Origin of the sequence: Citrobacter sp. On2M (genome assembly GCF_018035235.1) — a bacterium.
GTDB classification, from domain to species: domain Bacteria; phylum Pseudomonadota; class Gammaproteobacteria; order Enterobacterales; family Enterobacteriaceae; genus Citrobacter; species Citrobacter meridianamericanus.
This window is the reverse complement of the sequence record NZ_WPCV01000002.1, coordinates 461,374-519,044: the sequence shown is the minus strand read 5'-3', so window position 1 is coordinate 519,044 and position 57,671 is coordinate 461,374. Positions and strand designations below refer to the sequence as shown.

The 57,671-nt window shown below is 52.8% G+C and carries 49 protein-coding genes (1 of these 49 running past the window's edge); 17 read left to right on the top strand and 32 right to left on the bottom strand.

The window, feature by feature from the left end; genetic code table 11:
• The first annotated feature begins 371 nt into the window (after positions 1 to 371).
• Both On2M_RS04650 and On2M_RS04645 read left to right on the top strand, forming a co-directional pair.
• The gene (locus tag On2M_RS04650) at positions 372 to 1,958 is read left to right on the top strand and encodes a DUF3300 domain-containing protein (RefSeq protein ID WP_210904435.1); all 1,587 of its coding nucleotides are present in this window, start codon (positions 372 to 374) and stop codon (positions 1,956 to 1,958) included.
• A 10-nt stretch (positions 1,959 to 1,968) separates the two neighbouring features.
• Positions 1,969 to 2,763 carry a DUF2950 family protein gene (locus On2M_RS04645; protein ID WP_187253728.1) on the top strand — a complete coding sequence of 265 codons (795 nt, stop codon included), beginning with the start codon at positions 1,969 to 1,971 and terminating at the stop codon, positions 2,761 to 2,763.
• 68 nt (positions 2,764 to 2,831) lie between these two features.
• Here On2M_RS04645 and traT read toward each other — a convergent pair whose 3' ends face one another.
• The 5 genes from traT to pdhR form a co-directional block, all read right to left on the bottom strand.
• On the bottom strand, positions 2,832 to 3,563 hold the full coding sequence (gene traT / locus On2M_RS04640; protein ID WP_032940388.1) for a conjugal transfer complement resistance protein TraT: 732 nt from the start codon (positions 3,561 to 3,563) through the stop codon (positions 2,832 to 2,834).
• 193 nt (positions 3,564 to 3,756) lie between these two features.
• The gene (lpdA, locus tag On2M_RS04635) at positions 3,757 to 5,181 is read right to left on the bottom strand and encodes a dihydrolipoyl dehydrogenase (protein WP_003018686.1); all 1,425 of its coding nucleotides are present in this window, start codon (positions 5,179 to 5,181) and stop codon (positions 3,757 to 3,759) included.
• Positions 5,182 to 5,356: 175 nt separating this feature from the next.
• Complete coding sequence (gene aceF / locus On2M_RS04630; protein WP_187253727.1) at positions 5,357 to 7,249, bottom strand: pyruvate dehydrogenase complex dihydrolipoyllysine-residue acetyltransferase; 1,893 nt, start codon at positions 7,247 to 7,249, stop codon at positions 5,357 to 5,359.
• Between the two features lie 14 nt (positions 7,250 to 7,263).
• Positions 7,264 to 9,927 (bottom strand): pyruvate dehydrogenase (acetyl-transferring), homodimeric type, encoded by a 2,664-nt coding sequence (gene aceE, locus On2M_RS04625; protein ID WP_040229997.1) that lies wholly within the window; start codon positions 9,925 to 9,927, stop codon positions 7,264 to 7,266.
• A 163-nt stretch (positions 9,928 to 10,090) separates the two neighbouring features.
• Complete coding sequence (pdhR, locus tag On2M_RS04620) at positions 10,091 to 10,855, bottom strand: pyruvate dehydrogenase complex transcriptional repressor PdhR (RefSeq protein WP_151216752.1); 765 nt, start codon at positions 10,853 to 10,855, stop codon at positions 10,091 to 10,093.
• 564 nt (positions 10,856 to 11,419) lie between these two features.
• Between pdhR and aroP the strand changes: the two genes are divergently transcribed.
• From aroP to On2M_RS04605, 3 genes are all read left to right on the top strand, one after another.
• Positions 11,420 to 12,793, top strand: coding sequence for an aromatic amino acid transporter AroP (aroP, locus tag On2M_RS04615; RefSeq protein WP_187253726.1), 1,374 nt, complete (start codon positions 11,420 to 11,422; stop codon positions 12,791 to 12,793).
• A gap of 157 nt (positions 12,794 to 12,950) precedes the next feature.
• The gene (locus On2M_RS04610; protein WP_151216751.1) at positions 12,951 to 14,357 is read left to right on the top strand and encodes an MFS transporter; all 1,407 of its coding nucleotides are present in this window, start codon (positions 12,951 to 12,953) and stop codon (positions 14,355 to 14,357) included.
• Positions 14,357 to 15,307 (top strand): family 43 glycosylhydrolase, encoded by a 951-nt coding sequence (locus On2M_RS04605; RefSeq protein WP_187253725.1) that lies wholly within the window; start codon positions 14,357 to 14,359, stop codon positions 15,305 to 15,307. Before On2M_RS04610 ends, On2M_RS04605 begins: the two co-directional genes overlap by 1 nt.
• Before the next feature lie 76 nt (positions 15,308 to 15,383).
• Here On2M_RS04605 and ampE read toward each other — a convergent pair whose 3' ends face one another.
• Entirely contained in the window at positions 15,384 to 16,238 is an 855-nt protein-coding gene (ampE, locus tag On2M_RS04600) for a beta-lactamase regulator AmpE (protein WP_151224556.1), read from the bottom strand.
• Positions 16,235 to 16,798 (bottom strand): 1,6-anhydro-N-acetylmuramyl-L-alanine amidase AmpD, encoded by a 564-nt coding sequence (gene ampD / locus On2M_RS04595; protein ID WP_151216748.1) that lies wholly within the window; start codon positions 16,796 to 16,798, stop codon positions 16,235 to 16,237. The genes ampE and ampD overlap by 4 nt, the downstream gene beginning before the upstream one ends.
• 87 nt (positions 16,799 to 16,885) lie before the next feature.
• Here ampD and nadC point away from each other — a divergent pair, with 87 nt between their 5' ends.
• From nadC to hofC, 4 genes are all read left to right on the top strand, one after another.
• Positions 16,886 to 17,779: a carboxylating nicotinate-nucleotide diphosphorylase gene (nadC, locus tag On2M_RS04590; RefSeq protein WP_187253724.1), complete on the top strand. Its 894-nt coding sequence runs from the start codon at positions 16,886 to 16,888 to the stop codon at positions 17,777 to 17,779.
• Positions 17,780 to 18,008: 229 nt separating this feature from the next.
• Positions 18,009 to 18,446: a prepilin peptidase-dependent pilin gene (gene ppdD / locus On2M_RS04585; RefSeq protein ID WP_151216747.1), complete on the top strand. Its 438-nt coding sequence runs from the start codon at positions 18,009 to 18,011 to the stop codon at positions 18,444 to 18,446.
• A 9-nt stretch (positions 18,447 to 18,455) separates the two neighbouring features.
• Positions 18,456 to 19,841: a type II secretion system protein GspE gene (gene gspE, locus On2M_RS04580; RefSeq protein WP_210904434.1), complete on the top strand. Its 1,386-nt coding sequence runs from the start codon at positions 18,456 to 18,458 to the stop codon at positions 19,839 to 19,841.
• Complete coding sequence (hofC, locus tag On2M_RS04575) at positions 19,831 to 21,033, top strand: protein transport protein HofC (protein WP_210904433.1); 1,203 nt, start codon at positions 19,831 to 19,833, stop codon at positions 21,031 to 21,033. Before gspE ends, hofC begins: the two co-directional genes overlap by 11 nt.
• A 31-nt stretch (positions 21,034 to 21,064) precedes the next feature.
• Here the strand turns inward: hofC and On2M_RS04570 are convergent, their stop codons facing one another.
• On the bottom strand, positions 21,065 to 22,108 hold the full coding sequence (locus On2M_RS04570) for a GMP reductase (protein WP_003018732.1): 1,044 nt from the start codon (positions 22,106 to 22,108) through the stop codon (positions 21,065 to 21,067).
• A gap of 225 nt (positions 22,109 to 22,333) precedes the next feature.
• Here On2M_RS04570 and coaE point away from each other — a divergent pair, with 225 nt between their 5' ends.
• The 3 genes from coaE to yacG are packed head-to-tail and all read left to right on the top strand — an operon-like array spanning position 22,334 to position 23,901.
• A complete protein-coding gene (gene coaE / locus On2M_RS04565; protein WP_210904432.1) occupies positions 22,334 to 22,954 on the top strand; it encodes a dephospho-CoA kinase in 621 nt (206 codons plus the stop codon).
• The gene (gene zapD, locus On2M_RS04560; RefSeq protein ID WP_151216745.1) at positions 22,954 to 23,697 is read left to right on the top strand and encodes a cell division protein ZapD; all 744 of its coding nucleotides are present in this window, start codon (positions 22,954 to 22,956) and stop codon (positions 23,695 to 23,697) included. The genes coaE and zapD overlap by 1 nt, the downstream gene beginning before the upstream one ends.
• A gap of 9 nt (positions 23,698 to 23,706) precedes the next feature.
• The gene (gene yacG, locus On2M_RS04555; protein ID WP_003018740.1) at positions 23,707 to 23,901 is read left to right on the top strand and encodes a DNA gyrase inhibitor YacG; all 195 of its coding nucleotides are present in this window, start codon (positions 23,707 to 23,709) and stop codon (positions 23,899 to 23,901) included.
• Positions 23,902 to 23,993: 92 nt separating this feature from the next.
• Here the strand turns inward: yacG and mutT are convergent, their stop codons facing one another.
• The 23 genes from mutT to leuO form a co-directional block, all read right to left on the bottom strand.
• Entirely contained in the window at positions 23,994 to 24,383 is a 390-nt protein-coding gene (gene mutT / locus On2M_RS04550) for an 8-oxo-dGTP diphosphatase MutT (protein ID WP_151216744.1), read from the bottom strand.
• 56 nt (positions 24,384 to 24,439) lie between these two features.
• Positions 24,440 to 27,145, bottom strand: a complete 2,706-nt coding sequence (gene secA / locus On2M_RS04545) for a preprotein translocase subunit SecA (protein WP_151216743.1) — start codon at positions 27,143 to 27,145, stop codon at positions 24,440 to 24,442.
• A 60-nt stretch (positions 27,146 to 27,205) separates the two neighbouring features.
• Positions 27,206 to 27,712 (bottom strand): secA translation cis-regulator SecM, encoded by a 507-nt coding sequence (secM, locus tag On2M_RS04540; protein WP_151216742.1) that lies wholly within the window; start codon positions 27,710 to 27,712, stop codon positions 27,206 to 27,208.
• A 282-nt stretch (positions 27,713 to 27,994) separates the two neighbouring features.
• Positions 27,995 to 28,912, bottom strand: coding sequence for a UDP-3-O-acyl-N-acetylglucosamine deacetylase (gene lpxC / locus On2M_RS04535; protein WP_003018750.1), 918 nt, complete (start codon positions 28,910 to 28,912; stop codon positions 27,995 to 27,997).
• A 100-nt stretch (positions 28,913 to 29,012) separates the two neighbouring features.
• A complete protein-coding gene (ftsZ, locus tag On2M_RS04530; protein WP_003018753.1) occupies positions 29,013 to 30,164 on the bottom strand; it encodes a cell division protein FtsZ in 1,152 nt (383 codons plus the stop codon).
• A 62-nt stretch (positions 30,165 to 30,226) separates the two neighbouring features.
• The gene (gene ftsA / locus On2M_RS04525; protein WP_003018755.1) at positions 30,227 to 31,489 is read right to left on the bottom strand and encodes a cell division protein FtsA; all 1,263 of its coding nucleotides are present in this window, start codon (positions 31,487 to 31,489) and stop codon (positions 30,227 to 30,229) included.
• Entirely contained in the window at positions 31,486 to 32,319 is an 834-nt protein-coding gene (gene ftsQ / locus On2M_RS04520; RefSeq protein WP_003018758.1) for a cell division protein FtsQ, read from the bottom strand. Before ftsQ ends, ftsA begins: the two co-directional genes overlap by 4 nt.
• A gap of 1 nt (position 32,320) precedes the next feature.
• The gene (locus tag On2M_RS04515; protein ID WP_210904431.1) at positions 32,321 to 33,241 is read right to left on the bottom strand and encodes a D-alanine--D-alanine ligase; all 921 of its coding nucleotides are present in this window, start codon (positions 33,239 to 33,241) and stop codon (positions 32,321 to 32,323) included.
• Positions 33,234 to 34,709, bottom strand: a complete 1,476-nt coding sequence (gene murC / locus On2M_RS04510; protein ID WP_151216741.1) for a UDP-N-acetylmuramate--L-alanine ligase — start codon at positions 34,707 to 34,709, stop codon at positions 33,234 to 33,236. Before murC ends, On2M_RS04515 begins: the two co-directional genes overlap by 8 nt.
• A 51-nt stretch (positions 34,710 to 34,760) precedes the next feature.
• Positions 34,761 to 35,828, bottom strand: coding sequence for an undecaprenyldiphospho-muramoylpentapeptide beta-N-acetylglucosaminyltransferase (murG, locus tag On2M_RS04505; RefSeq protein WP_151216740.1), 1,068 nt, complete (start codon positions 35,826 to 35,828; stop codon positions 34,761 to 34,763).
• Entirely contained in the window at positions 35,825 to 37,069 is a 1,245-nt protein-coding gene (gene ftsW / locus On2M_RS04500) for a cell division protein FtsW (protein WP_149691212.1), read from the bottom strand. The genes murG and ftsW overlap by 4 nt, the downstream gene beginning before the upstream one ends.
• Complete coding sequence (gene murD / locus On2M_RS04495; protein ID WP_151216738.1) at positions 37,069 to 38,385, bottom strand: UDP-N-acetylmuramoyl-L-alanine--D-glutamate ligase; 1,317 nt, start codon at positions 38,383 to 38,385, stop codon at positions 37,069 to 37,071. The genes ftsW and murD overlap by 1 nt, the downstream gene beginning before the upstream one ends.
• Positions 38,386 to 38,387: 2 nt before the next feature.
• Positions 38,388 to 39,470 (bottom strand): phospho-N-acetylmuramoyl-pentapeptide-transferase, encoded by a 1,083-nt coding sequence (mraY, locus tag On2M_RS04490; RefSeq protein ID WP_045439803.1) that lies wholly within the window; start codon positions 39,468 to 39,470, stop codon positions 38,388 to 38,390.
• Entirely contained in the window at positions 39,464 to 40,822 is a 1,359-nt protein-coding gene (gene murF / locus On2M_RS04485) for a UDP-N-acetylmuramoyl-tripeptide--D-alanyl-D-alanine ligase (RefSeq protein ID WP_187259103.1), read from the bottom strand. The genes mraY and murF overlap by 7 nt, the downstream gene beginning before the upstream one ends.
• Positions 40,819 to 42,306 (bottom strand): UDP-N-acetylmuramoyl-L-alanyl-D-glutamate--2,6-diaminopimelate ligase, encoded by a 1,488-nt coding sequence (gene murE / locus On2M_RS04480; RefSeq protein ID WP_151216737.1) that lies wholly within the window; start codon positions 42,304 to 42,306, stop codon positions 40,819 to 40,821. Before murE ends, murF begins: the two co-directional genes overlap by 4 nt.
• On the bottom strand, positions 42,293 to 44,059 hold the full coding sequence (gene ftsI / locus On2M_RS04475; protein WP_151224550.1) for a peptidoglycan glycosyltransferase FtsI: 1,767 nt from the start codon (positions 44,057 to 44,059) through the stop codon (positions 42,293 to 42,295). The genes murE and ftsI overlap by 14 nt, the downstream gene beginning before the upstream one ends.
• Before the next feature lie 15 nt (positions 44,060 to 44,074).
• Positions 44,075 to 44,440, bottom strand: a complete 366-nt coding sequence (gene ftsL, locus On2M_RS04470) for a cell division protein FtsL (protein ID WP_151216736.1) — start codon at positions 44,438 to 44,440, stop codon at positions 44,075 to 44,077.
• The gene (gene rsmH, locus On2M_RS04465; RefSeq protein ID WP_210904430.1) at positions 44,437 to 45,378 is read right to left on the bottom strand and encodes a 16S rRNA (cytosine(1402)-N(4))-methyltransferase RsmH; all 942 of its coding nucleotides are present in this window, start codon (positions 45,376 to 45,378) and stop codon (positions 44,437 to 44,439) included. The genes ftsL and rsmH overlap by 4 nt, the downstream gene beginning before the upstream one ends.
• Position 45,379: 1 nt before the next feature.
• Positions 45,380 to 45,838 (bottom strand): division/cell wall cluster transcriptional repressor MraZ, encoded by a 459-nt coding sequence (gene mraZ / locus On2M_RS04460; protein ID WP_005124560.1) that lies wholly within the window; start codon positions 45,836 to 45,838, stop codon positions 45,380 to 45,382.
• Between the two features lie 610 nt (positions 45,839 to 46,448).
• On the bottom strand, positions 46,449 to 47,453 hold the full coding sequence (cra, locus tag On2M_RS04455; RefSeq protein WP_200920802.1) for a catabolite repressor/activator: 1,005 nt from the start codon (positions 47,451 to 47,453) through the stop codon (positions 46,449 to 46,451).
• A gap of 180 nt (positions 47,454 to 47,633) precedes the next feature.
• The gene (ilvN, locus tag On2M_RS04450) at positions 47,634 to 48,125 is read right to left on the bottom strand and encodes an acetolactate synthase small subunit (RefSeq protein WP_003829566.1); all 492 of its coding nucleotides are present in this window, start codon (positions 48,123 to 48,125) and stop codon (positions 47,634 to 47,636) included.
• Between the two features lie 2 nt (positions 48,126 to 48,127).
• Positions 48,128 to 49,852 (bottom strand): acetolactate synthase 3 large subunit, encoded by a 1,725-nt coding sequence (ilvI, locus tag On2M_RS04445; protein WP_151216735.1) that lies wholly within the window; start codon positions 49,850 to 49,852, stop codon positions 48,128 to 48,130.
• A gap of 318 nt (positions 49,853 to 50,170) precedes the next feature.
• Positions 50,171 to 51,118: a transcriptional regulator LeuO gene (gene leuO, locus On2M_RS04440; protein ID WP_151216734.1), complete on the bottom strand. Its 948-nt coding sequence runs from the start codon at positions 51,116 to 51,118 to the stop codon at positions 50,171 to 50,173.
• A 588-nt stretch (positions 51,119 to 51,706) separates the two neighbouring features.
• Between leuO and leuL the strand changes: the two genes are divergently transcribed.
• From leuL to leuD, 5 genes are all read left to right on the top strand, one after another.
• Complete coding sequence (gene leuL, locus On2M_RS24400; RefSeq protein ID WP_348772783.1) at positions 51,707 to 51,862, top strand: leu operon leader peptide; 156 nt, start codon at positions 51,707 to 51,709, stop codon at positions 51,860 to 51,862.
• An 89-nt stretch (positions 51,863 to 51,951) separates the two neighbouring features.
• Entirely contained in the window at positions 51,952 to 53,523 is a 1,572-nt protein-coding gene (leuA, locus tag On2M_RS04430) for a 2-isopropylmalate synthase (protein ID WP_048212702.1), read from the top strand.
• Entirely contained in the window at positions 53,523 to 54,614 is a 1,092-nt protein-coding gene (leuB, locus tag On2M_RS04425; RefSeq protein ID WP_003845728.1) for a 3-isopropylmalate dehydrogenase, read from the top strand. The genes leuA and leuB overlap by 1 nt, the downstream gene beginning before the upstream one ends.
• 2 nt (positions 54,615 to 54,616) lie before the next feature.
• Positions 54,617 to 56,017: a 3-isopropylmalate dehydratase large subunit gene (gene leuC, locus On2M_RS04420; protein ID WP_151216733.1), complete on the top strand. Its 1,401-nt coding sequence runs from the start codon at positions 54,617 to 54,619 to the stop codon at positions 56,015 to 56,017.
• A gap of 10 nt (positions 56,018 to 56,027) precedes the next feature.
• Positions 56,028 to 56,633: a 3-isopropylmalate dehydratase small subunit gene (gene leuD, locus On2M_RS04415; RefSeq protein WP_151224548.1), complete on the top strand. Its 606-nt coding sequence runs from the start codon at positions 56,028 to 56,030 to the stop codon at positions 56,631 to 56,633.
• 42 nt (positions 56,634 to 56,675) lie between these two features.
• Here leuD and On2M_RS04410 read toward each other — a convergent pair whose 3' ends face one another.
• On the bottom strand, positions 56,676 to 57,671 hold the 3' portion of the coding sequence (locus On2M_RS04410; RefSeq protein ID WP_210904429.1) for a sugar efflux transporter. It continues 183 nt past the right edge of the window; only the last 996 of its 1,179 coding nucleotides appear in the window; the start codon falls outside the window, past its right edge — the gene reads right to left on this strand; the stop codon is at positions 56,676 to 56,678.

Sequence of the window (57,671 nt, the reverse complement as noted above, 5' to 3'; positions counted from 1 at the left end):
AGTAGTTAGTAGGGTAAATGCCCGGTACCGCATAAGGCACAATAACAGGATTTTCATTAAGTGTTAATCCGTTTACAAAAAAGCAACATAAAAAATTGGCTGAATCGTTAAGAATGGTATAGCGACAAGGCGAGAGGCAATTAAGGCTGCCTGAAGGCGCCCTGAAACGATTGATTTTCAAGCGCGACCTGCTGAATATTCCAGCGATTTCTCAGCCATCAGATATAATTGTGTAATAAATCTTCACACTCTTTTTCCGGACCTCCCGGCTGAATCCCCAATAAAAGTCAAAACTGTCTAACACGGGTGAATAATACTCGCGGCAACAAGAACGCCTCACGGCACAGCGCTTGTCTCGTTGGAGTCATTTTATGAAGTTGCCCTTTAAGCCACACTTGCTTGTCCTTCTGTGCAGTGCCGGGCTGTTTGTCGCCTCTGGCGTGATGTTCGTTAAAAGTCGCACCACGGAGCCTGCCCCGGTGACACAGCAACCGTCAGTACCGGCTCCAGCTCCCGTAGCGGCCCCTACCCCGGTCGACCAACCAGCGCCTGCTGCAATACCTACGTACACGGCGGCACAAATCGATCAGTGGGTTGCGCCTATCGCACTCTATCCGGACTCACTACTGTCGCAAATTTTGATGGCTTCAACCTACCCGGCCAACGTCATCCAGGCCGCGCAGTGGTCTAAAGACAACCCCAAAATGCAGGGTGACGCCGCTATTCAGGCCGTTGCCAGTCAACCCTGGGATCCCAGCGTGAAATCGCTGGTGGCTTTTCCGCAGTTAATGTCGCTGATGGGTGAAAATCCGCCGTGGGTACAGAGCCTGGGAGATGCTTTCCTTGCACAACCAAAAGATGTTATGGATTCCGTGCAACGCCTGCGTGCGCTGGCGCAACAGACCGGGGCGTTACAATCGACACCGCAGCAGACAGTCACCACCGTGACCAAAGCAGCACCGTCTAAAACCGTAGCCAGCGAGTCGACAACCCGTTCAGCGAGCACATCAGCCACAACGGCCACAGCAAGCCCAACGGTAATCAAGATTGAATCCACCGATCCGCAGGTGGTGTACGTTCCCACCTATAACCCGAATACGGTTTACGGTACCTGGCCAAATACAGCTTATCCGCCAACCTATCTGCCACCAACGCCAGGTGAGCAGTTTGGCAACAGCTTCGTTAACGGTTTAGGCTTCAGCCTCGGCGTTGCCACAACTTATGCCATCTTCAGCAATATCGACTGGGATGACGATGATGACTGGGATCATCATCATAATGATGACTGGGATAACCATGGCGGTTATAACCGTAACGGTGATAACAACATCAATATCAACGTTGATAATTTCAATAAAATCAGTGGACAACGGCTGACGGACGCCAACCGAACCTGGCAGCACAACCCGGCCTATCGCGAGGGCGTGCCATACCCTAATAGCCAACTCAATAACCGCTTTCACGCCACCAACACAGCTACCGGGTTCAGTTCAACACAGCAAAAACCGGTTAACCGCGATAGCCAGCGTCAGGCAGCCCTGAGCCAGATGGAAAAATCGACGGGGAAAACATTCCCGCAGACGGCGCGTACGGGCACGAAAGACGCCCAGCGTCAGGCATCCAGCCAACAGCTGAAGCAAATTTCCCAGCGTAATAACTACCGTGGCTACGACACCAAACCGCAGACGACGAAGCGGAGCACCACGCAGCAGCGAGAAAATCGCCAGACCACCTCGCAAAGACAAGAGAAACGCGCATCACAGCCCGCACAGCAACGTCCTCCCCAGCAGAGAAGCACTCAGCCACGGGCCAATGCGCTGAGCGGCAACGATAGCCGCTCCGCGAACTGGCAGGCACAGCAGCAGCGCGGCGCACAAAGCAGACAACTCGCTGCCCGCCAGCAGCCACGTCAGGCGTCTGGTGGACGCGCTGAACACCGTGAATTTCGTCATCGTTAAGGGAGCCGACATGAAAAATAAACTACTTAGTGGAATGGTGTTGTTCATGCTTTCGGCCTCGGTGATGGCGCAGCAATCCTTTAGCACACCTGACCAGGCAACCGATGCACTTGCCAAAGCCATTAGTGAGCAAAATGAGAGCGCGATGAGCAGCCTGCTTGGCGATAACTGGCGCGATTTTCTGCCGCCGGAAGGCGTTGATCCGAATGCTGTCGATCGTTTCCTGCGCGACTGGAAGGTTCATCATAGCACCGTCATTGACGGTGATACGGCGCATCTGGTTGTCGGAGACAGCAACTGGCAACTGCCGATCCCGGTTGTCAAAACCACTTCCGGCTGGCGATTTGACATGCTTGAAGCTGCCGAAGAGATCCAGACCCGCGAAATTGGCCGCAACGAACTCGCCGCCATTGAGGCATTACACGCCTATGTAGATGCTCAGCAGAGCTATTTTGCGATGAACCAAAAATACGCGCAAAAGATTGTCAGTTCTGATGGGAAAAAGGATGGTCTGTACTGGCCAGTTTCGCCCGGCGAAGCACCAAGCCCGCTTGGCCCAGCCTTCAGTCCACAGGAGCCTGGTACGGGCTATCACGGCTATCGTTTTCGTATCCTTCCCGACAAAAGCAGCGGATTTGCTATGGTTGCCTGGCCTGTTAGCTATGGTCAGACGGGCGTCATGAGCTTTGTGATAAACCAGGACGACAAGGTGTACCAGTCCGATCTCGGCAGTGATTCTGATCAGAAAGCTCGGGCGCTGTCCACCTATAGCCCAGATAAAAGCTGGCAGCCCGTCGCCCCCTGAGTAACGTCAACGGACCACATTTTATAAGCCGGGTAAGGCGAAGTAGCCACCCGGCTACTCAATTTAAATTACAGGATATTAGCGACGGATTTCGCCAGTTGCGCTTCCAGAACCGGCTTCGCTTCTTCGAATTTCAGGTTCACCTTGTTGGCATTAGACACGACGCGGGTTTGGTATTTTGCGCGATCGCCCTGTGCGCTGCTGGTTTGCAGCTTGATACCGGATGTGCCCTGACGCAGTGCGGCAACGTTATCCGTCGTCACTTTCGCTTTGCTACGCTCGGAGATCTGCAGGTCAGTAACCATGGTGTAATTCACATCTTCTACCATGGCATCCGCGGCCATACCGATCAGTCCCGCCGCCAGGCCAACACCCAGCGCCGCGCCGGAGGAGTTGCTGTTATAAGCAGTAATCCCCGCGCCCAGAGCCGCCCCCATCGCCGCCCCTTCATAGCCGGTCTTCAGGAATCCCTGAGCTTCACGCAGATCCATTTTGTCCGCTTTCAGAACGTTCGCCTGTACCCAGTAGTATGCGCTGTCCGGTGAACTGGTCACCTTATAGCCCTTTGCTGAGAGATCATTTGCCAGCAGAGTTTGCAGGTTGCTCATGTCTTTATCAGAAGTGTTTTTTACCTGAATGTAGACGGTCTTCTCGCTGGAAGGCTCCAGCCAGATGGTTTCGCTCATCTGCGTTTTCACTTCAAGATTACGTTTTTTAACGGCAGTAGTCATGGCACCACAACCGGTCAGCGTCATTGTCGCGACAACCATGCCAACAACCGCGATTTTTTTTAAAGACATGTTTTTTCCTTTTTTCGTGTAATAAGAGTCCAGAGCCTCTTCTCCGTGCGACCAGTAGCCACACAATGGCGAAAAAAGTATCGGCAGTTGCGCAATTTTTTTTAGCGAAAATATCAATAAGATGACTACCAGAACAGGTAGCTTTAGGTCAAAAAAAACGCCTCAGAAGAGGCGTTTTCACAAAGCGGGAAGATTACTTCTTCTTCGCTTTCGGGTTTGGCAGGTCGGTGATGCTACCTTCGAACACTTCTGCCGCCAGACCCACAGACTCATGCAGAGTCGGGTGCGCGTGGATGGTCAGCGCGATGTCTTCAGCGTCACAACCCATTTCGATCGCCAGACCGATTTCGCCCAGCAGCTCGCCGCCGTTAGTACCGACAATCGCACCACCGATAACACGGTGAGACTCTTTGTCGAAAATCAGTTTGGTCATACCGTCCGCGCAGTCGGAGGCGATAGCACGGCCAGAAGCAGCCCACGGGAAGGTGGCGGTTTCGTAGCTGATGCCTTTTTCTTTTGCTTCTTTCTCGGTCAGGCCAACCCATGCCACTTCTGGTTCAGTGTAGGCGATGGATGGGATAACTTTCGGATCGAAGTAGTGTTTCTTACCGGCGATAACTTCAGCGGCAACGTGACCTTCGTGAACACCTTTGTGCGCCAGCATCGGCTGACCGACGATATCGCCGATAGCAAAGATGTGCGGCACATTGGTGCGCAGCTGTTTGTCAACGCGGATGAAGCCACGGTCATCAACTTCCACGCCCGCTTTGCCCGCGTCGAGGTTTTTGCCGTTCGGTACACGACCGATTGCCACCAGTACGGCGTCGTAACGCTGTGCTTCAGCAGGCGCTTTTTTGCCTTCCATGGAAACGTAGATGCCGTCTTCTTTCGCTTCAACGGCGGTCACTTTAGTTTCCAGCATCAGGTTGAATTTCTTGCTGATGCGTTTAGTGAAGACTTTAACCACGTCTTTATCGGCAGCCGGGATAACCTGGTCGAACATTTCAACCACGTCGATCTCTGAACCCAGCGCATGGTACACGGTACCCATTTCCAGACCAATGATACCGCCGCCCATAACCAGCAGGCGTTTAGGAACGGTTTTCAGTTCCAGCGCATCAGTGGAATCCCACACGCGCGGATCTTCATGCGGAATGAATGGCAGTTCGATCGGACGGGAACCCGCCGCGATGATCGCGTTGTCGAAGTTGATCACGGTTTTGCCGTTTTCGCCTTCAACTTCCAGGGTGTTCGCCCCGGTGAATTTACCCAGACCGTTAACCACTTTCACTTTACGGCCTTTAGCCATACCAGCCAGACCGCCGGTCAGCTGAGTGATAACTTTTTCTTTCCAGGTACGAATCTTGTCGATATCGGTTTTCGGCTCGCCAAAAACGATACCGTGTTCAGCCAGCGCTTTGGCTTCTTCGATAACTTTTGCTACGTGCAGCAGCGCTTTAGAAGGGATACAGCCGACGTTCAGACAAACACCACCGAGGGTGCTGTAACGTTCTACGATGACGGTCTCCAGACCTAAATCTGCGCAACGGAAGGCAGCAGAGTAACCTGCAGGGCCTGCCCCAAGTACCACGACCTGAGTTTTGATTTCAGTGCTCATCATGACCTCTTAATTTATACCCGTCGTCCACCGGGTCGTTCTATCCGCCCGTATTTTACAAAATTGTTAACAATTTTGAAACAACAAACGGCAACCGATTTGTCTTTCGCACAATAACCTCACTGACTTCATGAGATTACCAGAAAAAAGCCGGCCGTCGGGCCGGCTTTTTCGCTTACATCACCAGGCGGCGAATGTCAGACAGCATGTTGTTGATGATGGTAATAAAGCGCGCACCATCCGCACCGTCGATTACGCGGTGGTCGAAGGAGAGCGAAATCGGCATCATCAGACGCGGCATAAACTCTTTACCGTTCCACACTGGCTCCATAGAGGACTTGGAGACACCGAGGATAGCCACTTCCGGCGCGTTCACAATCGGCGCGAAGTGGGTAGTACCCAGGCCGCCGATGCTGGAGATAGTGAAGCAACCGCCCTGCATTTCGCCAGCGGTCAGCTTGCCATCACGCGCTTTCTTGGAGATCACGGTCAGTTCACGAGACAGCTCGGTAATGCTCTTCTTGTTCACGTCTTTGAAGACCGGAACCACCAGACCATTCGGCGTATCTACCGCCACACCGATGTTGATGTATTTTTTCAGAGTCAGGCGCTGACCGTCTTCAGACAGAGAGCTGTTGAAGCGTGGCATCTGTTCCAGAGCAGCGGCAACGGCTTTCATGATGAAGACCACTGGGGTGAATTTCACGTCCAGTTTACGTTTCTCAGCTTCGGCGTTCTGTTGTTTACGGAACGCTTCCAGATCGGTGATATCGGTCTTATCGAAGTGCGTAACGTGCGGGATCATCACCCAGTTACGGCTCAGGTTAGCACCAGAGATTTTCTGGATACGGCCCAGTTCCACTTCTTCGATTTCGCCGAACTTGCTGAAGTCCACTTTCGGCCAAGGCAGCATACCCGGGATACCACCGCCTGCTGCTGCAGTCGGAGCCGCTTCAGCACGCTTGATAGCATCTTTCACGTAAGCCTGAACGTCTTCACGCAGGATACGACCTTTGCGGCCAGACCCTTTCACTTTCGCCAGGTTAACACCAAATTCGCGCGCCAGGCGACGAATCAGCGGCGTAGCGTGGACGTAAGCGTCGTTCTCAGCAAATTCAGATTTGCTTTCTGCTTTCGCTGCCGCAGCAGGTGCTGCTGCTTGTGCAGGTGCAGCGGCCGGAGCCGGAGCCGCAGCTTGCGCAGGAGCGGCTGCCGGTGCTGCGCCTTCTACTTCGAAGACCATAATCAGAGAACCGGTTTTCACTTTGTCGCCGGTGCTGATTTTGATTTCTTTTACGGTACCGGCGAACGGTGCCGGAACTTCCATAGAGGCTTTGTCGCCTTCTACGGTGATCAGTGACTGCTCAGCGGCAATTTTATCGCCCACTTTCACCATCACTTCAGTGACTTCAACTTCGTCACCGCCGATGTCCGGTACGTTAACGTCTTTCGAACCAGAAGCCGCTGGAGCCGCTGCAGCTGCCGGAGCGGCAGCCTGAGCCGGTGCGGCAGCAGGCGCTGCGCCCGCCACTTCGAAGACCATAATCAGGGAACCGGTAGACACTTTGTCGCCGGTGTTGATTTTGATCTCTTTAACGGTACCCGCGAACGGCGCCGGAACTTCCATGGAAGCCTTGTCACCTTCAACGGTGATCAGAGACTGTTCAGCCGCAACGGTGTCGCCCACTTTAACCATGACTTCGGTAACTTCAACTTCGTCACCACCGATGTCCGGTACGTGGACTTCTTTCGCCGCTGCCGCAGCAGGTGCTGCAGGCGCACTCGCAGCTTCTTTCTTCTCTTCTGCCGGAGCAGGTGCAGCAGCTGCTGCACCGTCGGCGGAATCGAAAATCATGATCAGTTTGCCGGTCTCAGTTTTGTCGCCAACAGAGACTTTGATCTCTTTAACGATACCAGCCTGAGGAGACGGAACTTCCATAGAGGCCTTGTCGCCTTCTACGGTGATCAGCGACTGTTCAGCTTCAACTTTGTCGCCCACTTTGACCAGGATCTCGGTGATTTCAACTTCATCAGCCCCGATGTCCGGTACATTGATTTCGATAGCCATTATTCTTTTACCTCTTACGCCAGACGCGGGTTAACTTTATCTGCATCGATGTTGAATTTGATGATTGCGTCAGCAACCACTTTCTTATCGATTTCGCCACGTTTAGCCAATTCGCCCAGGGCCGCTACAACCACATAGGAAGCATCAACTTCGAAGTGGTGACGCAAGTTTTCACGGCTGTCAGAGCGACCGAAGCCGTCAGTACCCAGTACGCGATAGTCATCAGCCGGTACATAAGTACGAACCTGTTCGGCAAACAGTTTCATATAGTCAGTAGATGCCACTGCCGGCGCGTCGTTCATCACCTGAGCGATGTACGGAACGCGAGGCGTTTCCATCGGGTGCAGCATGTTCCAGCGCTCACAATCCTGGCCATCACGCGCCAGTTCAGTGAAGGAAGTGACGCTATACACGTCAGAGCCTACGCCGTAGTCGTTCGCCAGGATCTGCGCAGCTTCACGGACGTGACGCAGGATAGAACCGGAGCCCAGCAGCTGAACTTTACCTTTCTTACCTTCGAGGGTTTCGAGTTTGTAGATACCTTTACGGATACCTTCCTCGGCACCTGCTGGCATGGCCGGCATGTGGTAGTTTTCGTTCAGCGTGGTGATGTAGTAGTAAACGTTCTCTTGTTTCTCACCGTACATACGCTCCAGACCATCGTGCATGATGACCGCAACTTCGTACGCGTAAGACGGATCGTAAGAGATACAGTTCGGGATAGTCAGAGACTGAATATGGCTGTGACCATCTTCGTGCTGCAGACCTTCGCCATTCAGCGTCGTACGACCGGAAGTACCACCGATCAGGAAGCCGCGAGCCTGTTGGTCGCCTGCCTGCCAGCACAGGTCACCGATACGCTGGAACCCAAACATGGAGTAGTAGATGTAGAACGGGATCATCGGCAGATCGTTGGTGCTGTAAGAGGTCGCAGCAGCCAACCAGGATGCGCCAGCACCCAGCTCGTTGATACCTTCCTGCAGGATCTGACCTTTCTCGTCTTCTTTGTAGTAAGCAACCTGCTCACGGTCCTGCGGGGTGTACTGCTGGCCGTTCGGGCTGTAAATACCGATCTGGCGGAACAGGCCTTCCATACCGAAAGTACGTGCTTCGTCAGCGATGATCGGCACCAGACGATCTTTGATCGACTTGTTCTTCAGCATCACGTTCAGTGCACGAACGAAAGCGATAGTGGTGGAGATTTCTTTGTTCTGCTCTTCCAGCAGCGCGCCGAAGTCTTCCAGAGCCGGCAGTTCCAGCTTCTCGGTGAAGTTCGGCTGACGAGCAGGCAGGTAGCCGTGCAGTTTCTGACGCTGAGCGTGCAGGTAGGTGTGCTCTTCAGAACCTTCCGGGAAGGTGATGTAAGACAGGTTTTCAACCTGCTCATCGGTCACAGGAACGTTGAAACGGTCGCGGATGTAACGCACGCCGTCCATGTTCATTTTCTTAACCTGGTGAGCGATGTTTTTACCTTCGGCGGTGTCACCCATGCCGTAACCTTTGATGGTATGGGCGAGGATTACAGTTGCTTTGCCTTTGGTTTCCTGTGCTTTTTTCAGCGCAGCGTAGACTTTCTTCGGATCGTGACCACCGCGGTTCAGAGCCCAAATCTGCTCGTCAGTCCAGTCAGCAACCAGCGCTGCGGTTTCCGGGTATTTACCGAAGAAGTGCTCACGTACGTATGCGCCGTCTTTGGATTTGAAGGTCTGGTAGTCGCCATCAACGGTTTCGTTCATCAGTTGGATCAGTTTACCGCTGGTGTCTTTACGCAGCAGCTCATCCCAACGACCGCCCCACATGACTTTGATAACGTTCCAGCCAGCACCTGCGAAGATGCCTTCCAGTTCGTTAACAATCTTGCCGTTACCGGTGACCGGGCCGTCAAGACGCTGCAGGTTACAGTTGATTACAAAGACCAGGTTGTCCAGTTTTTCACGGGTGGCGATGGTGATCGCACCTTTAGATTCTGGCTCATCCATCTCACCGTCGCCCAGGAAGGCGTAAACGGTTTGTTTAGAGGTATCTTTCAGGCCACGGTGTTCCAGATACTTCAGGAATTTAGCCTGGTAGATAGCACCGATTGGACCCAGACCCATAGATACGGTCGGGAACTGCCAGAATTCAGGCATCAGTTTCGGGTGCGGGTAGGAAGACAGGCCTTTGCCATGAACTTCCTGACGGAAGTTGTTCATCTGCTCTTCAGTCAGACGACCTTCCAGGAATGCGCGTGCGTAGATGCCCGGAGAGATGTGGCCCTGGAAGTAAATCAGGTCGCCGCCATCCTGCTCGTTGCGTGCACGGAAGAAGTGGTTGAAGCAAACATCATATACCGTAGCGGAGGACTGGAAGGATGCCATGTGACCACCCAGCTCGAGGTCCTTTTTAGACGCACGCAGTACGGTCATGATGGCGTTCCAGCGAATTGCAGAACGAATACGACGTTCCAGCTCCAGATTGCCCGGGTATTCCGGTTCATCTTCAACGGCAATAGTGTTTACATAATTGCTTGCCCCTGCACCTGCCGCTACTTTCACGCCGCCTTTGCGAGCTTCTGAAAGCAGTTGGTCGATCAGATACTGAGCACGCTCAACACCTTCTTCACGGATGACCGATTCGATCGCCTGTAGCCAGTCGCGAGTTTCGATCGGATCCACGTCATTTGGGAAACGTTCTGACATGGGGGTATTCCTTATCTATCTAATACGTTGAGTTATCTGGAACCTGTCCCATTGCGTTCTCGCCAGAGAACGCAATAAGACAGGTTCTGCGTTTAGTTGCCGCGCACTTTAATTGGCGCTTGATTTACAACATCTTCTGGTTAACGTTCTACCAGAAAAATCACTAATTCTTTCGTTGCTCCAGGCGGCGTAAGGCGCGTTCACGACGACTTTCCTCACGACTTCTGTCTAGCAGAATCTCTTCGATAAAGGCCAGGTGACGGTGAGACGCTTCACGCGCATCAATAGGCTTCCCAGCGATAATTGCTTCAAAGATACGGGTACGGTGACTGCTTACCAGCGGCAACATCTCGCGACGCGCATACAGCAATTCGAAGTTTTGCCGAACGTTCTGGGCCAGCATTGGCTCCATACACCTTAGCAAATGGAGCAGCACCACATTATGCGCCGCTTCGGTGACAGCAATTTGATACTGCAGTACCGCATCAGATTCGCCGTCAAGATCGCCGGACTGTTGAGCCAGCTCGATCGCATGGTGGAGTTCACGGATTCGCGTTTTGTCTTCATCCGTGCTGCGCAGTGCAGCGTAATAGGCTGCAATACCTTCCAGCGCATGGCGCGTCTCAAGCAGGTCAAACTGGGATTCAGGATGGTCGGAGAGCAGCTCTACCAGTGGGTCGCTAAAGCTTTGCCACAGGCTGCTCTGAACAAAAGTGCCACCGCCCTGACGACGAAGCAGTAACCCCTTCGCTTCAAGGCGTTGGATCGCCTCGCGTAAGGAGGGGCGGGAGACGTCGAACTGCTTTGCCAGCTCGCGTTCCGGTGGGAGTTTTTCTCCGGGGCGAAGTGTCCCCTCAAGAATTAAAAACTCCAGCTGCTGCTCAATCACATCGGAGAGTTTTGGTTGGCGGATTTTGCTGTAGGCCATGATTTCCTGTCTTAAGCCATTTGCCCGGAGTCAATTGGTCTTACCAATTTCATGTTCTTGACGCTAAAGTAACAAAGTATTCACCTTCTGTCCATACAGGTTTTGATTGAAATCAGTAAAGGGGGCATATTTTAACAACATTACAGATATAACGTTTCAAACATGTAACTATGCACAAATGTTAAATTTACCCACCCCGAGGTAGTTTTAACGGAATTGAAACGAAAAGTTATCTCATCTGAACCGATTCACCAGCTTATTTATCGATATTTCAATTACAAATAATGAATAGAAATTCAAAATGGAAATTTTGAGGTAGATAAACTCGCATTTACAAATGGTTTCTTTTTATTCAACTCGATAGCTTCCCCGCATAAAGCAGGTGCATTCGCGCTCGCATATCATTATTCTGATCAAGACAAAAGTATTAAGGCAACATTTTATCAAAAGCATCTGTAAACAAATTAATACAACAAACGGAATTGCAAACTTACACACGCATTGCTGCGTAGTTCAAAAAATAAGTACTCGAAAGATGAAGAGTAAAACCACACACGAGGTTTAATGATGGAAAGTCAACAGCATGGCGATCAGCTCAAGCGCGGTCTTAAGAACCGCCATATACAGCTAATCGCGCTGGGTGGCGCGATTGGTACCGGGTTATTCCTCGGTAGCGCATCCGTTATCCAGTCTGCAGGACCGGGTATTATTCTGGGTTACGCTATTGCCGGCTTTATCGCCTTTTTGATTATGCGCCAGCTTGGTGAAATGGTGGTTGAAGAGCCGGTAGCAGGCTCCTTTAGTCACTTTGCTTATAAATACTGGGGGAGTTTTGCGGGTTTCGCCTCTGGCTGGAACTACTGGGTGCTGTACGTTCTGGTTGCCATGGCTGAGCTGACGGCTGTCGGTAAATATATCCAGTTCTGGTACCCGGAGATCCCAACCTGGGCCTCTGCGGCAGCTTTCTTCGTGATTATCAACGCCATCAACTTGACCAACGTAAAAGTGTTTGGTGAGATGGAGTTCTGGTTTGCTATTATTAAAGTCATTGCCGTAGTCGCGATGATCATCTTCGGCGGCTGGCTGTTATTCAGCGGCAACGGCGGGCCGCAGGCCAGCGTCAGTAACCTGTGGAACCAGGGTGGCTTCCTGCCGCACGGCTTCACCGGTCTGGTGATGATGATGGCGATTATTATGTTCTCTTTCGGTGGGCTGGAGCTGGTCGGGATCACCGCAGCAGAAGCCGATAACCCGGAGCAAAGTATTCCCAAAGCCACCAACCAGGTTATCTACCGTATCCTGATTTTCTATGTGGGCTCGTTGGCTGTTCTGCTTTCCCTGATGCCATGGACGCGCGTCACGGCTGATACCAGCCCGTTTGTCCTCATTTTCCACGAACTGGGCGATACGTTTGTTGCCAATGCGCTGAACATCGTGGTGCTGACCGCCGCTCTTTCTGTCTATAACAGCTGCGTTTACTGCAACAGCCGCATGCTGTTCGGTCTTGCACAGCAGGGCAACGCGCCAAAAGCGCTGATGAATGTCGACAAACGCGGCGTACCGGTGAACACCATTCTGGTTTCCGCGCTGGTTACGGCTCTGTGTGTGCTGATCAACTATCTGGCGCCAGAATCCGCCTTTGGTCTGCTGATGGCGCTGGTGGTTTCCGCGCTGGTGATCAACTGGGCAATGATCAGCCTGGCGCACATGAAGTTCCGCAAAGCCAAACAGCAGCAGGGGGTTACCACCCGCTTCCCGGCTCTGCTCTATCCGCTGGGTAACTGGGTATGCCTGATTTTCATGGCCGCAGTACTGGTGATTATGCTGATGACGCCGGGCATGGCGATCTCAGTGTACTTAATCCCGGTATGGATTGCTGTTCTTGGCATTGGTTACCTGTTCAAGCAGAAAACCGCCGGCACAGTTAAAGCACATTAATTTTCCCTCCCCCACCTGCACCAGGTGGGGGTTGTTACCTGCCTCACACTTTCCCACTCATGACTGTTTAGTCCATATCAGCGGCGTTATCCTGCAACGCAAAAACACCGGTACCAGACAATAATTCTCTCCATATCTCATTCATGGAGTGCAGTTGATGGAAACCAGTAAGCTCACGGTGAAAGAAAAGATCGGCTATGGAATGGGCGACGCCGGATGCAACATCATTTTTGGCGCCATCATGTTGTTTGTTAACTATTTTTATACAGATATTTTTGGTCTGGCGCCTGCCCTGGTCGGCGTATTACTGCTCTCAGTACGCGTTATTGATGCCGTTACCGATCCCATTATGGGCGCAATGGCCGACCGTACGCGCAGCAAATATGGTCGATTTCGTCCATGGTTATTGTGGATGGCTTTCCCGTACGCATTATTCAGCGTACTGATGTTTACCACCCCGGAGTGGACATATAACAGCAAAGTTATCTATGCCTTTGTCACCTACTTCCTGCTCTCAATTACCTACACAGCGATCAATATCCCCTATTGCTCTCTCGGCAGCGTCATCACCAACGATCCGCAAGAACGCGTCGCCTGCCAGTCATATCGCTTTGTATTGGTAGGAATTGCAACTCTGCTGCTCTCCCTCACTCTGCTGCCAATGGCGGACTGGTTCGGTGGAGAAGACAAAGCCAAAGGGTATCAAATGGCGATGGCGGTACTGGCCTTCATCGGCATGTGTATGTTCCTGTTTTGCTTTGCAACCGTCCGTGAGCGTGTACGTCCTGCCGTCCCGACTAACGACGATTTAAAAGCCGATCTGAAAGACGTATGGAAGAACGATCAATGGGTAAAAATTCTGCTGTTAACCCTGTGCAACGTCTGTCCGGGCTTTATTCGCATGGCCGCCACCATGTACTACGTGACCTGGGTTATGCAGCAGAGTACGCAATTTGCGACATTGTTTATCAGCCTTGGCGTTATAGGCATGATGATCGGCAGCATGTTGGCGAAGGTGTTAACCGATCGCTGGTGCAAACTGAAAGTCTTCTTCTGGACCAACATCATCCTGGCGATTTTCTCCGCAGCGTTTTACTTCTTCGATCCGAAAGCCACCATGATGATTATGCTGCTCTACTTCCTGCTCAACATCCTGCATCAGATCCCATCCCCGCTGCACTGGTCGCTGATGGCGGATGTCGATGACTACGGCGAGTGGAAAACCGGTAAGCGCATCACTGGAATCAGCTTCTCCGGCAACCTGTTCTTCCTGAAACTGGGCCTGGCGATTGCCGGAGCGATGGTTGGCTTCCTGCTTTCCTGGTACGGCTACGACGCAGGGGCGAAAGCGCAAAGCGACTCCGCTATTAACGGCATTATGCTGCTGTTTACCATCATACCTGGCGTAGGCTACCTGATTACCGCAGGCGTGGTTCGTCTGCTGAAAGTTGACCGCGAGTTTATGCAGCAAATCCAGACAGATTTAGAAAAGCGCCGCGCCAACTATCGTGAACTGAATGAATACCACGAGATAAAAACAACAGAAACCGTAAGGAAAGCCTGATGAATCAGTGGCCTAATCCCTTTATTGAACAACGTGCCGATCCGTTTATTTTACGTGACGGTAGCCACTATTATTTCATTGCTTCAGTGCCCGAATACGATCGACTGGAGATCCGCCGGGCTGACTCGCTGGAAGGGCTGCGCACCGCCTTCCCGGTTGTCGTCTGGCGCAAACCAGAAAGTGGTCCCATGAGCCAGCTCATCTGGGCGCCTGAAATCCATCATCTGGCTGGTAAGTGGTACATCTATTTTGCCGCCAGCCACACACAGACGCTCGACAAGCAGGGAATGTTTCAGCACCGTATGTTTGCGCTCGAATGCGCGGACAGCGATCCGCTGGCAGGTATTTGGACAGAAAAAGGCCAGATTAAAACGCAGTTTGATACCTTCGCACTTGATGCCACCACCTTTAACCATCAGGGAAAACAGTGGTATCTGTGGGCGCAGAAATCGCCCGATATTGCCGGGAACTCCAATATCTATCTTGCTGAGATGGAAAACCCATGGACGATTAAAGGTGAGCCGGTGATGCTCAGCCATCCAGAATATGACTGGGAATGTCGGGGTTTTTGGGTCAACGAAGGTCCGGCGGTCATGGTTCACGGCGACAAGCTGTTTATCAGTTATTCTGCCAGCGCCACCGATGAGAATTACTGTATGGGATTATTGTGGATTGACCTCAATGCCGATCCGCTCAACCCACAGCACTGGCACAAATCACCACGCCCGGTCTTTACCACCAGCTACGAAAACCGCCAGTTCGGCCCTGGGCACAACAGTTTTACGCAAACGCCGGAAGGTGAAGATGTGCTGGTGTACCACGCCAGAAATTACACCGAAATCGAGGGCGATCCGCTGTACGACCCAAACCGCCATACGCGTCTGAAGCTCGTGCGCTGGGACAAAAACGGAATGCCTGATTTTGGCATCCCGCCAGCGGATACGTATTGAGTCATTGCACCGTTATCCGGTCTACATATGCGCCAGACCGGATAACGCGGTTACGTCGCAATCCCGGCTACAATCGCTAGATCAGCGTGCCATAAATTGTCAGCAGCGCAATGACCACCACCACCACAAACGAGGTTTTCTTCGCCATTGAAACAGCGGCTTTTGGCGTTTCGACTTTATCGGTATGGGGTTCGCGCGCCAGAGAAAACTGCGCCAAACGAGTAAGCACCTGGTATTGCGAAGTATGGAGATCAGCAAGCGATGCAAACCAGGCAGGCAGCGCTTTCTCGCCGTGTCCTAACAGCGCATAGACCACGCCCGCCAGACGCACCGGGATCCAGTCCAGCACATGCAGGATCGCATCGATACCCGATTGCAGACGCTGGTGCGGCGTCTGATAGCGCGCCAGCCAGGACTGCCAGGCACGTAAAAAAGCATAACCCACCAGCGTCACTGGTCCCCACGGACCACCGACAATCAGCCAGAATAACGGCGCCAGGTAAAAGCGAAAGTTGTTCCATAACAGCGCATTCTGCAGTTCACGCAAAAACTCACGCTCATCGCAGTCCGGCGGAACCCCATGAATAAGTGTCAGCTCGCTGGCCATCGCCTCACGAGCGTGAGCGTCAGCGCGGGCAGCCGCGTTCAAATATGCATGATAATGAAGACGCGTCTTGCCAGCGCCGATGCACAGCAAGCCAATTACGATCCACGCCACCAGTAAGGGCACGTTAAACAGTAGCCCATGGAGTGCACGTAGCAGCAGGAACGTCACCCCCATCGCAATCAGGACCATGCCTACCGTACGCATCATCGAGAAATGCTTAACCCGGCGGAAAAGAACTTCAACCCGGTGATCAAGCTGCCAGTGCTCACCCAGCTTAAAAAGGCGTTCAACAATCAACACCAGTAATGTTGTAAACAGCGTCATGTCATCTCCTTGTCCGACGAGGGGGTGACCAGGGCGCGAAACCTTGCCCAGTCAAATGAGGGCCCGGGATCGGTCTTACGCTCGGGCGCAATATTGCAATGTCCTGTCATATTGTTGGCAATGGCCGGATAACGTGTAATCAGGGCGTTCGTCACAGCGGCCAGTTGCCGGTACTGCGCATCGGTATAGGCCAGCGTATCCGTCCCTTCCAGCTCAATACCAATTGAGAAATCATTACAGCGTTCACGACCCTGATAGCTCGAGACGCCAGCATGCCAGGCGCGTTTATTAAAGGGGACATACTGCACGATTTCACCGTCACGGCGAATCAAACAATGGGCAGAAACGCGCAAATGGGCGATTCCGGCAAAATAAGGATGGGCATTGGGATCAATCGTGCCCGTAAACAGCGCGTCGATCCACGGGCCGCCAAACTCACCGGGCGGCAGGCTGATATTATGCACCACCAGCAGAGAAGGGGTTTCGTCATCCGGGCGGCAATCATAATGAGGAGAGGGAACGCGTCGCGCCTCTGCCAGCCAGCCCTCGTCTAACAACATGCAGAATCTCCTTATTGGTGGTGCTCATATCAGGTTCAGGGTAGCATGTTTCCACCTTATGATTCGTTAGCAATTTGGAGTTTTATCATGCCGCCTCGCCGCTATAACCCTGACTACCGACGTGACGCGCTGTTGGAACGCATAAATCTCGATATCCCTGCCGCTGTAGCTCAGGCGCTGCGTGAAGATTTAGGCGGAGAAGTTGATGCCAATAACGATATCACCGCACAGCTTTTACCCGAAGACATGCGCTCCCACGCTACCGTCATTACCCGCGAAGATGGCGTTTTTTGTGGGAAACGTTGGGTGGAAGAGGTCTTTATTCAACTGGCGGGCGATGATGTCAACATCACCTGGCATGTCAAAGATGGCGACAGCATTAAGGCTAATCAGCCACTGTTTGAACTGGACGGCCCTTCCCGCGTACTGCTGACCGGCGAACGTACCGCGCTTAATTTTGTGCAGACGCTTTCCGGTGTGGCGAGCGAAGTACGTAAATACGTCGACCTGCTGGCGGGGACAAAAACCCAGCTTCTGGATACGCGTAAAACCCTGCCGGGTCTGCGTACCGCGCTGAAATACGCCGTATTGTGCGGCGGCGGCGCAAATCATCGTCTGGGGCTTTCTGACGCTTTCCTGATCAAGGAAAACCACATTATTGCGTCTGGCTCGGTACGTCAGGCCGTGGAAAAAGCCTTCTGGCTGCACCCGGATGTGCCGGTTGAAGTCGAAGTCGAAAGCCTGGATGAACTGGACGACGCGCTGAAAGCCGGGGCTGACATCATAATGCTTGATAACTTCGAAACTGACCAAATGCGTGAAGCAGTAAAACGCACCAACGGCCAGGCGCGTCTGGAAGTGTCGGGTAACGTCACCCACGAAACGCTGCGCGAATTTGCCGAAACAGGCGTGGATTTCATCTCTGTTGGCGCGTTGACCAAGCACGTTCGCGCGCTCGATCTCTCCATGCGTTTTCGCTAATTGCTGTTTGTATTGCCCGATGGCGCTTTGCTTATCGGGCCATTCTGCATGCCGGAGAAGGCGTTTTCGCCGTTATCCGGCAGTTTCTTCGAGCCTCTTCGCAAATACGTTGTTTGATTCTGTAATCTCGTAAAAATCCTCGGAACCCGCCTTCCCATTCAGTTATTTGCCTCTCGCCGTGGCCCAGAGCGTTTGCCAAAGTAGCGCCAGCTAACTCAAGGAGCGAACGATGGACAAGCAACGAGGATTCACGCTTATCGAACTTATGGTGGTCATTGGCATTATTGCCATTCTTAGCGCCATCGGCATTCCGGCTTATCAAAACTATCTGCGCAAAGCCGCGCTGACCGACATGCTGCAAACCTTTGTTCCCTATCGCACGGCAGTTGAGCTTTGTGCGCTGGAGCATGGCGGGACAGAAACCTGCGATGCCGGAACCAATGGCATTCCTTCTCCAACCACCACCCGATATGTCTCCGCCATGAGCGTGGAAAAAGGCATTGTCAGCCTCAGCGGGCAGGAAAGCCTGAACGGGCTAAGCATCACCATGGCGCCGGGTTGGGACGATGCAAACGGCATTACTGGCTGGAGTCGTAACTGCGTCATCCAGAATGACAGCGCATTGCAACAGGCCTGCGAAGACGTTTTTCGTTTCGATATCAACTAAGGAAAAGAGATGAATACCACCCAACTTACAGCGCTGTGCCAACGTTATCAGGCCACATTACTGGATGCAGATAATGAAGTGGTGCACATCGCCGTCGTGGAGGCCCCATCCCACGAGCTACTGGACGCACTGCATTTTGCGACTACCCGACGCATCGACATTGTTTGCTGGACGCGTCAGCAAATGGAAGGCCACACGCATACGCCACGCAAAATGCTCCCGACGGTCGTCACTAAAAGCAGTGCCAGCGCCGCAGACTTGCTGAATCAGACGTTCCAATCCGCTCTGGTGCAACGGGCTTCTGATATTCATTTTGAGCCAGCGGAAAGTCACTATCGGATCAGATTACGTGTGGATGGCGTACTGCATGTTTTACCGGAAGTCACAATCGAGATGGGTATCGCTATTACCGCAAGGTTAAAAGTTTTAGGCAGTCTGGATATTGCCGAGCATCGACTTGCGCAAGACGGACAATTTACCGTTGAGATTTCAGGAGAATCGGTCTCTTTTCGCATCGCCACCCTGCCCTGTCGCTTCGGCGAAAAAGTAGTGCTGCGGCTACTTCATCAGGTCAATCAAACGCTGGAACTCACTGCGCTGGGAATGCAGGACGCGCAGTTAGCAGCATTTTCACAGGCGTTGCAGCAGCCTCAAGGGCTGATTCTGGTCACCGGCCCCACAGGAAGCGGTAAAACGGTCACGCTGTACAGTGCGCTGCAAACCCGAAACACCCCGCAGGTGAATCTTTGCAGCGTGGAAGATCCGGTAGAGATCCCGATCGCCGGGCTTAACCAGACTCAAATTCATCCCCGCGCCGGTCTCACTTTTCAGGGCGTATTGCGCGCTCTGCTGCGCCAGGATCCCGACATTATCATGGTGGGTGAAATCCGCGATGGCGAAACGGCTGAAATAGCCCTTAAAGCCGCACAAACCGGTCATCTGGTGCTATCAACACTGCATACCAATTCCACCACTGAAACGCTGGTACGCCTGCAGCAAATGGGGGTTGCTCGCTGGATGATCGCCTCCGCGCTGACGCTCGTTATTGCCCAGCGGTTGGTAAGAAAACTGTGTCCCCACTGCCGACAACGTCTGGAAAAACCAATCACGCTCCCCAAAGCTGCCTGGCCTACGCCACTGCCACGTTGGCAAGCCGCTGGCTGCGAACACTGCTATCACGGATTTTATGGCCGTACCGCATTGTTTGAAGTGCTTCCCGTTACGCCCGCATTGCGCCAAAGCATCGCCAACGGGACGTCAGTAGACGCAGTAGAATCGGCTGCGCAGCAATTGGGGATGAGTACGCTGTTTGAAAATGGCTGTCAGGCCGTCGAACAAGGGCTAACAACATTTGAAGAGCTGATCCGCGTACTGGGCATGCCCCATGTCAGCTAAACAGCTTTGGCGCTGGCAAGGTATTAGCAACGAAGGTCATCCACAGGAAGGCGTACTGTGGGCTGATACCCGCCCCTCATTGATACTTGCTCTCGAACAACTGCATATTACGCCACTGCGCATTAACCGTATGCACATCAAAACTTCACACTGGAGTCGCGACAGAAGCGCCGAAACCGTACATCAACTGGCAACATTACTGAAAGCAGGACTAACGCTCTCGGCAAGCTTAACTCTGCTGGCTGAACAGCATCCGAGCAGCCAGTGGCAGGCGCTACTGCGCACGCTGGCTCACGATATGGAGCAGGGGATTTCGCTCTCCACCTCGCTATCGCAATGGCAACACGTTTTTCCGCCGCTTTATCAGGCAATGATCCGCACCGGAGAGCTTACGGGTAAGCTGGACGACTGCTGTTTTGAACTCGCGCGCCAGCAAAAGAATCAACAGCAGCTCGCTGATAAAGTGAAAAAAGCCCTGCGCTATCCGATTATCATCATCACGATGGCAATGATGGTCGTATTTGCGATGTTGCAGTTTGTACTCCCTGAGTTTGCCGCCATCTACCGGACGTTCAACACTCCGCTACCGGTACTTACTCAGTGGATTATTGCCATCGCGCACTTTAGCAGCCAATGGGGATGGCTGGCAGTAGTATTCAGCATGGTTGCGGCTGCGGTATATCACTTGATAAAACAACAACCCTACTGGCTTATTCTGCGCCAGAAATTTCTGCTCGGTCTTCCGGTCATTGGGCCAATGGTGAGAGGGCAAAAACTCACGCAAATCTTCACTGTTCTGGCATTAACGCAAAATGCAGGTATTCCTTTTCTGCAAGGCCTTGAGAGCGTAGCTGAAACGCTGGACAACCCTTTCTGGTCGCAACGATTAATACAAGTACATCACAACATCAGCGCCGGAAAACCCATCTGGTTAGCGCTTAAAAATTGTGGTGAATTCAGCCCATTGTGTATACAACTGGTCAGAACAGGTGAAGCATCCGGCTCGCTGGATGCCATGCTGAGTAATCTGGCCCATCACCACGGCGATAAAACCTTGTCTCAGGCGGAGAATCTGGCTGCGCTACTTGAGCCTGCGCTGCTGATCGTTACGGGGGTGATTATCGGTACGTTGGTCGTCGCGATGTATTTACCGATTTTTCATTTGGGAGATGCGATGAGCGGGGTGGGATGACGCTGGCGCGAAGAACGCGCCAGCTATCATATTACAGGCTATTGAAAACGCGGTTTTCTTGTTCCTGTACACGAATAAACGTTGTACGTTTGGTCAGCTCTTTCAGACGGGAAGCACCGACATAGGTACAAGCAGAGCGCAGGCCGCCGAGGATATCGCGAGCGGTATTATCAACCGGGCCGCGCAGAGGCAGCTTAACGGTTTTACCTTCCGCTGCGCGGTACTGCGCAACGCCACCAACGTGACGCGTCATGGCAGATTCAGAGCTCATACCGTAGAACAGCATGAATTTCTCGCCGTTTTCTTCAACAATTTTGCCGCCGCTTTCTTCATGACCAGCTAACATACCGCCGAGCATAACGAAGTCTGCACCGCCGCCAAACGCTTTTGCCACGTCGCCAGGCATCGTGCAACCACCGTCGCTGACAATCATGCCCCCCAGACCGTGAGCAGCATCGGCACATTCAATAACCGCCGAAAGTTGCGGATAGCCAACACCGGTTTTTACACGCGTGGTACATACAGAACCCGGGCCAATGCCGACTTTAACAATGTCCGCGCCGGAAAGTACCAGCTCTTCGCACATTTCTCCGGTGACCACATTACCCGCACAAATCGTTTTTGTCGGCCATGCTTCACGTGCTTTCGACACAAACTGAACAAAATGCTCTGAGTAGCCATTTGCCACATCAATGCAGATAAAGTTCAGCGCTGGGTTGAGCGCCAGAATCTGTTTGGTTTTTTCGAAGTCTGCGTCAGACGTGCCGGTTGAAACCATTACGTGTTTGAGTACATCGGCAGAAGTCTCTGCGATGAATGCGGCCCAGTCTTCAACAGAATAGTGTTTGTGCACAGCGGTCAGGATGTCGAAGGATGCCAGCGCCGTTGCCATGGCAAACGTACCGACAGTGTCCATGTTCGCGGCAATAATGGGAACGCCGGACCAGGTCTGACCTGAATGCTTAAAGGTAAATTGACGTTCCAGCTCAACATCGGAACGGCTTTTGAGAGTAGAACGCTTAGGGCGGATAAGAACGTCTTTGAAACCTAACTTCAGATCTTCTTCGATACGCATGTGCGGATTCCTGGGGTTAATGGCGAAAAATCGAAACTCACAACTCCAGTGACGCTATCATACGCACTAATCAATGCCGCGCAAGACTGCGAAATTCTCTTTTTTTACGCTACAATCCCATAAATTTACCTGGCGAATAGCAGGTTAATCCTGCAGCAGCCTCGCCTTCGCACGCTTAACTTTTAACTGTTTGATAATCAAACTTAAACTCCGGGATCTGCATCTATGAGGTATACGGTAGCCTTAACCGGCGGCATTGGCAGTGGTAAAAGCACCGTTGCAAATGCGTTCGCTGACCTCGGAATAAACGTCATTGATGCAGATATTATTGCGCGCCAGGTGGTTGAACCCGGCACACCCGCCCTTAAGGCGATTGAAGAACATTTTGGTTCCGAGGTGATTGCCGCAGACGGCTCGTTGCAGCGACGCATTTTACGCGAACGCATTTTTTCCGCCCCAGAGGAGAAAAAATGGCTGAATGCCCTGCTCCATCCGCTTATTCAGCAGGAAACGCAGCGCCAGTTTCAGCAAGCGACGTCCCCTTATCTGTTGTGGGTTGTACCTTTGCTGGTGGAAAATTCGCTGTATAAAAAAGCCAACCGCGTACTGGTGGTAGATGTTAACCCCGATACACAGCTCAGACGCACTATGCAGCGTGATGACGTCACGCGTGAGCATGTGGAACAAATTCTTGCTGCTCAGGCAACGCGTGAAGCGCGTTTGGCCGTGGCAGACGATGTTATTGATAATAATGGCGCACCGGAAGCCATCGCTTCGGATGTCGCCCGCCTGCACGCGCTCTATTTGCAATGCGCGTTGCAGTTTGTCTCACAGGAAAAACCGTAATGCACACCCAGGTCCTTTTTGAACACCCTCTCAATGAGAAGATGCGTACATGGCTGCGCATTGAGTTTTTAATCCAACAGCTCTCCGTTAATTTACCCATTGCGGACCATGCAGGTGCACTGCATTTTTTCCGTAATATCGGAGATTTACTGGATGTATTTGAACGCGGTGAAGTCCGTACCGAACTCCTCAAAGAGCTGGAAAGACAACAGCGTAAACTCCAGGCCTGGGTTGAAGTTCCCGGCGTCGATCAAAGCAGGATCGACGCTTTGCGCCAGCAGTTAAAAAGCGCAGGCAGCATTCTGATTTCGGCCCCGCGGATTGGACAAACGCTGCGCGAAGATCGTCTGATTGGCCTCGTGCGTCAACGTTTAAGCATTCCTGGCGGGTGCTGCAGTTTCGATCTGCCAACCCTGCATATCTGGTTACATTTACCGCAATCACATCGCGACGCGCAGGTTGAAACCTGGCTTGCCAGCCTGAATCCGCTCAATCAGGCGCTGTCGCTGGTGCTGGATTTAATTCGCAACTCTGCGCCGTTTCGTAAGCAAACCAGCCTGAATGGTTTTTACCAGGACAACGGCGAAGATGCGGATCTTCTTCGCTTGCAGCTGCCGCTTGATTCGCAGCTTTATCCGCAAATCTCTGGTCATAAGAGCCGTTTTGCCATTCGCTTTATGCCGCTGGATAGCGAGAATGGCCAGGTGCCTGAGCGTCTAGATTTTGATCTGGCGTGCTGTTAAGGAGTCAACATGTCTGAACAAACCATCGTCAACTGCCCAACCTGCGGCAAACCCGTCGTGTGGGCTGAAGTCAGTCCGTTTCGCCCATTCTGCAGCAAGCGCTGCCAGTTAATCGATCTCGGTGAGTGGGCTGCAGAAGAGAAACGTATCCCAAGCTCAGGCGACTTGTCGGAAAGCGACGACTGGAGTGAAGAACAGAAGTAATTCAACTAAAACGTAGGGCGGGCAAGCGTACAGCCCGTCCTAATTTGCCGGATACGGCGTTACCTTATCCGGCTTACGCGCGACGAACACCATTAACCAGCAATCAGCTTTTCAATGACCGGTGCATTCGCAGGCGGGAAATCTTCCGCATTCAAAGCATGTTGCCCAATCCACTGCGCTGGCTGCCCCTCTTTTCCCCATGGCTCTCCTTCCCAGCTTTCAACCAGCCAGAACCACAGCGTGATATGTCTGTCCGGAAACTGATACTCCAGCTTTTCGAACAACGAGCTTTGAGTCGGCGTAATACCAACTTCTTCCTGTAGCTCGCGAACCAGCGCCTGTTCCGGCGTTTCGCCCGCTTCTATTTTTCCGCCGGGGAACTCCAGCTTATTTGCCATGTGGGCATCCGCCGCACGCTGGGTGATAAAAATTTCATGTTGCGGATTACGAATAATTCCGACGGCGATCTGCAGTATTTTCATCTTTATTGTCCATAAAAAAGGCGCAGAATTCTGCGCCTTTTCAGTAAGTTATTTTCTTAGCTCAGACGGCCATGGCACTGTTTGTATTTTTTGCCGGAACCGCAAGGACACGGATCGTTACGACCCACTTTACGATCGCCGGTTTGTGCCGCCAGCTCTTCTGCCGCAGCAGAATCATCACCTTTATGGCTCAGTTGCTGCATCTGCGCTAAACGTTCAGCTTCTTCGCGACGCTGCTGCTCCATCGCTTCTACTTCTTCAGGCATACGCACCTGAACTTTGCTCAGGGTGCTGATCACTTCGTACTTCAGTGATTCCAGCATTGATGCAAACATAGAGAAGGATTCACGCTTGTATTCCTGTTTCGGATCTTTTTGCGCATAACCACGCAGGTGGATACCCTGACGCAGATAGTCCATCGCCGCAAGGTGCTCTTTCCACAGGGAGTCGAGAGTTTGCAGCATCACGCCTTTTTCAAAGTGACGCATCATCTCCGCGCCCACAACTTCTTCTTTACGCTGATAAACTTCAACGGCGTTTGCCAGAATTCGTTCGCGCAGCGTTTCTTCGTGCAGCTCAGGCTCCTTATCCAGCCACTCTGAAATCGGCATATCCAGATCGAAGTCGTTTTTCAGACGTTCCTGCAGACCCGGGATATCCCACATTTCTTCCAGAGATTGTGGCGGAATATAGGCATCAATCGTTGCTTTGAAGACATCTTCACGGATGCTGTTGATGGTTTCGCTAACGTCAGATACGTCCAGCAGTTCGTTACGCTGGGTGTAGATTGCGCGACGCTGGTCGTTGGCGACATCATCATATTCCAGCAATTGCTTACGAATGTCGAAGTTGCGACTTTCCACTTTACGCTGCGCGTTAGCAATCGCTTTGGTGACCCACGGGTGTTCAATCGCTTCACCTGGCTTCATACCCAGTTTACGCATCATGCCGGACACGCGGTCAGAGGCAAAAATACGCATCAGCGCATCTTCCATTGACAGATAGAAACGAGAAGAACCCGCATCCCCCTGACGACCAGAACGACCACGCAGCTGGTTATCGATACGGCGAGATTCATGACGCTCAGTACCAATAATATGTAAACCACCGGCAGCTAACACTGCGTCATGGCGAACCTGCCAGGCGGCTTTGATCTGCGCGATTTGTTCCGGAGTCGGGTTTTCCAGCTCGGCAACTTCCGCCTGCCAGCTACCGCCCAGCACGATATCGGTACCACGACCCGCCATGTTAGTGGCGATTGTCACGGCCGACGGGTAACCCGCCTGCGCGACGATATCCGCTTCGCTGGCGTGGAACTTGGCGTTCAAAACGTTATGTTTGATACCAGCTTTGGTCAGTTCGTTAGAGACCACTTCAGATTTTTCAATAGAGATAGTACCCACCAGCACCGGCTGGCCATTTGCGGTACGTTCTTTAATATCTTCAATGATCGCCTGAATTTTTTCCGCTTCAGTCATGTACACCAGATCCGGTAAATCCTTACGAATCATCGGACGGTTGGTCGGCACAACCACGGTATCCAATTTGTAGATGGAGCTGAATTCAAAGGCTTCAGTATCAGCGGTACCGGTCATACCGGCCAGTTTTTCATACAAACGGAAGTAGTTCTGGAAGGTAATGGATGCCAGCGTCTGGTTCTCGTTCTGGATATCAACACCTTCTTTGGCTTCAACGGCCTGGTGCAGACCATCAGACCAGCGACGGCCCTGCATAGTACGGCCGGTGTGTTCGTCGACGATGATAACTTCGCCGTCTTTTACGATGTAGTCGACATCGCGGGTAAACAGCACATGCGCGCGCAGTGCGGCAGTCACGTGGTGCATCAGCATAATGTTGCCAGGAGAGTACAGAGACTCGCCTTCATCCATAATGCCTTCGTTAACCAGCAGCTCTTCAATCAGTACCAGACCACGTTCGGTCAGGTTAACCTGGCGCGCTTTCTCATCAACAGAGAAGTGGCCTTCCCCCTGGAACGTGTCGGAATCTTCCTTCTCCTGACGAATCAGGTGTGGGATGATTTTGTTCACTTTTTTATACATTTCCGAGCTGTCTTCAGCCGGACCGGAAATGATCAGCGGCGTACGCGCTTCATCGATCAGGATGGAGTCGACTTCATCGACCAGCGCATAATGCAGTTTACGCTGAACACGCTCTTCCGGGCTAAACGCCATGTTGTCGCGCAGGTAGTCAAAACCGTATTCGTTGTTAGTACCGTAGGTAATATCAGCATTGTAGGCCTCACGCTTGGCTGGCGCTGGCAGGCCAGACATGTTGATCCCTACGGTCATGCCGAGGAATTCAAACAGCGGGCGGTTATTTTCGGCGTCACGCTGAGCCAGATAGTCGTTCACGGTCACCACGTGTACACCCTTCCCGCTCAATGCGTTCAGGTAGGCAGGCAGCGTCGCGGTCAAGGTTTTACCTTCACCGGTACGCATTTCCGCGATACAGCGATCGTTAAGCACCATGCCGCCGAGCAGCTGGACGTCGAAGTGACGCATGCCGAATACGCGCTTACTCGCTTCACGGACCACCGCGAACGCTTCCGGGATTAGGCTCTCAACGCTGGCGCCTTTTTCCAGACGGGCGCGGAATTCAGCGGTCTTCGCTTTCAGTTCATCATCGGAGAGTTTTTCCATCTCCGGTTCCATTGCGTTGATAACATTGACCACTTTACGCATACGACGCAGCGTACGCTCGTTACGGCTACCGAATACTTTTGTTAATAATTTGATTAGCATAATAAAATCTCAAACGCCCCGCGGTGCGGAGTCAAAAATTATAAGTTGAAAGGTTCTTTTTTAGCTGAGGCGTTGAGGACCAGCGCGGATACCCTGCAACTGGCTGATCCAGACCGGAACGCTAAACGCGGCCTGAGAGGTAAAATGGGTATATGTCACGCGACTCACGGTCGCGGGCGGTCTGCCTTCTTGCGTCAGCATCGCGCTGAGCGTATTCAGCAACGCAAGATGGTGCGCCTGGATTGGCAACGGCTCTTCGGCAACAGGCAACGCCTGAGGAGCCATAGCAAAAGAAAGATGGCGAATAACCGTACGAATGGCATGCTGATGCCAGTAATCGACGGTAAAATTAGGGCGACGATTGGTCGCTTCCAGCAAAGCAAGCTGGCTAAAGTTAACTTTACCGGATTGATCGTGATTGCTGGCGGTCGCCTTCGCAGGGGTATTGGGTTCAGCAGCATTACTGAGCGCGGGCAGGCCAAAACTCGCCGCGACCATCCCCAACAGGAGATGCGGCCAGAAGTACCGTCTGCCTAACTGTCGCCAACGCGTCAGTATTCCACTCACGTTTTTGCCACCTGATATACCCTGCGTTTGGGGTTACGAATGCAAAACATTTTTTTGCGCACGAATCTTATCATTAAAGCGTACGCTCCACAGCAGTAATGACAACCAGCCATGGGTAAATATGCTCAAGAAAGCAGCGATCGCACACTATTTTAACCTAGTGGCAGGGAAAAATTTGCGTTGGAAAAGACTGCGTTAATGAGTACATAAAAAAACGACTGGCTCACCTGGCCGGAGAGAGTGCCAGATTTACCAGTCGAATTTATACGACAGCGTATGTCGTTATGCCAGTACGGTCGAAGGTGCTTTGAACGCCAGAGGCAGTTCTGCATCGTCCTGGAAGGTCACATATTCCCAGGCTTCCTGTTTTGCCAGGACTGCCTGCAACAGTTTGTTATTCAATGCATGACCGGATTTATACGCGGTGAATGCACCAATAATGTTGTGACCACACATGAACAAGTCACCAATCGCGTCGAGCATTTTGTGACGAACGAATTCGTCTTCAAAACGCAGACCGTCTTCGTTCAATACGCGATAATCGTCAACAACGATGGCACAATCGAAGCTGCCGCCCAAGGCCAGGCCACGGGACTGCAGATATTCGATATCACGCATGAAGCCGAAAGTACGCGCACGGCTGATCTGGCGCATGAACGCATCTGCAGAGAAGTTCATCGCATAGCGCTGCGTGCTGGCATCAATCGCCGGATGGTTAAAGTCGATGGTAAAATCCAACGAGAAACCATTAAACGGTTTGAATTCAGCCCACTTATCGCCATCTTCGACACGAACGGTCTCTTTGATGCGAACAAATTTCTTAGCGCTGTTCAGTTCTTCAATACCCGCATCGAGCAGCAGGTATACGAATGGAGCAGCACTACCATCCATGATCGGGATTTCCGGGGCGTTAACTTCAATAACAATGTTATCGATACCTAAGCCCGCCAGAGCAGCGTTAAGGTGCTCTACGGTTGAAATCCGCACATCATGCTCATTGACCAGACACGTACAGAGCATGGTATCACGCACAGATTTGGCATCGGCCGGGAAATCTACCGGAGGATTCAAGTCGGTGCGACGATAGATGACCCCGGTGTTGGCCGGCGCAGGGCGTAGCGTCAGCGTGACTTTTTTGCCGGTATGTAAACCGACGCCAGTCGCCTGAACGATACGTTTAAGTGTCCTTTGTTTGATCATCGTATAATCTCGCCAAATTAACTATCCAACCGAAGTGTACTATACATTCGGCGGGCCAGTTTAGCACAAAGAGCGCAGATTCCCAAATTCCAGCTAATTCTTAATCAGCTTGCTTACGCAGGAATGCTGGGATATCCAGATAATCCGGCTCTTTAGTGGTTTGCGGCGTATTGTCGTTAACCACTTTCGCTACCGGTTTTTGCTCTTGCGTCAACGGCGCCATGCCGTGTTGCTGGTAACGATCCATTACCGGCTGTTGTACCTGCTTGTTGGTTACCAGAGTGATTTCAGGACGCTTGTCCATACCAATTCCAGTCGCAACAACGGTTACGCGCAGTTCGTCGTTCATATCCGGGTCCAGAGAGGTACCGATTACCACGGTCGCGTTATCCGATGCAAAGGCACGGATGGTGTTACCCACGGTTTCGAATTCATCCAGACGCAGGTCGAAGCCCGCAGTAATGTTGACCAGCACGCCACGTGCGCCGGACAGATCGATGTCTTCCAACAGCGGAGAAGAAATTGCCATTTCAGCCGCTTCTTCTGCACGATCTTCACCGCTCGCCACGCCAGAACCCATCATTGCGTAGCCCATTTCAGACATCACGGTACGCACATCTGCAAAGTCGACGTTCATCAGACCCGGACGGGTAATCAGTTCAGCGATACCCTGTACTGCGCCTTTCAGCACGTCATTCGCTGCGCCAAATGCATCCAGCAGGGAGATCCCGCGACCCAGCACTTTCAACAGTTTGTCATTCGGGATAGTGATCAGAGAGTCCACGTGTTTGGACAGCTCAGTGATACCCTGCTCCGCGAATGCCATACGCTTCTTGCCTTCAAAGTTGAAAGGCTTGGTCACGACAGCAACGGTCAGGATACCTAAATCTTTTGCCACTTCAGCCACTACTGGCGCTGCACCAGTACCGGTACCGCCGCCCATGCCAGCGGCGATAAACACCATGTCTGCACCGTCAAGCGCTGCACGCAGAGCTTCACGATCTTCATCTGCCGCATTGCGACCGACTTCCGGGTTTGCACCCGCGCCCAGACCTTTGGTGATGCCGCTACCAATCTGAATGGTCTGTCCTACCGCCGTCTTACGCAACGCCTGCGCGTCGGTATTCACCGCGAAGAATTCAACACCTTCGATGCGCTCGCGCACCATGTGTTCAACGGCATTACCGCCACCGCCGCCGACGCCGATGACTTTAATCACCGCGTCATTGGTAAGTTCCATAGGTTCAAACATAGTTTCTCTCTCCGTTGTGCCTGTCGCCTGAGACCGTTAATGTGCGTCGGTCTCTTTAAAAATTAAAACTCTTTTCTCAGCCAGCTATTGAGTCGTTTGATCCACGAGCCAACTGATGCCGTTACGCGTTTTTCTACTTCAGCCTCACCACTCAAATGGGATTCTTTCCCGTAGTGAAGCAGCCCCACCGCCGTTGAATAATACGGCTCCTGAGCATAATCCGTCAGACCAGTAATATTCAGCGGTGCGCCAATACGCACTTGCGTATGGAACACACGCTGTGCGCAGGCCGCAAGGCCTTCAATTTGCGCAGCACCGCCGGTTAACACAATCCCCGCCGCCAGATGATGTTTCACACCCTGCTGACGAAGCTGTTCTTGTAATTGCAAAATTTCTTCGTTGACCAGGTTGAGCAGCTCGGTATAACGCGGCTCAATGACCTCTGCCAGAGTCTGACGTTGCAGGCTACGCGGTGGACGCCCCCCCACGCTTGGCACTTCAACGCTCTCGTCTTTACCCACGATGGAACCCAGTGCGCAACCATGACGCACTTTGATGGCTTCGGCATCGCTTGGCGGCGTACCAAAGGCATACGCGATATCGCTGGTCACGACATTCCCGGCATAGGGGATAACTTTAGTGTGGCGCAACGCCCCGCCAGTATAAACGGCGATATCCATTGTACCACCACCAATATCGACCACGCAGACACCCAGCTCACGTTCATCTTCCGTCAAGACGGAATAACTGGCTGCCAACCCGGCAAAAATCAGTTGGTCAACTTTCAGACCACAACGTTCAACAGCTTTGACGATGTTCTTCGCCATGTCGTTGTGGCAGGTTATAAGGTGGACTTTTGCCTGCATACGCACGCCGGAAAGACCGACCGGATTTTTGATACCTTCCTGGTAGTCAATGGCGTATTCCTGCGGAATAACGTGCAGAACGCGATGTTCATCGCGAACACGTACGGACTTTGCCGTATGAACCACGTTTTCCACATCTTCCTGCGTCACTTCCTCTTCGGAAATGGGCACCATACCAATTTCATTCTGACAGCTAATGTGTTTACCGGAAAGCGCCAGATACACAGAGGAGATCTGGCAATCTGCCATCAGCTCAGCCTGGTCAATGGCGCGCTGTACGCACTTCACCACAGACTCAAGGTCGTTCACCCCGCCTTTATCCATACCTCGCGATGGGCAACTGCCCACGCCAATGATATTGACCATACCGTCGGGCAGAACTTCCCCTACTAAAGCGGCTACCTTCGCGGTGCCAATCTCCAGTCCAACTACCAGTTTTCTGTCCGTCGCCTTGATCATTGTTGTTCTGCCTGTGCCTGATTCTGTTGCTGATTAGATTCCTCAGGAGGCAAGGGAACCCAGCCTACTGCCGCTCCTGAGTCATAACGCAAATCAACGTAGCTAATCCGTTTGCCATCGGTTTGCGCCTGCTGCTGTAAAACCGGGTAGAGTTCCACAAAGCGAGCCAAACGTTTTATCGTATCGCCCCTGCCCAGATTCAGCTTAATATCGTTATTCAGCGTCAACTGCCAGGAACGACGAGCGGTCATTGCCGCTTCCTTCAGGGTGAATCTATCCTTAGCCAGCACCTGCCCCATGTCACGGAACCCTTGCAACACTTCACTCGCGCTGCCTTCCGGCCCGTACAACATGGGTAATACCTGCTTATTGGCCCGACCGGTTGGGACGCTGAACGTATTTCCTTCGGCATCCACCATATGTTGGTCATTCCAACGCGCTATTGGCACATATTCAACCAGATGAATCTTCAATTCATCAGGCCATTGCTTTCTGACGCTCGCCTGTTTGATCCAGGGGAGACGTTCAATCTGGCTCTGGATGATGTTCACATCCTGAGTCATAAAGGTTCCCGGAGCGCCCAGCGCCAGGATGGACTGACGGATATCGTCATTGCGCGTGTAATGCCGTTCACCGGTTAACACCAGTTTTGACAATGGCAAACGCTGCGCATCTTCCATCCATCCCAATACTACCCAGCCGCTGACAAACACGGTGCACAGCACTGTCAACAGAAACAGTATTCCTGCAAGACGCGTTCCATTATTGCGGCGTGAGGAGTTTACTTCTTCTTCATCACCGTTTCGTGTGTTCAGCGCAGCCTGCGACATATCAGTCCGCCAACTCCAGAATTCGTACCACCAACTGCGAGAAGCTCAAACCCGCCTGACGCGCCGCCATCGGCACCAGGCTGTGGCTGGTCATACCCGGAGAGGTATTGGCTTCCAGCAGATAAAACTGGTCATCGCTGTCCAGCATGACGTCAATACGGCCCCAACCTTTACAGCCCAATGCGGTCCATGCTTTCAGGACTAATTCCTGCAAACGGGCCTCTTGTTCGACTTCCAGACCTGCTGGGCAGAAATATTGTGTCTCATCAGAGAGATACTTCGCCTCATAATCATAGAAGGTTCCCGCGGGTTGGATACGTATTGACGGTAAAATTTCTTCGCCGAGCATCGCAACTGTAAATTCCGAGCCACTGAGCCATTTTTCAATCAGTACTTCTTCATCATGCTGAAAAGCCAATGCTAATGCACCATGCAAAGCATTTTCTTCTTCAACTTTTGACATCCCTACGCTAGAGCCTTCACGGCTTGGCTTCACAATTAGCGGCAGGCCTAACGCAGAAATTTTTGTAACCACTTCATCGCTAAGACCTTTTTCGAACTCAGCGCGGGTCAGCGCAACCCAAGGTGCGACGGGTAAACCTGCGCCCTGCCACAGCAACTTGCTGCGCAGTTTGTCCATCGAAATCGCGGAAGCCATGACGCCGCTGCCGGTATACGGCAGGCCAATCAGCTCCAGCATGCCCTGCAACGTGCCATCTTCACCACCACGACCATGCAGCGCAATAAACGCCTTCTGAAAACCCATTGATTTCAGAAGAGTGACATCAACCTCTTTTGGGTCAATCGGATGGGCATCCACACCACCCTCACGTAACCCAGCCAGCACGGCCGCGCCGGAATTCAGCGATACTTCACGCTCTGCGGAGGTTCCCCCTAACAGGACCGCGATTTTATCAGCCATGTTGTCCTTCCTCCGGGTTTTGCGGCTTCAGTTTGATTTCAGCTAAGGAACGCGCGATTTTGCCGATATTTCCAGCGCCTTGCACCAAAATCAGATCGTTGCCGGTTAATACGGGGGCCAACATTTCAGCCGCCAGGGCCGGATCGGAGACCAGAATCGGATCGATCTTACCGCGACTGCGAATAGTACGGCACAGCGAGCGGCTGTCAGCACCCGGAATCGCGGCTTCGCCTGCGGCATACACATCCAGCATCAGCAGCGCATCGACCTGGGTCAGCACGTTGGCAAAGTCGTCGTATAAATCGCGCGTACGTGTGAACCGGTGCGGCTGGAACAGCATCACCAAATTTTTGTCCGGCCAGCCCGCGCGCGCAGCTTTGATCGTGGCGTCAACTTCCGTTGGGTGATGACCATAATCATCAACCAGCATCGCAGTCCCGGTTTTACCGTTCACCGGCTCAAGCGGGAATTCACCGAGGAAGTCAAAACGACGCCCGGTCCCCTGGAAACTTTCCAGCGCACGTAAAATAGCCTCGTCTTCAATACCTTCTTCTGTCGCGACCGCCACCGCCGCCGCCGCATTCAGGGCATTGTGGCGACCCGGCGCGTTTAACGTAACGCGTAAATCAGCCATCCCCTGGCGCAGCAGCGTAAAGTGCCCTTGTGGGCCGATCTGCTGGTAATCTTCAACGCGCACATCGGCATCGTCGCTAAAACCATAGGTTGTGGTTTGACGGCCGACTCGCGGTAACAGTTCGCGGATCACCGGATCGTCAACACACATCACCGCACGACCATAAAACGGCAAGTTATGCAGGAAATTTATAAACGTCTGCTTTAAATTTTCGAAGTCGCCATGGTAGGTATCCATATGGTCAGCTTCGATATTGGTGACAATCGCCACCATCGGCTGCAAATGCAGGAATGATGCGTCGCTCTCATCCGCTTCGGCAATCAAATAACGGCTATGACCCAGACGCGCATGGACGCCTGCTGCTTTCACCAGACCACCGTTGACGAAAGTCGGATCCAGACCCGCTTCCGCATAGATGCTGGAGACCATCGCCGTGGTCGTGGTTTTACCGTGCGTCCCGGCAATGGCGATACCGTGACGAAAACGCATTAACTCCGCCAGCATTTCAGCACGACGGATCACCGGAATGCGCGCTTCATGCGCCGCAACAATTTCCGGGTTATCTGCAGAAATAGCGCTGGATACCACCACCACGCTCGCATCACGCACGTTTTCCGGGCGGTGATTAAAGAAAATCGTGGCGCCCAGATTCGTCAACTGCTGCGTCACCGGATTCGGCGCTAAGTCAGAACCGCTGATCTGATAACCTTCATTGGCCAAAACTTCGGCAATACCGCCCATACCAGCACCACCGATGCCGACAAAGTGAATGTGCCGAACGCGACGCATTTCGGGCACGATGGAACGCAGTTTTGCCAGTTGTTGTGTATTCATTCTTTAGCCATTAACTTCTTAGTTCATGCGATGCAAAAGGCATCACCACAATTACGCCCGGGCAGCCCGGCTCACTTCGTTTGCAACACGCTCTGTGGCATCCGGTATGGATGCGGCGCGCGCACGTTCTGCCATGGTTAATAAGGTTTCTCGCGACCACCCGGCAAGGGTGCTGGCGACGGCATCCACAGTAAACTGCGGCTGCTCAAGAATTTTGGCCGCGCCCGCTTTCTCCAGCGGCAGCGCATTCCAGTATTGCTGTCTGTCTTTGTGCTGGAACGGTACAAACAGCGCAGGCAAACCTGCGGCGGCAATTTCGCTCACCGTTAGCGCACCTGAGCGACAGACCACGACATCCGCCCATGCGTAAGCTGCCGCCATATCATCAATAAACTCAGTGACCTTGTGTTGCGGTTGTCCCGCGTCGACATAAGCCTGCTCAACGGTTTGCTGCGCACCTTTACCGCTCTGATGCCAGATAGTCACCGCATCACCAAGCCTGGCGGCAACCTGCGGCATCGTCTGGTTAAGCACGCGTGCGCCCTGAGAACCACCGACGACCAGCACGCGAACCGGACCTTCACGTCCAGCCAGACGCGCTTCAGGTAATGGCAGCGCCAGCACGTCAGTACGTACCGGGTTGCCCACCACATCCGCATTTGGGAATGCGCCAGGAAAGGCTTGCATCACCTTCGTTGCAATCTTCGCCAGCCATTTGTTGGTTAATCCAGCAATGCCGTTCTGCTCATGCAGAACCACCGGAATGCCTAATGACCAGGCCGCCAGACCGCCAGGGCCAGACACGTAGCCGCCCATACCCAGCACCACATCAGGCTTAAACTGCTTCATGATGGCGCGCGCCTGACGCCAGGCATTAAAAATACGCACGGGCGCGGCAAGCAGTGCGTTAACGCCTTTGCCACGCAAACCGGAGATGCGAATAAAGTCAATTTCAATGCCATGTTTCGGCACTAAGTCCGCTTCCATACGATCGGCGGTGCCCAGCCAACGAACCTGCCAGCCCTGCGCCATTAAATGGTGCGCGACCGCCAGCCCCGGGAACACATGCCCGCCGGTACCGCCCGCCATCACCATTAACCGCTTCGGTTGACCACTCATCGTGCACCTCGTGTAAACGCCTGGGCTTTTTCCAGACGCGTTTCATAATCAATACGTAACAAAAACATGATGGCCGTTGACATAATCAACAAACTGGAACCACCATAACTGATCAGCGGCAACGTCAGACCTTTGGTTGGCAGCATACCTGCCGCCGCACCGACATTTACCAGCGCCTGAAAGCTAAACCAGATCCCGATGGAGCAGGCTAAAAAGCCTGAAAAACGGTGATCAATTTCCAGCGCTTTACGACCAATCGACATCGCGCGAAAAGCGACGAAGAATACCATTAAAAGTGCCAATACCACACCGATATAACCCAGCTCCTCCCCAATGATGGCGAAGATGAAGTCGGTGTGCGCTTCCGGTAAATACTCCAGTTTTTGTACTGAATTACCTAAGCCTTGTCCCCAAACCTCACCGCGACCAAAAGCCATCAGAGATTGTGTCAGCTGGTAACCGCTGCCGAACGGATCTTCCCACGGGTTCCAGAAAGAAGTTACGCGGCGAATACGATACGGCTCGGCAAGGATCAGCAGTACGACCGCCGAAATCCCCATGCCGATGATGGCGATGAACTGCCACAGTTTCGCGCCGGCGAGAAACAGCATCGCCAAAGTAGTAACAAACAGCACCACCACCGTACCAAGGTCAGGCTGCGCCAGCAGTAAAATAGCCAGCACCAGGATCACGCCCATCGGTTTTAAGAAGCCGCGCAGGTTGTTACGCACCTCATCCACTTTACGCACCAGGTAATTGGCGAGATAACAGAACAGCGACAGCTTGGTAAATTCTGCTGGCTGAATACGCAGCGGACCCAACGCAATCCAGCGCGACGCCCCGTTAACGGAGCTACCCACCACCAGCACGATCAGCAGCATGATGATTGAGGCTATCAGCATCGTCGTACTGTACTTTTGCCAGAACTCCATCGGCAGACGCAGCGTCACCATCGCCAGACAAAACGCGAGGAAGATGTACAACGCGTCACGCTTAGCAAACAGGAAAGGATCACCCGCCAGGCGTTGCCCTACGGGCATCGATGCCGATGTCACCATCACGAAGCCGATCGCCGCCAAACCAAAGGTTAGCCACAGCAGCATGCGGTCATACATGATCAGGCTGTCGGCGTCTTTATCACGCGAAGCCATCACCCAGCCTTTAAGCGCCGCGAAGATCCACGCCAGGACACCCAGTCCTGGTAAGCGCGGCAGTCTCAGACGAGGGAGAGATAAGCGCATCAACCCAACTCCTTCGCCAGACGGGCAAAGACATCACCGCGTTGCTCAAAGTTCTTGAACTGATCGAGGCTGGCGCAGGCTGGCGACAGCAGCACCATATCGCCCGACTTCACGCGCGGCGCAAGCAGACGCATAGCCTGCTCCATAGTTTCAGTTTGTTCCGCAATCTCAGGTCGCAGAGCGGCGAGTTGCGCGCCATCGCGGCCAAAGCAGTACAGACGAATGTTATTGCCGGTCAGGTAACGCTGCAACGGCATAAAGTCAGCGGATTTCCCGTCGCCGCCCAGCAGCAGGTGCAGCGTGCCGTCAACGTGCAGGCCATTCAGTGCGGCTTCAGTGCTGCCGACGTTGGTGGCTTTAGAATCGTTAATCCAGCGTACGCCGTTATGGTTCAGCACCAACTGAAAACGGTGCGCCAGACCGGTAAAGGTGGTCAGCGCTTTCAGACTCGACGCCCGTGGTAAACCCGCGGCATCCGCCAGCGCCAGCGCAGCCAGGGCGTTGGTATAGTTATGCTGACCTGAAAGCGTCATCTCTTTCACGTTGAGGACTTTTTCCCCTTTCACCCGCAGCCAGGTTTCGCCCTGCTGACGATTCAGGTGATAGTCCCCCATATTGACGCCAAAGCTCACGCAGCGCTCATCCGCCCCGCGAATCGGCATGGTCAGCGCATCATCGGCGTTGACCACACATACTTTCGCGTTCTCATAGACGCGCAGTTTGGCCGCACGGTACTGCTGCAGGCCAAACGGATACCTGTCCATATGATCTTCGGTGACGTTCAAAATGGTGGCCGCCACGGCCTGTAAACTGGAGGTTGTTTCCAGTTGGAAGCTCGACAGCTCGAGAACATACAGCTCGCGTTCGTCATCCAGCAGCATCAGCGCAGGCAGGCCAATATTACCACCAACCCCCACATTCACACCGGCAGCTTTCGCCATCTCGCCGACCAGCGTAGTGACGGTACTTTTCCCGTTGGACCCGGTGATCGCGACGATCGGCGCCTGAGCTTCGCGACAAAACAGCTCAATGTCGCCAACAATTTCAATCCCGGCATCAGCAGCAGCGCTCAACGAAGGGTGCGCCAGGGCAATACCAGGGCTGGCGACGATGAGATCGGCAGCCAGCAGCCAGTCATCATTCAGGCTACCAACATGACGCTCAACCGCTTCCGGTAATTTATCCAGACCAGGCGGCGTCGCACGGGTATCCATCACGCGCGGCGTCACGCCACGCGCCAGGAAGAAATCCACGCAGGACAGTCCGGTCAACCCCAGACCGATAATGACGACTTTTTTACCCTGGTAATCAGCCATGATTAACGTACCTTCAGCGTTGCCAGGCCAATCAGCACCAGCATCAGCGAAATAATCCAGAAGCGCACAATGACGCGCGGTTCCGGCCAGCCCTTCAGTTCATAGTGGTGGTGAATCGGCGCCATACGGAAGATGCGCTGTCCGCGCAGCTTAAATGAGCCAACCTGCAGAATGACCGACAGCGTTTCTACAACAAATACGCCGCCCATGATCACCAGCAGGAACTCCTGACGCAGCAGCACGGCAATAATGCCCAGCGCGCCGCCCAGCGCCAGCGATCCGACGTCGCCCATAAAGACCTGCGCCGGATAGGTGTTAAACCACAGGAAGCCCAGGCCCGCGCCGACAATCGCCGTACAGACGATCACCAGCTCACCCGCATGACGTAAATAGGGAATGTGCAGATAGCTGGCGAAGTTCATGTTACCGGTCGCCCACGCCACCAGCGCAAAGCCTGCTGCGACGAACACAGTCGGCATAATGGCAAGGCCATCCAGACCGTCGGTGAGATTGACCGCGTTGCCGGTCCCCACAATCACGAAGTACGCCAGCAGAACATAGAACAGACCCAGTTGCGGCATCACGTCTTTAAAGAACGGCACCACCAACTCGGTCGCCGGAGTATCTTTACCGGCCAGATACAGCGCAAAGGCCACGCCCAGCGCAATCACCGACATCCAGAAATATTTCCAGCGCGCAATCAGGCCTTTGGTGTCTTTGCGTACCACTTTGCGGTAGTCATCGACAAAACCGATAATGCCGTAACCGATCAGAACCACCAGCACGCACCAGACGTACGGGTTCGACGGGTATGCCCACAACAGAACAGAGATAACAATTGCGGTGAGGATCATAATCCCGCCCATGGTAGGCGTACCGCGTTTACTGAAGTGCGATTCCGGACCGTCGTTACGCACGACCTGTCCGAAGGACATTTTTTGCAAGCGGGCGATCATGCGCGGGCCCATCCACAAAGAGATGAACAGCGCGGTCAGCAGGCTGACGATGGCGCGAAACGTCAGATAGGAAAAGACGTTAAAGCCGGAATAATATTTGACCAAATGTTCGGCCAGCCAAACTAACATGTCCCATTCTCCTGTAATGCGCGTACTACCTCTTCCATGGCGGCACTACGTGAACCCTTCACTAAAATCGTCATGACCTGATGTTCTGCAATCAATGCTTTAAGATGCGCGGTCAGCGCGGTTTTATCCGCAAAATGCTCACCAACGCCGCTGGCATGGCTAATTGCCTGACTCAGTTTCCCTGTACTCAGCACACGGTCGATACCCGCCGCCTTCGCAGCGATACCCACCTGCACGTGACATGCTTCGCTTTCCGCGCCAAGCTCTGCCATATCGCCAACCACCAGCACGCGATAGCCTGGCATTTCAGACAGCACCTGTACCGCTGCGGTCATGGATCCGACGTTAGCATTATAGGAGTCGTCCAGCAGCAGTTGGTTTTCTGCCAGTTGAATCGGGAACAGACGCCCCGGTACCGCTTGCAAATCCTTCAGACCCGCTTTGATCGCGTCGTGTGTCGCGCCTACCGCCATAGCGAGCGCCGCCGCCGCCAGAGCGTTAGCAATGTTATGGCGACCCGGCAGCGGTAGCAGAACATCAATGCTTCCGGTTGGCGTTTGCAGCGTAAATTCCGTGCCGTGTGAGGTCACATGTACGTTGGCCGCCGAAAAGTCGCTGTTAGCCGCATTCGGCGAAAAACGCCAGACTTTGCGATTGCCGATAATGTTCTGCCAGTTCAGCCAGTCGTTGTTGTCGGCATTCATAATGGCGATACCGTTCGCTGACAGGCCGGTAAAAATCTCACCTTTTGCCTTCGCTACGCCCGCCAGAGAGCCGAAACCTTCCAGATGCGCGGCGGCAAGGTTGTTCACCAGCGCGGCTTCCGGGCGAGTCAGGCCAACGGTCCAGGCGATTTCACCCTGATGATTGGCGCCGAGCTCAATCACGGCATAGTCGTAATCGTTGTTTAAGCGCAGCAGCGTCATCGGAACGCCGATGTCGTTATTCAGGTTTCCCGCGGTATATAACGTGTTGCCACACTTACTCAAAATGGAGGCCGTCATCTCTTTGACTGACGTTTTACCAGAAGAGCCGGTCAACGCGACAACACGCGCCGGAACCTGGGCGCGTACCCACGCTGCCAGTTCACCAAACGCCAGACGCGTATCGTTAACAATCAACTGCGGCAGATCGGTGTCCAGAGGACGGCTGACCAACAGCGCGCCCGCCCCGCTCTCTTGTGCCTTGTCGGCAAAATCATGAGCGTCAAAACGTTCGCCTTTCAGTGCCACAAACAGGCAGCCTGGTGTCACTTTACGCGTATCGGTTGTCACCGCATCAAGGGTCAGATCGGCCCCTTTCAGTTCGCCGCGGAGGATCTCAGCCAGTTGGCTGAGCGTTACGCTAATCATGCGATTACCCCCAGCAGGCGCGCTGCCGTTACGCGGTCAGAATAGTCAAGGCGCTGTGCGCCGACGATCTGGTAGTCTTCGTGACCTTTCCCGGCCACCAGCACCACGTCGTTTTCTTTCGCCTGCATAATGGCGTTTGTCACCGCTTCTGCGCGACCTTCCATCACCTTCGCCTGCCCGGCATCCAGCATCCCCGCCAGAATATCGTTAATAATGGCGCGCGGCTCTTCGGTACGCGGGTTGTCATCGGTCACCACAACAACATCTGCAAACTGCTCGGCAATTGCGCCCATCAACGGACGTTTGCCTTTATCGCGATCCCCGCCGCAGCCAAAGACGCACCACAGTTTGCCAGTGCAGTGCAAACGCGCTGCCTGCAGCGCTTTTTCCAGCGCATCTGGCGTATGGGCGTAATCAACCACCACGGTGGTTTTACCCGGTGCGCTGAACACTTCCATACGCCCGCAAACCGGCTGTAATTGTGCCGCCGTTTTCAGTAAATCAGCTAACGGATACCCCAGCGCCAGCAGCGTTGCCAGCGCCAGCAGCAGATTGCTGACGTTAAACGCCCCCATCAGGCGGCTTTCAATTTCGCCGTCGCCCCATGAGGAGGAAAATCGAATCGTCGCGCCGCTGTCGTGATAATCCACGTCAATCGCTTTTAACCAACGACCGTGACAGTTCGGGTTGATATGGCCTTCCATCGACACAGCAACCGCATCCGGCAATTTTGCCAGCCAGCGACGACCGACTTCATCATCCGCATTGACAATAGCCTGACCGCAATGGTGCGTGGAATACAGCAGCCATTTCGCGGCTTCGTAGTGCTCCATATCGCCGTGGTAATCCAGATGATCGCGGCTCAGGTTGGTGAATACCGAGGCGGCAAACTTCAGCGCCGCCACACGATGTTGCACCAGACCGTGCGAGGAGACTTCCATCGCGCCCACCGTGGCACCCTGCGCAACCAGCCCTGCCAGCACATGCTGGACATCAACGGCTGAACCGGTGGTGTTTTCCGTTGGGATCACTTTACCCAACAGGCCATTGCCTACCGTGCCCATTACCGCGCTGGTTTCACCAAGCAGTTGGCTCCACTGTGCCAGCAATTGGGTGGTGGTGGTTTTACCGTTCGTCCCGGTCACGCCGACCAGGCGCATTTTCTCAGAAGGCTCGTGGTAAAAACGGCCTGCCAGTGCAGATAAGCGTTCGTTAAGCTGGCTCAGATAGATAACCGGTACACCGTGCATTTCGCGGATTTCACCGTCAGCAGCTTCATCTTTTGCTTCTGCAATAATGGCAGCCACACCTTGCGCTATCGCCTGCGGGATATACCGACGCCCGTCCGCCTGATGACCCAATACTGCGACAAAGAGATCGCCTGATGCAGCCACACGGCTGTCGAGCGTCATCTCCCGCAGTGCTCGCTCCGGTGCACCCGGCACCCATGGAGCAAGAAGGTCGCGCAAATTACGATCTGCCACCTGTTGCCTCGCCTTGATTATTCACAAATTCATTTTTATCGCCCGTTGTCAGCGCATCCGGCTCGATGTTCATGGTGCGCAGAACGCCGCCCATGATGGCACCAAAGACCGGCGCGGAAACGGCGCCACCGTAGTATTTACCCGCCTGCGGATCGTTGATAACAACAACCAGCGCGAAGCGCGGCTGACTCGCAGGCGCAACGCCTGCGGTATAAGCAATGTATTTGTTGATGTAGCGGCCATCCGGCCCCACTTTTTTCGCCGTACCGGTTTTAATGGCGATACGATAGCCTTTAATCGCCGCCTTCACGCCGCCGCCACCGGGCAGCGCCACGCTTTCCATCATGTGCACCACGGTGCGTACGGTCGCTTCCGGGAAGATACGCTCGCCCGGAACGGGAGGATCAACTTTGGTAATCGACAGCGGGCGATAAACGCCATAGCTGCCGATCGTTGCGTAGACTCGCGCTAACTGTAACGGCGTTACCATCAGCCCGTAGCCGAAAGAGAAGGTGGCCCTCTCTATGTCAGACCACCGTTGTTTTTGAGGATATAAGCCACTGCGTTCTCCGACCAACCCCAAATTGGTCGCTTTTCCCAGCCCAAAACGTGAGTAAGTGTCTACTAACGCTGAGGACGGCATCGCTAACGCCAGCTTGGAAACACCGACGTTACTCGACTTCTGCAAAACCCCGGTGAGGGTCAATTCGCTATAACGCGCCACGTCTTTGATTTCGTGGCCATTAATTCGGTAAGGGATAGTGTTGAGCACGGTGTTTTCGCGTACAACGCCACGCTGCAGCGCCGTCATCACCACCATCGGCTTAACGGTAGAACCCGGTTCAAACACGTCGGTAATGGTACGGTTGCGCATAGCGTCTTTTGGCGTACCGGTGAGATTGTTTGGGTTGTAAGACGGGCTGTTCGCCATCGCCAGCACTTCACCAGTATTTACATCCACCAGCACCGCGCTGCCTGATTCCGCCTTGTTAAAGGCCACAGCGTTATTCAGTTCACGGTAGACCAGCGCCTGTAAACGCTCATCAATACTCAGCGCAAGGTTATGCGCCGCCTGGCTGTCGGTAGAGGAAATATCCTCAATGACGCGGCCATAACGGTCTTTACGTACAATACGCTCACCCGGTTGTCCGGTGAGCCATTTGTCGAAGCTTTTCTCAACGCCTTCAATCCCCTGACTGTCGACGTTAGTAAAACCGATGAGGTGAGCGGTCACTTCTCCGGAAGGATAGTAACGGCGGGACTCTTCACGCAGGTGAATCCCTGGCAGCTTGAGTTTTTTGATGTAGTCAGCCATGTCAGGGTTTACCTGACGTGCCAGATAGATAAAGCGTCCTTTCGGGTTGGCGTTAATGCGGGAAGCCAGTTGATCAAGCGGGATATTCAGGGCCGTCGACAGCGCTCGCCAGCGCTCGCCAACGCTCACGCCGCCTGCATCATGCACCTCTTTCGGATCGGCCCAAATCGCCTTCACCGGTACGCTCACTGCCAGCGGACGTCCTGAACGGTCGGTAATCATTCCGCGCGAGGTGGACACTTCCTGGACGCGCAGAGAGCGCATATCGCCCTGACGTACCAGCATGTCCGGCGCGATGATTTGCAGCCAGGCAACGCGCCCCAGCAGAAAACCCAGTGCCAGCAAAATACAGCCGCACAGTAACGCAAAACGCCAACTGATAAAGTTGGCTTGTTCTTCCTGGCGTTTTGGTTTGTGCGTTTTTGCCGCTGCTTTCATGCGTCGCGTTTATCCTTATTTTTGTACTACGATGTTTTCTTGTGAGGGATCAACATGCTGCATTTGCAGCTTTTCCGTTGCGATCCGTTCAACACGGCTATGATCACCGAGCGCATTCTCCTCAAGGATCAAGTTGCGCCATTCGATATCTAACGCATCTCGCTCCAGAACCAGTTGCTCACGCTGCGCGGTCAGTAACCGCGTATGGTGTGCTGTGGTCACGACGGTAACCGCCGTCAAAATAATGCAAATGAACAGGCAGAGTGGCAGCTTCCCATACCGCAAAAGATCGTCACCGATCACGCCAGGCAAGGCATGGCGCTCGTTGCTTCCTATCGATCCCTTAACTTTGCTGAGGGCTTCTGTCACTCTGCCGATCATGCGTTCGTCCTCTCTGCAATACGCAGAACTGAACTACGGGCACGAGGATTTTCAGCAACCTCTTCTTCGCCCGGCATCATCTTGCCTAGTGCTCTTAACTCACGGCCGCCCAGCTTTTTGATCTGCGCTTCGGTCATCGGTATTCCAGCCGGAACCTGAGGACCACGGCTTTGTTCACGCATAAAGCGTTTCACAATGCGATCTTCAAGCGAATGGAAACTGATTATCGAAAGGCGACCTCCTGGTGCCAGCACGCTGAGCGAGCTTTTTAGCGCCTGCTCTATCTCCTCCAGTTCACTGTTCACCCAAATGCGCACCGCCTGGAAGGTACGGGTCGCGGGATGTTTGAATTTGTCTTTCACCGGCATTGCCGCCGCAATCACTTCCGCCAGCTCTTTGGTGCGGGTCATCGGTTCGATGCGATTGCGCTCTACGATGGCGCGAGCAATGCGTTTGCCGAAGCGCTCTTCGCCAAAGGTTTTAATCACCCAGGCAATGTCTGCTTCATCGGCGGTTTGCAGCCATTCAGCTGCTGACTGACCACGTGTTGGGTCCATACGCATATCTAATGGACCGTCACGCATAAATGAGAATCCGCGTTCCGCGTCATCAAGCTGCGGAGAAGAAACCCCAAGATCGAGAAGAATCCCGTCGATCTTACCGGTCAGTCCGCGTTCGGCGACATAGTCAGCCAGCGCAGAAAAAGGTCCATGTACGATGGAAAAACGGGGATCAGTAATCATCTGTGCAACGGCAATCGCCTGCGGATCGCGATCGATAGCCAGTAAACGTCCTTCTTCGCCAAGCTGTGAGAGGATCAGACGTGAGTGACCGCCGCGACCAAATGTCCCGTCAATGTAGATGCCGTCTGGACGAATATTCAGGCCGTTTACGGCTTCATCCAACAACACCGTTGTATGTTTATAGTTTTCCATCATTTTATAGAGACAAATCCTGCAATCGTTCCGACAGCGCGCCGGTAACAGACTGCTCAGCGTCGATATCTTCCTTGACCTGTTGATACCAGGTCGTTTCATCCCACAGCTCAAACTTATTGAACTGCCCAACCAGCATCACTTCTTTCGTTAGCCCTGCGTGTTGCCGCAGAATGGGCGCTATCAATAATCGACCAGCACTATCCATCTGACATTCGCTGGCATGACCCAGCAATAAGCGCTGTACGCGACGCTCAACTGGATTCATGCTCGACAGACGCGATAACTTCTGCTCGATAATTTCCCATTCAGGCAGGGGGTACAGCAGCAGGCACGGGTGATGGATGTCAATGGTACAAACCATTTGACCGGTAGCGCTCTCGAGCAGTTGATCCCGATAACGGGTAGGCACCGATAAGCGCCCTTTACTGTCGAGATTAACTAACGTTGCTCCCCGGAACATGCCAGTCTCACCCCCGATTACCACTTTATCCCACAAATTCCCACTTAAAGGAGTTTACGGAGCGGAGGAAAACCTTGTCAAGCAAGTCACGGCGCTTAGCGGAGCAAAAAACCCATTGTTTACGGCTAATATCTGCGTTGAGCAAATTCCGTACAGCAAACGAAGCAAATTAACGTCATGAATATTTGTAAGAAAAAAATCCAACAACTCATCATTGTTTAAAACAACTGAATATCATCAGAAGAAAATATAAAGTGTCAGTTTGCGACGCGAGCGGCATTTTAGGACAATATGCAGCGAGATAACAGTACCAGTTAATCAGTCTGTACACCGCACAGGAGTGAGGCAGGGGCGAGATTGTCGCAGTACGGCAGCGAAGTGTTTGTTAATTCGTCAATTCCATACAAGCATGTAACAAAATAATACAACCGTAACGCGCAGTTACGTATCAATAACCCGAAAATGGTTAGTTGCTTTTTTAATTCGCCATTATTTAAGATGAAATTAAGATAATTCTAAAGAATATTCTTAATTATAATGCGGTTATTTCTGATAATGGAAAATTTGATGACGCCAGAGATATCCTGCCGACGTCATCAATAGAGAGGACTTAGTTACGGCTGAGAATACCGCGACGGTACAGATTACGCCGTATACGCGTTAAACCTGGTTTTGGTTTACGTGGCTCGTCAAGACTTGCCAATACAATCTCCAGCACGCGTTCTGCAACATCACGATGGCGCTGCGCCACCGCCAATACCGGGCACTGCAGGAAGTCGAGCAGTTCGTGATCGCCAAACGTCGCAATCGCTAAATCAGACGGTAATTGACCATCGCGACGCAGGGTCACATCCATCACTCCCTGCAGCAGGGCAAACGACGTGGTAAACAGCGCCTGAGGCATGGGATGCGTTTCCAGCCATTTATCAAACAATTGCGCGGCCGCTTCCCGCTCGTAGCTGTTGGCATACAGGAAATGCACTTTACGCGGATCGTCCTTCCACGCGGTACGGAAACCCTGTTCGCGCAGGAAACTGACGGATAATTCAGGGAGCGCCCCCAGATAGAGCACGGTTTCAGCAGGGAATTTACGCAGTTCCTCCGCCAACATTTCCGCATCATCCTGGTCTGCGCCCACGACGCTGGTAAAGTGTTCGCGATCCAGCGCGCGGTCCAGCGCCACAATTGGGAATGAACTGTTCGCCCAACGCTGATAGAACGGATGTTCAGGCGGCAAGGAGGTCGACACGATAATGGCATCAACCTGGCGTTGTAAAAGATGCTCAATACAGCGCATTTCGTTATCCGGCTGATCTTCAGAGCAGGCAATCAGCAATTGATATCCGCGCTGACGCGCCTGACGCTCCAGATAGTTTGCGATCCGGGTATAGCTCGTGTTCTCGAGATCCGGGATCACAAGCCCAATAGAACGTGTGCGTCCAGCACGCAGCCCGGCCGCCACGGCATTAGGGTGGTAATTATGCTCGCGCACCACCGCCATGACTTTTTCAACCGTTTTGTCGCTTACGCGATATTGCTTTGCTTTACCGTTAATAACGTAGCTTGCAGTCGTTCGCGAAACGCCGGCCAACCGAGCGATTTCATCCAGTTTCACAATTGCCCCTTGCGTAAAATGTACAAACCATAACCTTTGAGATGGCATGGGTTAAATTTATTAACATCTAAGCGCAGAATAATGACTCCGGCAACCGCTTTTGTCTCTGGTTACCGCTGATTTCGCAAAAAAAAGCCCAACCTGAGTCGTTGGGCTTGCGAATTAAGAACCCGATCATGATTAGCGCATGATTTTATCGCCGCGGGAAAGCCCCACCACGCCGGAACGAGCGACTTCCACAATTTTAGCGACTTCACGCAGCGTTGCCAGAAACGCATCCAGCTTATCGCTGGTGCCCGCCAGTTGTACGGTGTAGATAGACGGCGTAACGTCGATAATTTGCCCGCGGAAAATCTCCGTGTTGCGTTTCACCTCTTCCCGGCCATAACCGCTGGCCTGAATTTTCACCAGCATAATTTCTCGTTCAACGTGAGCACCCTGCCCCAGTTCGCTGACGCGCAAAACGTCCACCAGTTTGTGAAGCTGCTTTTCGATCTGCTCCAGGACTTTCTCATCTCCAACCGTCTGGATCGTCATCCGCGATAAGGTCGGATCGTCAGTCGGCGCGACGGTCAGGCTTTCAATGTTGTATCCACGCTGGGCGAAGAGGCCAATAACACGCGATAATGCACCCGACTCGTTTTCCAGCAATACTGATAATATCCGGCGCATAATCAGGTCCTCTCCGTTTTGCTTAACCACATTTCATCCATCCCGCCTCCACGAATCTGCATCGGGTAGACATGTTCACTACCGTCGACGGTAACATCGACAAACACCAGACGGTGGTTACGCACATGTTCCAGCGCTTCGCCCAGCTTGCTCTCCAGTTCATCAGGCCGATTAATCTGGATACCGATATGCCCATAAGCCTCAGCCAGGCGCACAAAATCGGGTAGCGACTGCATGTAAGATTGGGAATGACGCCCAGAATAGATCATGTCCTGCCACTGTTTGACCATGCCGAGATAACGGTTGTTAAGGTTGAGTACCAGCACAGGCAGCTCATATTGCAGCGCCGTCGACAGCTCCTGAATGTTCATCTGAATGCTGCCATCTCCGGTGACGCAGACCACCGTTTCATCCGGCAGCGCCATTTTCACGCCTAACGCCGCGGGCAAACCAAATCCCATGGTGCCGAGGCCGCCTGAGTTGATCCAGCGCCGCGGTTTATCAAACGGATAGTATAGTGCGGCAAACATCTGATGCTGGCCAACGTCAGAGGTCACATACGCATCCCCTTTCGTCAGGCGCCAGATGGTTTCGATCACCGCCTGCGGTTTAATACTTTCGCTTTGCGTGTCGTATTTCAGGCATTGACGGGCACGCCAGTGCTCGATGTGTTGCCACCAGTCACGGTTATCATCCAGCGGCTGCAGCGACTTCTCCTGCTCCAGCAGTTCAAGCATCTGATCCAACACCAGGCGAGCATCGCCCACAATCGGAATATCTGCCGTGACAGTTTTTGAAATAGAGGTCGGATCGATGTCGATATGCAGCACGGTCGCATTCGGGCAATATTTTGCCAGGTTATTGGTCGTGCGATCATCGAAGCGAACGCCGACGGCAAAGATCACATCGGAATGATGCATGGTCATATTGGCTTCGTAAGTACCATGCATACCCAACATGCCCAGCGCCTGGCGATGCGTTGCCGGGAACGCACCTAAGCCCATTAGCGAGGAGACAACTGGCAGATTAAGTGCTTCAGCCATCTGCCTCAGCTGTTCGTGGCAGGCAGCATTCACCGCCCCGCCTCCCACATACACAACCGGTTTCTTCGCTGCGACCAGCGTCTGCAAAGCCCGTTTTATCTGTCCTTTGTGCCCGGTCGTCGTCGGATTATACGAACGCATACTCACTGACTCTGGCCAGCTGTAAGGCAGTTTCTTCGCGGGATTCAGAATATCTTTCGGTAAATCCACCACCACAGGTCCCGGACGACCGCTTGCCGCCAGCCAGAAGGCTTTTTTCAGCACCTGCGGGATGTCTTCCGTTTGTTTAACCAGAAAGCTGTGCTTTACCACCGGACGGGATATGCCCACCATGTCACACTCCTGAAAGGCATCGTAACCAATCAGTGAAGTAGCGACCTGCCCGGAGAGGATCACCAACGGAATGGAATCCATATAGGCTGTTGCAATACCGGTGATCGCATTGGTTGCCCCCGGTCCGGAAGTGACTAAAACGACGCCCACCTCTCCCGTGGCACGCGCCAAACCATCAGCCATATGTACTGCGGCTTGCTCATGACGAACCAGCACATGATCAATACCGCCGACTGTATGCAACGCATCATAAATATCGAGGACGGCCCCCCCGGGATAACCGAATACCTGCTTCACACCCTGATCGATGAGCGATCGGACGACCATCTCGGCTCCAGACAACATCTCCATGGCTTGCCTCACTCTTATAATGAATAACGGTTTAACAACACATTAACCGCTGACGATGACGCATGGCAATTGACTCCGAAGGGGTGACACCGGAGTAAATAAGAATAAAATGAAGGAAAGAATCGAATATATGGAGAATTAAACCAGCATAAGCAATTGATATGATAAATAATCGCTTAAAAAGGGGGACTTACAGCAATTAGTCTATTTTTTTATACTTTCAGGTAAGCATAAAAACCAGAGTTCAGCATAAAATTTCAGATATAAATCGAAAAGCAGAATAAACCAGATGAGCTATCCAGTTTATTCTGCCAGTGGCTACTGTTTACAGACAGAGACTAACAGTTCTTCCATCCATTGATGCCCTTTATCGCGCCCCGCAGCTTCATGCCAGGAAAGATAACATGTGCGGCTGTTCAATTTTAAAGGTAAAGGCAATACCTGCAGCTCTAAAGAATCGGCAAATTCCTCTGCCAACCAACGTGGCGCTATAGAGACCAGATGCGTTTGCGATACAATATTAAGAACGCTAATTAATGCCATGCCCTGATAGGCCACGCAGGATTGTTTATCCGGGGTGTCGTACCACGGTTGACTGAATGAAGCGAAGCGATCGAGCGAAACCACGGCATGCTGTTCATTATAGAGATCGCTTTCCAGCAGCGGACCACTAATGCGCGGATGCTTTTTGCTCGCCACTAACACCATTTCGTCATTGAATAACGGAATACTGGTGAATTCCGGACGACGGAAGTCTTCATAGCTAATAACAAACTCAGTTTCCTGATAACGTAATTGATGTTCTGTATTCTGGTTGAGCGAAGATTTAAATACGACATTAATGTTTGGCGCGACTTGTTCAACCCGATTATAAATCATCGAAGTAAGGATATTATCTAACGGACTGCATACGCAAAGATTGAATACACGCTCGCTGCTGCCAGGTTCAAAGCCCGAACCTGGCAGTTCGTTCTGTACTAATTGCAACGCCTGGCGAACGGAACCAAATAGCTGGAAGGCCCTGGCAGTCGGCTGGATCCCGCGACCATAACGCACAAAAAGTTCATCGTTGAACATGACCTTCAGGCGCGCAACCGCATTACTGACTGCAGGTTGCGACATCCCCAACGAATGGGCAGCACGAGTAATGTTTTGTTCCTGCATCACCGCATCAAAGACGGTTAATAAATTTAGATCAACCATGCGAAGCTGTGGCTTCCCCATCTCTATAAGATTTGGTTTATCTATTATTTTTACTTCTGGCATATTTAACTCCACTGTCACTCTAAACTCCCTTTTAATCCCAGACGGAGTGAAGAAATAACCTCCGTTAATATGATTTACCATGCATATAAAATGAGAAAAAGAGAAAACATTAAAATTAGGAAAACATAAAGGCACAAATCTGAATGTGCAAAAAAACACTACAAACGCCGCGCGGAAGAAGTCATTGCGCGATGATTCATATGTTTAAATTTCAAAAGCAATATAACCATAAGCATGGCGAATAAACAATCATACGCTTCATGAATACGTATTTAAGTTTTAATTAAATGTTTATATTATTAATACATTAAAAGTTAACATTAATTTATCAATTTTGGGGTGGTACACTGGTCATACCCATTCATAGTTACTATAAAAACAGATAAATCATAAAGATATAAAATCCCAATCGGGATGATATCTCTAGTTCATCGTTACAATAAATGCAAATAAGTATGCTCAAATATGTCAAACCGTGAAAACTGTGTTCAGCCCTCAGTGAATTAATTTTATATACCCAGAAAAATTCAGCACAATTCGCTTAAGTTTTGTTGAAACTTTATCCCTTAAGCAGGGCATTTACGAGGCATGGGGTTGACATCAGACCTCATATCCAGTACCACTAAAAGCATATCGCATTCGCCTGGAGCCAGATTGATGACTTACATTGCTCGTTTTAACGGTCTACTACTACTAAACGCATCTTCATTGCGCGGTAGACTGGTGGACGACATTCAGCATTAAGTCAGCTCCAGTTAAGACAAAAACCCGCGCCGTTGCGCGGGTTTTTTTATGCTCGAAGCAAGGCGCCCTAAAGACCAAGGACCAAAACCATGAGCCAGCAAGTCATTATTTTCGATACCACCTTACGCGACGGTGAACAGGCGTTACAGGCGAGCCTGAGTGTAAAAGAAAAACTGCAGATTGCGCTGGCCCTCGAGCGTATGGGCGTTGACGTGATGGAAGTGGGTTTCCCGGTTTCTTCTCCAGGTGACTTTGAATCCGTACAAACCATCGCTCGTCAGGTTAAGAACAGCCGCGTGTGCGCCTTAGCCCGCTGCGTAGAAAAAGATATCGACGTTGCCGCGGAATCGCTGAAGGTCGCAGAAGCTTTTCGTATTCATACGTTTATCGCCACCTCACCGATGCATATCGCGACGAAATTACGCAGCACATTGGATGAAGTGATCGAACGAGCAATCTACATGGTTAAGCGTGCGCGTAATTATACGGATGACGTGGAGTTCTCATGTGAAGATGCGGGACGTACTCCTATCGCCGATCTGGCCCGCGTGGTAGAAGCCGCGATTAACGCAGGTGCAAAAACCATCAATATCCCCGATACCGTCGGTTACACCATGCCATTTGAGTTTGGCGGAATTATTTCCGGCCTGTATGAGCGCGTACCGAATATCGATAAAGCCATTATCTCCGTGCACACCCATGATGATTTAGGTCTGGGCGTTGGCAACGCACTGGCAGCCGTTCACGCAGGTGCTCGCCAGGTGGAAGGCGCAATGAACGGTATCGGCGAACGCGCCGGTAACTGCTCACTGGAAGAGGTGATCATGGCAATCAAAGTACGCAAAGATATTTTGAACGTACAGACCCGCATTAATCACCAGGAAATCTGGCGTACCAGTCAGTTAGTCAGCCAAATCTGCAACATGCCTATCCCGGCCAACAAAGCGATTGTTGGTAGCGGCGCGTTTGCCCACTCTTCTGGTATCCATCAGGATGGTGTGCTGAAAAATCGTGAAAACTACGAAATCATGACCCCTGAATCCATCGGCCTGAACCAGGTACAGTTGAACCTGACCTCTCGTTCCGGACGCGCTGCGGTAAAACACCGTATGGACGAGATGGGATATAAAGAAAATGAATACAACCTGGACAACCTGTACGACGCTTTCCTGAAACTGGCGGATAAAAAAGGTCAGGTATTTGATTACGACCTGGAAGCGCTGGCCTTTATTAACAAACAGCAAGAAGAGCCAGAGCATTTCCGTCTGGATTACTTCAGCGTGCAGTCCGGCTCAAATGACATCGCCACCGCCTCCGTCAAACTGGCCTGCGGTGAAGAAGTTAAAGCCGAAGCGGCGAACGGTAACGGTCCAGTCGATGCCATCTATCAGGCCATCAACCGTGTCACCGAATATAACATCGAACTGGTGAAATACAGTCTGACCGCCAAAGGGCACGGTAAAGATGCGCTGGGTCAGGTGGATATCGTTGCCAACTATAACGGTCGTCGCTTCCATGGCGTCGGTCTGGCAACGGATATCGTCGAATCTTCCGCAAAAGCGATGGTTCATGTGCTGAACAACATCTGGCGCGCTGAAGAAGTCGAAAAAGAATTGCAACGCAAAGCTCAGAACAACGAGAACAACAAGGAAACCGTGTGATGTCGAAGAATTATCATATTGCTGTTTTGCCGGGTGACGGTATTGGCCCGGAAGTGATGGCGCAAGCCTTGAAGGTACTGGACGCAATCCGCAACCGTTTTAACATGCGCATTACCACCAGCCACTACGACGTGGGTGGTGCGGCCATTGATAACCACGGCCAGCCGCTGCCGCCTGCGACGGTTGAAGGCTGTGAGCAAGCTGACGCCATTTTGTTTGGCTCCGTTGGCGGCCCGAAATGGGAAAACCTGCCGCCAAACCAGCAACCTGAACGCGGCGCGCTGCTGCCATTGCGTAAGCACTTTAAATTATTCAGCAACCTGCGTCCGGCTAAGCTGTACCAGGGACTGGAAGCATTTTGCCCTCTGCGTGCAGATATTGCCGCCAACGGTTTCGACATCCTGTGCGTGCGCGAACTGACCGGCGGGATCTACTTCGGTCAGCCAAAAGGCCGCGAAGGCAGCGGACAGCATGAAAAAGCGTTTGATACCGAGGTTTATCACCGTTTCGAGATCGAACGTATTGCGCGTATCGCGTTTGAATCCGCTCGCCAGCGTCGCCGTAAAGTCACGTCGATTGATAAAGCAAACGTACTGCAAACATCGATTCTGTGGCGCGAAATCGTCAATGAAATTGCGAATGAATATCCGGACGTTGAACTGGCGCATATGTACATCGACAACGCGACAATGCAGTTGATCAAAGATCCCTCGCAGTTCGACGTGCTGCTGTGTTCCAACCTGTTTGGAGATATTCTGTCTGACGAGTGCGCCATGATCACCGGTTCAATGGGCATGTTACCGTCCGCCAGCCTGAATGATCAGGGTTTTGGCCTGTACGAGCCCGCTGGCGGCTCCGCCCCGGACATCGCCGGAAAAAACATTGCCAACCCGATCGCGCAAATCCTGTCACTGGCGCTGCTGCTGCGCTACAGCCTGGACGCCAATGATGCGGCAACCGCAATTGAGAGCGCCATCAACCGCGCATTAGAAGAAGGTATTCGCACCGGTGACTTAGCCCGTGGCGCTGCCGCCGTCGGTACCGATGAAATGGGTGACATTATTGCCCGTTATGTCGCAGAAGGGGTGTAATCATGGCCAAAACGTTATACGAAAAATTGTTTGATGCGCACGTCGTCTATGAGGCGCAAAACGAAACCCCGCTGTTGTATATCGACAGACATCTGGTGCATGAAGTGACCTCTCCGCAGGCATTTGATGGGCTGCGCGCGCATGGACGTCAAGTTCGCCAGCCAGGTAAAACCTTTGCCACCATGGACCACAACGTCTCCACACAGACCAAAGACATTAACGCCTCCGGCGAAATGGCGCGTATTCAGATGCAGGAATTGATCAAAAACTGCAATGAATTTGGTGTCGAATTGTACGATCTGAACCATCCGTATCAGGGGATCGTCCATGTAATGGGGCCTGAACAAGGCGTGACGTTGCCGGGAATGACCATCGTCTGCGGCGATTCCCACACCGCTACACACGGCGCGTTTGGCGCGTTGGCCTTTGGTATTGGCACATCTGAAGTTGAACACGTGCTGGCGACGCAAACCCTGAAACAAGGGCGCGCTAAAACCATGAAGATTGAAGTCAATGGCAAAGCAGCCCCAGGCATTACTGCCAAAGATATCGTGCTGGCGATTATCGGTAAAACCGGTAGCGCAGGCGGTACTGGACACGTGGTTGAGTTTTGTGGCGAAGCCATCCGCGCGTTGAGTATGGAAGGCCGAATGACCCTGTGTAACATGGCCATTGAAATGGGTGCCAAAGCGGGTCTGGTCGCACCGGATGAAACCACCTTTAACTATGTGCAAGGGCGTTTACACGCTCCGAAGGGCGAAGATTTTACCCACGCGGTTGAGTACTGGAACACACTGAAAACCGACGACAACGCAACCTTTGATACCGTCGTCACCCTGCAGGCAGAAGAGATTGCGCCGCAGGTTACCTGGGGAACGAATCCGGGTCAGGTCATCTCAGTGAACGATAATATTCCCGACCCGGCGTCATTTGCCGATCCGGTAGAGCGCGCATCGGCTGAGAAAGCGTTGGCTTACATGGGATTAAAACCGGGCATTCCCTTAACAGAAGTCGCTATTGATAAAGTGTTCATCGGTTCCTGCACCAACTCGCGTATTGAAGATTTACGCGCAGCGGCAGAAATCGCCAAAGGGCGCAAAGTCGCGCCGGGCGTACAGGCGCTGGTAGTGCCGGGTTCTGGTCCGGTGAAAGCGCAGGCGGAAGCGGAGGGTCTGGACAAGATCTTCATCGAAGCTGGGTTTGAATGGCGTTTACCGGGCTGCTCGATGTGTCTGGCGATGAACAATGACCGCCTGAACCCAGGCGAGCGCTGTGCCTCCACCAGCAACCGCAACTTTGAAGGCCGTCAGGGCCGCGGTGGTCGCACACACTTAGTCAGCCCGGCCATGGCCGCCGCTGCCGCCGTTACTGGTCATTTTGCCGACATTCGCAGCATCAAATAAGGAAACTACCATGGCAGAGAAATTTACCCAGCATACCGGCCTGGTTGTCCCACTGGATGCCGCCAACGTTGATACCGACGCTATTATTCCCAAACAGTTTTTGCAGAAGGTTACCCGCACCGGTTTTGGCGCTCATCTGTTCAACGACTGGCGTTTTCTGGACGAAAAAGGCCAACAACCTAATCCTGACTTCGTGCTGAACTTCCCGGAATATAAAGGTGCGTCAATTCTGCTCGCGCGGGAAAACTTTGGCTGCGGCTCATCTCGCGAACATGCGCCGTGGGCGCTGACCGATTATGGCTTTAAAGTGGTGATCGCCCCAAGCTTCGCCGACATCTTCTACGGCAACAGCTTCAATAACCAACTGCTGCCGGTCACCCTGAGCGATGCGCAGGTTGATGAACTGTTCGATCTGGTAAAAGCCAATCCGGGGATTAAATTTGAAGTGGATCTCCAGACGCAGGAAGTGAAAGCGGGCGAGAAGTCCTATCGCTTTAAAATCGACGACTTCCGCCGTCATTGCATGCTGAATGGTCTCGACAGCATCGGGCTGACGCTGCAGCATGAAGCGGCCATCACTGAGTACGAAGACAAGCAGCCGGCGTTTATGCGCTAGACCTTGTTATGCCGGATGCGCATATTGCATCCGGCAACGTCATTACACGTCCTTCACCCGCCCGGTCATCATAAGCGTGACCATAGAAATCGCCGCAATCACCCAATAAACGGCAAAATGCCCGTAACTTTGCGCAACAGCACCCTGAATCACCCCCGCGAGGATGACGCCGGTCGAAATACTGTTGGTAAATAATGTGGTCGCTGAACCCGCACGTCCGGGCATTAGATCCTGAAACCACAGCATGCCTATCCCGGCAATAATGCCGATGAAGATCGCGTTAAACAGTTGCAGCACCAGCAGTGCTGTCCGGCTATGAAAGAAGATCAGCCCAAGGTAAAACAGCACACCTGCCGAGACGGCGGCGATCATCATTCGCCGTTTACCAAAGCGCTTCACGTAGTAGCCCGCCAGAATCATCGCCGGAATTTCCAGCCCGGCCGCCGTCCCCATCAGGATCCCGGCCAGCTTGTCCGGCAAACCCAGCTCAAGGCTTATCCACAGCGGCATATCGATGATGTACATGGTGTTGCAGGTCCACATCAGCGTGGAGGCAACAAATAGCATACGCACATTTTTGTCCTGCCAACCGCCGGTTTGTTCCAACGGCACGTCAACGGGCTGCTCCACCCGAGCGACAGACGGCAGAATCAGCGCAATCAGCACCAGGCTAATGGCAAAAATCCCTGCGGCAATAGAAAACATTGCCGTGAAGCCGTAATTCAGCGCCAGCATGAAGGCCAGCGGCGGTCCGATCACCCAGGCCAGCGAAAGCTGCGCACGCATCACCGAACTAAACATCACTACTTCACGCGCGGAGTTATCCGCATATTCCCTCGCCAACGCAAACAACTGCGGCATGGCTGTATTCGCCAGCGAGGCCAACAGCACACCACAGGTGATCAACGTGAGATAATGGCGATTGAAGGCAAACAGCAGCGCGTTGCCAATCGCCATCAGGCAGCAGAACATGATCAGCTTACGCCGATCGCCCTGGCTGTCGGATCGTTTCGCGAGGCCAAGGCTGACGACGATCCC

What these genes read in the sequence shown, in the direction of transcription:
- On2M_RS04650 (WP_210904435.1), top strand. Translation starts at nt 372, where the DNA reads ATGAAGTTGCCCTTTAAGCCACACTTGCTTGTCCTTCTGTGCAGTGCC.
- On2M_RS04645 (WP_187253728.1), top strand. Translation starts at nt 1,969, where the DNA reads ATGAAAAATAAACTACTTAGTGGAATGGTGTTGTTCATGCTTTCGGCC.
- traT (WP_032940388.1), bottom strand. Translation starts at nt 3,563, where the DNA reads ATGTCTTTAAAAAAAATCGCGGTTGTTGGCATGGTTGTCGCGACAATG.
- lpdA (WP_003018686.1), bottom strand. Translation starts at nt 5,181, where the DNA reads ATGAGCACTGAAATCAAAACTCAGGTCGTGGTACTTGGGGCAGGCCCT.
- aceF (WP_187253727.1), bottom strand. Translation starts at nt 7,249, where the DNA reads ATGGCTATCGAAATCAATGTACCGGACATCGGGGCTGATGAAGTTGAA.
- aceE (WP_040229997.1), bottom strand. Translation starts at nt 9,927, where the DNA reads ATGTCAGAACGTTTCCCAAATGACGTGGATCCGATCGAAACTCGCGAC.
- pdhR (WP_151216752.1), bottom strand. Translation starts at nt 10,855, where the DNA reads ATGGCCTACAGCAAAATCCGCCAACCAAAACTCTCCGATGTGATTGAG.
- aroP (WP_187253726.1), top strand. Translation starts at nt 11,420, where the DNA reads ATGATGGAAAGTCAACAGCATGGCGATCAGCTCAAGCGCGGTCTTAAG.
- On2M_RS04610 (WP_151216751.1), top strand. Translation starts at nt 12,951, where the DNA reads ATGGAAACCAGTAAGCTCACGGTGAAAGAAAAGATCGGCTATGGAATG.
- On2M_RS04605 (WP_187253725.1), top strand. Translation starts at nt 14,357, where the DNA reads ATGAATCAGTGGCCTAATCCCTTTATTGAACAACGTGCCGATCCGTTT.
- ampE (WP_151224556.1), bottom strand. Translation starts at nt 16,238, where the DNA reads ATGACGCTGTTTACAACATTACTGGTGTTGATTGTTGAACGCCTTTTT.
- ampD (WP_151216748.1), bottom strand. Translation starts at nt 16,798, where the DNA reads ATGTTGTTAGACGAGGGCTGGCTGGCAGAGGCGCGACGCGTTCCCTCT.
- nadC (WP_187253724.1), top strand. Translation starts at nt 16,886, where the DNA reads ATGCCGCCTCGCCGCTATAACCCTGACTACCGACGTGACGCGCTGTTG.
- ppdD (WP_151216747.1), top strand. Translation starts at nt 18,009, where the DNA reads ATGGACAAGCAACGAGGATTCACGCTTATCGAACTTATGGTGGTCATT.
- gspE (WP_210904434.1), top strand. Translation starts at nt 18,456, where the DNA reads ATGAATACCACCCAACTTACAGCGCTGTGCCAACGTTATCAGGCCACA.
- hofC (WP_210904433.1), top strand. Translation starts at nt 19,831, where the DNA reads ATGTCAGCTAAACAGCTTTGGCGCTGGCAAGGTATTAGCAACGAAGGT.
- On2M_RS04570 (WP_003018732.1), bottom strand. Translation starts at nt 22,108, where the DNA reads ATGCGTATCGAAGAAGATCTGAAGTTAGGTTTCAAAGACGTTCTTATC.
- coaE (WP_210904432.1), top strand. Translation starts at nt 22,334, where the DNA reads ATGAGGTATACGGTAGCCTTAACCGGCGGCATTGGCAGTGGTAAAAGC.
- zapD (WP_151216745.1), top strand. Translation starts at nt 22,954, where the DNA reads ATGCACACCCAGGTCCTTTTTGAACACCCTCTCAATGAGAAGATGCGT.
- yacG (WP_003018740.1), top strand. Translation starts at nt 23,707, where the DNA reads ATGTCTGAACAAACCATCGTCAACTGCCCAACCTGCGGCAAACCCGTC.
- mutT (WP_151216744.1), bottom strand. Translation starts at nt 24,383, where the DNA reads ATGAAAATACTGCAGATCGCCGTCGGAATTATTCGTAATCCGCAACAT.
- secA (WP_151216743.1), bottom strand. Translation starts at nt 27,145, where the DNA reads ATGCTAATCAAATTATTAACAAAAGTATTCGGTAGCCGTAACGAGCGT.
- lpxC (WP_003018750.1), bottom strand. Translation starts at nt 28,912, where the DNA reads ATGATCAAACAAAGGACACTTAAACGTATCGTTCAGGCGACTGGCGTC.
- ftsZ (WP_003018753.1), bottom strand. Translation starts at nt 30,164, where the DNA reads ATGTTTGAACCTATGGAACTTACCAATGACGCGGTGATTAAAGTCATC.
- ftsA (WP_003018755.1), bottom strand. Translation starts at nt 31,489, where the DNA reads ATGATCAAGGCGACGGACAGAAAACTGGTAGTTGGACTGGAGATTGGC.
- ftsQ (WP_003018758.1), bottom strand. Translation starts at nt 32,319, where the DNA reads ATGTCGCAGGCTGCGCTGAACACACGAAACGGTGATGAAGAAGAAGTA.
- On2M_RS04515 (WP_210904431.1), bottom strand. Translation starts at nt 33,241, where the DNA reads ATGGCTGATAAAATCGCGGTCCTGTTAGGGGGAACCTCCGCAGAGCGT.
- murC (WP_151216741.1), bottom strand. Translation starts at nt 34,709, where the DNA reads ATGAATACACAACAACTGGCAAAACTGCGTTCCATCGTGCCCGAAATG.
- murG (WP_151216740.1), bottom strand. Translation starts at nt 35,828, where the DNA reads ATGAGTGGTCAACCGAAGCGGTTAATGGTGATGGCGGGCGGTACCGGC.
- ftsW (WP_149691212.1), bottom strand. Translation starts at nt 37,069, where the DNA reads ATGCGCTTATCTCTCCCTCGTCTGAGACTGCCGCGCTTACCAGGACTG.
- murD (WP_151216738.1), bottom strand. Translation starts at nt 38,385, where the DNA reads ATGGCTGATTACCAGGGTAAAAAAGTCGTCATTATCGGTCTGGGGTTG.
- mraY (WP_045439803.1), bottom strand. Translation starts at nt 39,470, where the DNA reads ATGTTAGTTTGGCTGGCCGAACATTTGGTCAAATATTATTCCGGCTTT.
- murF (WP_187259103.1), bottom strand. Translation starts at nt 40,822, where the DNA reads ATGATTAGCGTAACGCTCAGCCAACTGGCTGAGATCCTCCGCGGCGAA.
- ftsI (WP_151224550.1), bottom strand. Translation starts at nt 44,059, where the DNA reads ATGAAAGCAGCGGCAAAAACGCACAAACCAAAACGCCAGGAAGAACAA.
- ftsL (WP_151216736.1), bottom strand. Translation starts at nt 44,440, where the DNA reads ATGATCGGCAGAGTGACAGAAGCCCTCAGCAAAGTTAAGGGATCGATA.
- rsmH (WP_210904430.1), bottom strand. Translation starts at nt 45,378, where the DNA reads ATGATGGAAAACTATAAACATACAACGGTGTTGTTGGATGAAGCCGTA.
- mraZ (WP_005124560.1), bottom strand. Translation starts at nt 45,838, where the DNA reads ATGTTCCGGGGAGCAACGTTAGTTAATCTCGACAGTAAAGGGCGCTTA.
- ilvN (WP_003829566.1), bottom strand. Translation starts at nt 48,125, where the DNA reads ATGCGCCGGATATTATCAGTATTGCTGGAAAACGAGTCGGGTGCATTA.
- ilvI (WP_151216735.1), bottom strand. Translation starts at nt 49,852, where the DNA reads ATGGAGATGTTGTCTGGAGCCGAGATGGTCGTCCGATCGCTCATCGAT.
- leuO (WP_151216734.1), bottom strand. Translation starts at nt 51,118, where the DNA reads ATGCCAGAAGTAAAAATAATAGATAAACCAAATCTTATAGAGATGGGG.
- leuL (WP_348772783.1), top strand. Translation starts at nt 51,707, where the DNA reads ATGGGGTTGACATCAGACCTCATATCCAGTACCACTAAAAGCATATCG.
- leuA (WP_048212702.1), top strand. Translation starts at nt 51,952, where the DNA reads ATGAGCCAGCAAGTCATTATTTTCGATACCACCTTACGCGACGGTGAA.
- leuB (WP_003845728.1), top strand. Translation starts at nt 53,523, where the DNA reads ATGTCGAAGAATTATCATATTGCTGTTTTGCCGGGTGACGGTATTGGC.
- leuC (WP_151216733.1), top strand. Translation starts at nt 54,617, where the DNA reads ATGGCCAAAACGTTATACGAAAAATTGTTTGATGCGCACGTCGTCTAT.
- leuD (WP_151224548.1), top strand. Translation starts at nt 56,028, where the DNA reads ATGGCAGAGAAATTTACCCAGCATACCGGCCTGGTTGTCCCACTGGAT.